The sequence below is a fragment of the Parabacteroides sp. AF17-3 genome, from assembly GCF_003635445.1.
In the GTDB taxonomy this organism is placed as follows: Bacteria; Bacteroidota; Bacteroidia; order Bacteroidales; family Tannerellaceae; genus Parabacteroides; species Parabacteroides goldsteinii.
In genome coordinates this window covers 57,672-115,342 of record NZ_QTMM01000019.1, presented here as the reverse complement: position 1 = coordinate 115,342, position 57,671 = coordinate 57,672, and the positions used below count along the sequence as shown (strand labels likewise).

The following is a 57,671-nucleotide window of genomic DNA, read 5'->3' as shown; positions in this document are numbered from 1 at the left end:
AATAGCAGAGGTGTTCGAGGAAGTTGTTCCCGAAACTGCCTCCAATGTACAAGTTATCGATGCTGAAGGAAAGCTCCTGTTACCGGGAGCAATCGACGATCAGGTACATTTCCGTGAACCGGGCCTGACACATAAAGGAGACATCGCTAGTGAAAGCCGTGCGGCCGTAGCTGGCGGTGTCACCTCTTTTATGGATATGCCGAATACTAAGCCTCAGACTACCACGATAGCCGATCTGGAATGGAAGTTGCAGCGCGGAGCGGAAACATCTGCCGCCAACTACTCTTTCTTCTTCGGCGGAACGAATGATAATATGGACGAGATCCGTAAGCTGGACCGTAGCCGTGTGCCGGGGTTGAAGCTGTTCCTCGGTTCTTCCACAGGCAACATGCTGGTGGATAAGAAGGAGAGCCTGGAACGTATCTTCGGTGAAGCGGATATGCTGATCGCCATCCATGCGGAAAAGGAAGAAGTGATCAAACGTAATATCGCTTACTATACAGGATTGTACGGCGAAGATCTCGACATCTCTTTCCATAGCAAGATCCGAAGCGAGGAAGCATGTTATGCCTCTTCATCCGAAGCTGTCGAACTGGCTACCCGCCTGAATTCACGTTTGCATATCCTGCATTTGTCTACTGCCAAAGAACTGACATTGCTGAGTAATGAGATTCCTTTGAGCGAGAAGAAGATTACCGGCGAGGTGTGTGTGCATCACCTTTGGTTCCATGACGGCGATTACGCTAAGTTCGGTAACCGAATCAAATGGAATCCGTCTATCAAGACGTTGGAAGACCGTGTCGCTTTGCGCAATGCCGTTAATGATAATACAATAGATATCGTAGCGACCGACCATGCTCCGCATTTGTTATCGGAGAAAGAGGGCAGTTGTTTGAAAGCGGCTTCGGGCGGTCCGTTGATTCAGCATTCGCTGGTTGCCATGCTGGAGATGGTGGCAGAGGGTTGCTTCACGTATGAAAAAGTGGTGGAAAAGATGGCGCATATGCCGGCAGACCTGTTCCATATCGACCGGCGCGGTTATATCCGTCCGGGTTATTATGCCGACCTGGTCCTTGTCGATCCGGAGAAGAACTGGATGGTGGCTCCCGAAAATATAGTATATAAATGCGGATGGGCACCTTTTGAAGGGACTACCTTTCATCATAGTGTCAGCCAGACTTTTGTCAACGGACAGTTGGTGTATGACAATGGCGTCATAAACGACGAAGTCCGGGGGATGGAAGTGAAATACAACTAAAATACAAACCAGTATGTATAATGTATCCCTTCTCGCTTTTACCAACTAGCCTACCACACTTTGGTAGGCTCGCTTCCAAGGCGTAGTAGTGTGGCTTCCAATCCGTGGAAGAGATGCTACCACGCCGTGGTAATCAGGTAAGGATAAAATCGTAGAGGTCGCGATACTCGTCGAAGCGCAACTCGTCTGTATAGCCGTGCCGGCGGAAGAGGTTGATGATCCATTCCTGTTGCTCGGGTGTGAGAAGGCGTTCGCCGTTGTGGTAGCGGTAGTAGGTGGTGTTTCCACCCAAATACGTCTTGATACGGTCGCGCAGAGGCGTATCGTCTTTCTTCTTCACCTCGGCAAAGAGGGCACGGAAACCGTAGGCGGCGTGGATAATACGTGTCTGCTTATAGCACACGCAGGTCGCGCCTTGACGGGCTGTGGGATAGACGGCAGGCCCTGTCACCCAGCCTTCGGGGAGGTGCTTCCCAGCGAGAAAACGAGCGCAACTGTCCGACTTCGGGCAGTCGCTTTGGAAGCAACGGCAGTAGGAGGGAGGAATTTGTTCGGGGGTCAATAGGATGTTTGTCTCCATTGTATTCATATTATTCGTTTCCTGTTTCAGTGAGTAAATAGCTTCTTGATGTTTTCTGTCCAACCGTCAACAACCGTATTAATGTGCTCTTTCCCTGAACTCGGAGGGCGTTACGCCCTCTTTCTTTTTAAAGAAGGTTGAGAACTGACCGGCATTTTCAAACTTCAGGCTGTAAGCAATCTCCGATATGTTCAGGTTACTTCCTGTCAGGAGTTCTTTTGCCCTCAATAGTTTTTGTTGTAACTGGTATTGAGCAGGAGACACGCCGGTATATTCTTTGAACATACGGCGGAACCAGGAGTATCCCAGTCCCAGTTGCGAGGCGATCTCTTCCGGTGACACGGGGTTTTCTACCTGCTCTTTCATCAGAATACGGGCCTCGTTGATTTTGTCTACTACATATGTATTAGTAAAAGCGCCATTCTTTTTCTTATAATAAACAGTACCCATTATATGAAGGACGATACTGGATATCATCTGCTGGTATCCGGATTTTTCCTGCATGGCAAACTTTAGTATATCTTCATATAATCCTACGATAGTAGCACTTAAACCGATTCTATGAAGCGGCTCTTCTTTCGTGAAGAAACGTTTTTCCACTCGTTTGTCGATATGTATTCCACGGAATCCTACCCAATATTCATCCCATCCGGTCTCTTTGTCCGGATAGTAGCTGTGCCATTCTCCCGGAAAAAGCAGGATCATGGTGCCGGCTTCTATCTTTTGCTGTTTGCAGGATTGGGAAGAGAAGTAGCCGCTTCCTTTCGTTATATAGACAAGCTGGTATTCCTTCAGGATACGTCCTGTCTGCGGTTTGAAATTATAACTGTCCGGATGACCGGATAACGGATATTGACTTTGGGGTGGAATGAATTGGTATCCGATCGTGGTGACCGTAATCCCCCAGTCTTCATCAGACGCTCCGATAGTCAGGTAGCGTATTTGATTATTTGCGTGTTTATTCATGTCAGAATTGAAAGGTTTAAAATCATTTTCGTAAGCAAAGATAGTAAATAACCTTTTACTTTTGCTTCTGTAAAACAAATAACTTTGTTGCAGGCATGAAGAAACATAACTTTTTAGCATTTGACATAGGAGCCACAAGCGGGAGAGCCGTTTTGGTGTCATTAATGAATGGCAAATTTGAAATGCGGGAACTTCACCGCTTCCCTAATAACCTGTTGGAATTGCACGGGAAATATTATTGGAACATATATAATCTGTATGAGGAACTGAAGAAAAGTCTTTCCCTTTGTGCCCGGGAAGATATCCCGGTCGATTCGATCGGCATCGATACCTGGGGAGTTGATTTCGGTTATCTGGCTTCGGATGGTTCTTTACTGGGGTTGCCCAGGGCGTACCGCGATCCGTATACGGAAGGTGCATTGGAGGAATATTTCCGCCTGGTGCCGCGTGAGGAAGTCTACCGGCTGACCGGTATCCAGTTTATGAACTTTAATAGTCTCTTTCAGCTGTTCCGTGCCCGGAAGGAGGATTTTGCACCTTTGAGAAATGCTGAAGAAATACTTTTCATCCCTGACCTATTGTCTTATCTGTTAACGGGCAAGAAGGTGTGTGAATATACGGATGCTTCCACATCCCAGTTGCTTAATCCTGTTACGAAACAATTTGAACCATCCCTGCTGGAGGCGGCAGGAGTTTCGCCGTCTATCGTGCGGCAGGTGGTGATGCCGGGAACGCTTGTCGGGGAACTGACGGATGCCCTGGCGGAGGAAACCGGCATTGGCAAGATACCCGTTATTGCTGTAGCCGGGCATGATACGGCTTCTGCCGTAGCTGCTGTTCCGGCCAGGGATGAGCATTTTGCTTATCTGAGTAGCGGGACCTGGAGCTTGATGGGGATTGAAACGGAAGAACCGATCATAACGGAAGAATCCTATAAGAATAACTTTACAAACGAAGGCGGTATCGAGGGAACAACCCGCTTCCTGAAAAATATTACCGGCATGTGGTTATTGGAACAATGCCGGAAAGAGTGGGAGAAGGCCGGGCGTGCTTATGCTTATTCTGAAATCGTGGAGCTGGCCGGGCAGGCTGTTCCCTTTGTACGTTTCGTAGATCCGGACGATCCCCGTTTTGCTAATCCGACGTGTATGACAAAGGCTATTGCCGGTTATTGTGAGGAAACAGGGCAGCCTGTTCCTGAAACGGATGCCGATTTTATCCGTTGCATCTTCGAGAGCCTTGCACTTCGTTATAATGAGGTGATCCGGATGTTGAAGGGAATGGCGCCTTTCCGGATCGATCGGTTGCATGTGATCGGCGGAGGTTCGAAAAATAACCTGCTGAATCAGTTTACGGCGAATGCGATCGGCATGCCGGTGATTGCCGGCCCGTCGGAAGCAACGGCGATCGGGAACAGTATGGTACAGGCACGGTCTGCCGGTATCGTCTCCACCCGTTGGGAAATGCGGCAGTTGATAGCTGATTCTATTCAGACCGAAACATTCCTGCCGCAGGATGAGACTGTTTGGAAAGATGTTTACGACCGGTATTTACAGGTTGTAAAACGATAATAATTAAGATAAATAAAGACCAGTGTGATAGTAAAAGTCAGCTTGTTCCCGCGCTTGACGCGGGATCGCATGAGAACCGGTCATATGAATATCGAATCGATCAGGCCTGTTTTTATGCGGCCCCGCATCGGGTGCGGGGACAAGGGCTTTTATATATTTGGAGTAAAATAAAGTATTAACAATATCAATAATTAAAAAGCATACCATGAATACTGAAAAGAAAGTAAAAGAAGCATTTGATTTGGCAGCCGAACGTTTTGCTGCTGTAAACGTTGATGTAAACAGTGCACTTGAAAAGTTGCAGAAAATCAGTCTTTCACTCCATTGCTGGCAGGCAGATGACGTGACGGGATTCGAGAATCCGGACGGCTCGCTTTCGGGCGGCATACAGGTGACCGGTAATTATCCGGGCAAAGCGCGTAATATAGATGAAGTTCGCGCCGATATCCTGACAGCAAACTCTTTTATCCCGGGAACTCATCGCTTGAACCTGCATGAAATCTATGGCGATTTCGGAGGAAAGAAAGTGGATCGCGATGAAGTGGAACCTGCCCATTTCCAAAGTTGGATGGAGTGGGGGAAAGAGAACAATATGAAACTCGATTTCAACTCCACTTCTTTCTCACATCCTAAAAGCGGAAACCTGACGTTGGCTAATCCGGATGATTCGATCCGTAACTTCTGGATCGAACATACGAAACGCTGCCGTGCGATCAGTGAGGCGATGGGTGTTTACCAGAACGATCCCTGTATGATGAACCTCTGGATACATGATGGTTCTAAGGAAGTGCCGGCAAGCCGCATCAAATACCGCCAGTTGCTGAAAGATTCGCTGGACGAAATCTTTGCAACGGAGTATAAGAACATGAAGGATTGCATCGAAGCTAAATTGTTCGGTATCGGACTGGAAAGCTATACGGTCGGTTCTTACGATTTCTATCTGGGATATGGAGCTAAGAATAACAAAATCGTAACGTTGGATACCGGACATTTCCATCTGACGGAAAGCATTGCCGATAAGATCTCTTCCATGCTGTTGTTCACTCCTGAGATCATGCTTCATGTGAGCCGTCCGATCCGTTGGGACAGCGACCATGTGGTTGTATTGAGCGATGACCTGCTGGACCTTTCCCGTGAGATCATCCGTTGTAATGCATTGGACCGTGTACATATCGGACTGGATTATTTTGATGCTACGATCAACCGCATAGGAGCTTATGTGATCGGTTGCCGTGCCACACTGAAAGCATTCCTGCAAGCCTTGCTTGAACCGTCTGCTACTTTGCAGCAATATGAATCGGAAGATAAACTGTTCCAGCGCCTGGCATTGCAGGAAGAATTGAAAAGCCTTCCGTGGACTGCCGTATGGGATATGTACTGTTTGAAAAATAATGTTCCTGTAGGGGAAGATTACATTGCAGAAATAGAAAAATATGAAGCGGAAGTAACAAGCAAGCGCAAATGAATATACTGATAGGCTTACTGATTATCGCCATCGGCAGTCTGGGGCAAAGCAGTTCCTACGTGCCGATCAATAAGGTGAAAAACTGGAGTTGGGAGAGCTTCTGGCTGATCCAGGGTATTTTTGCCTGGCTCGTTTTCCCTTATCTGGGCGCACAACTCGCTATTCCGGAAGGAAATAGCCTGACTGAACTCTGGAGTGCCGGTGGAAGTACCGGCGCTGTAATCTACGGAATGCTGTGGGGCGTGGGAGGTCTGACATTCGGTCTTAGCATGCGTTATCTGGGAATAGCCCTGGGGCAGAGTATCGCTCTTGGTACCTGTGCCGGATTCGGTACGCTTTTTCCGGCAGTATTCGGGGGGACGGATTTATTTCATGGCGACGGACTGATCCTTTTGCTGGGTGTTTGCGTAACGTTGGCTGGTATCGCAGTGATCGGTTATGCCGGTAGTCTGCGTGCCCGCAACATGACGGAAGAGGAAAAGAAAGCGGCTGTGAAAGACTTTGCCCTGACGAAAGGTTTGCTGGTTGCATTGTTGGCGGGTGTGATGAGTGCCTGTTTTAATCTGGGCCTTGAATCCGGAACTCCGATACTGGAAAAAGCGAAAGCCTCTGGTGCAAGCGATTTGTTTGCTTTGAATCCGGTGATCCTGTTGGTAACAATGGGTGGCTTCCTGACGAATGCAGCCTATTGTATCTTCCAGAATATAAAAAATAAAACAGGGAAAGATTATTTCTCCGTTCCGGGTAAGATATTATTGAATAATGTTTTATTTTGTGCGCTGGCAGGAGTTCTTTGGTATTCACAGTTCTTTGGATTGGGCATGGGAAAGAGCTATTTTTCTGACTCTCCGGTAATGCTTGCCTTTTCATGGAGTATCCTGATGTCGCTGAATGTCATATTCAGTAATGTTTGGGGAATCATATTGAATGAATGGAAAGGTGTTAGCAGGAAAACGATTATCGTATTAATTACCGGTATGGGAATACTGATATTCTCTTTGCTGTTACCGAGTTTATAGATGACTTTTCGGGAATACCCGAAGCAATTAATATAGAAAAAAATGACAACAATTGGAAACAACAGCCTTTTGATGGCTGAAATTGGCCGTATCGCTGAGGTGGCTGGCTATCTCTGGACAAAAGGATGGGCCGAAAGAAATGGAGGAAATATATCTGTTAATCTAACCGGTTTACTGACACCGGAAGAAATGGAATTGCCGGCACTTGCTCCTGCTATTCAGTTGCAGGAAGCGATGACCGCCCTTGGAGGACATGTATTTTATGTGACCGGGACAGGCAAACGGATGCGGTATGTCGCACAGGATCCGTTCGTAAATGGTTCGCTGATCCGGATAGCACCGGACGGAAAAAGCTATGAGATCATTGCCGAACAACCTGTCGCCCCGACATCCGAACTGCCGTCTCACCTGATGATGCACAATTATCTCCGTTCCTTGGGACGTGATAACAAGGTCGTTTTGCATACGCATCCGACAGAACTGATCGGTATGACGCATTGTAAACCATTCCTCGATTCGCAGGTGATCACCCGGACATTATGGGGCATGATCCCCGAATGCCGTATCATCGTACCGAAAGGTGTCGGTATTGTCCCTTATGAAATACCGGGAACGATCGAACTGGCACATGCAACGATCAAACAACTGGAAAAACATGATGTTGTATTCTGGGAAAAACATGGAATCCTGGCGGTCGGTGAAGATCTGATCGAATGTTTTGACGCAATCGACACCTTGGCAAAATCTGCTCAAATCTATCTGAGTGCCCGCATGGCCGGCTATGAACCGGCAGGAATGACCGACCAGCAGTTGGATGATCTGGTTCCTGCTTTTGGGTTGTAGTTCCTGTAGCGTGTGAGGTTCAAAATTAGAAAGAAATGAGCTATCCCGTTCCCGTGTTTGATACGGGATCGCAAAGGCACAGACCGTATCCTATATGTATCTTTTGATATTGCTGGTTCTTCTGCGGCCCCGTGTCAAGCACGGGGACAAGATAGCTCATATCTGATAATAACTAAACCTGTCCATAGAAGCAAATTGATTCATTATTGATAATACCATGAAAAAGATACTTATACTTCTTACTCTTTTATGTTCCCTGCCGGTACTGGCCCAGCAACGCGACAGCCGGGTACGCGAATATCTTTCCCCGACGCGTATTGTCTGGCAACAACATAGCGAATTGATAAAAGATGGTGATAAACTGCTCCTGCCGGGTAACGGACAGGCAGAATTAACAGATCGTGCCCTTTGCAAGATGACCAGTACGTCAGAAGAGCATCCGGCCCTTTTGTTTGATTTCGGGAAAGAACTTCAGGGAGGGATTCAGATTGTGACCGGTGCTTTTTCCAATAAAAGCCCTATAAAGATGCGTGTCCGTTTCGGAGAATCCGTCAGTGAAGCCATGTGTGAAATTGATGGGAAGAACGGGGCCAGTAATGACCATGCAATACGTGATTTTGTTGTCACATTGCCCTGGTTGGGTGTGCAGGAAGTCGGTAATTCAGGTTTCCGTTTTGCCCGTATAGACCTGATGAGCGATTCTACGGAAGTTTCCTTGAAAGAAATCCGTGCTATTTCTACATTCCGTGATATCCCGTACAAAGGTTCTTTCCGAAGTAGTGACGAACGGCTGAATAAAATCTGGCAGACCGGTGCTTATACGGTTCATTTGAATATGCAGGAATATCTCTGGGACGGTATTAAGCGTGATCGTCTGGTCTGGTTGGGTGATATGCATCCGGAAGTGATGACCGTAAATACTGTTTTCGGTTATAACGAAGTCGTCCCAAAGAGCCTTGACTTGATCCGTGATGTAACGCCTCTTCCCGCTTGGATGAATGGCATCAGCGCCTATTCGATCTGGTGGTTGCTGATCCAGCGTGACTGGTATTATCACCATGGAGATGTGGCTTACCTGAAAGAGCAGCAAACTTATATGAGCGACCTTCTGCGCCTCCTGATTTCTAAAGTGGATGCAGACGGACGTGAGAAACTGGATGGATGGCGTTTCATGGACTGGCCGTCAAGTGAGAATCAGGTGGCGATCGATGCCGGTCTGCAATCGCTGGTTCTGATGGCTATGAGGGCAGGCGATGAATTATGTACAACACTTGGTGACGATGTGTTGGCATCCCAATGTCGTGAAACGGCGAAGAAAATGGAAAAGGCGGCTCCGAAGGTGATCAAGCCTTTGTTGAAATCTAAAATAGCACCGGATGCTCCGGGCTCAAAACAGGGTGCGGCTTTATTGGCCCTGGCTGGTTTGATGAAACCGGAAGAGGCAAACAGTAAATATCTGTCAGTAGGTGGGGCACGTGGATTCTCTACTTTCTACGGATATTATATGTTGCGTGCAATGGCTGCTGCCGGGAATTATCAGGGAGCGATCGATGTGATTCGTCAGTATTGGGGAGCGATGATCGACCTGGGTGCTACTACGTTCTGGGAAGATTTCAATATGGACTGGCTTCCGAATGCAGCACGTATCGACGAACTTGTGCCTGAAGGGAAAAAGGATATTCACGGTGATTATGGTGATTATTGCTATAAAGGTTTCCGTCATAGTTTGTGTCATGGCTGGGCTTCCGGTCCGACATCATGGCTGAGTGAATATGTATTGGGTGTTCAGGTGGTGGAACCGGGATGCCGCGCAGTCCGTATCACCCCGCATCTGGGCGATTTAAAATGGGTGGAAGGAACTTTCCCTACTCCGCAGGGTGTAATAACGATCCGTCACGAAAAAGGAGCGGACGGTAAAGTGAAAAGCGAAGTAAAGGCTCCGGACGGTGTGAAAGTCTATCTGGAGAATTAAATAAAATTGATAACCTGTAAAAGCGATCGTATTATGAAAAAGTATCTCTTATTGTGTGTATGCGCCGGATTTTTGGCCTCGGCAGAAGCTAAAACGAAAACGGACTGGAAAGCAAACTGGATAAATACGGAACAATGCCAGAGTGCGAGCAATACCTGGCTGGCCTATCGTAAAACGGTAACTTTGGCTGAAGTTCCTCGGACACTGACCGCACATATTGCAGCCGACAGTAAATATTGGTTATGGATCAACGGTCGGATGGTGGTGTTTGAAGGAGGCTTGAAACGCGGTCCTTCTCCTTATGATACTTACTACGATTCGGTAGAGATTGCTCCTTACCTTACGTCGGGGGAAAATACGATCGCTGTTTTGGTGTGGCATTTTGGTAAGAACGGATTCAGTCATGTGAACAGTGGACTGGCAGCCTTGTTATTTGAGGCGATTGCTCCCGGCATAGAGATTGTATCCGATAAAAGCTGGAGTTGTAGGGTATATGATGCTTATCAGAATACCGGTGCTCCTTATCCGAACTATCGCCTGTCGGAAAGCAATATCCGTTTCGATGCCCGCAGAACATTAGAAGGATGGAACCAGCCTGGCTATAAGAATACGTTTCCCGGAGCCGAGATCGCTGCAGTGGTTGGTAAAGCGCCTTTGGGAAACCTGGTTGAACGTCCTATTCCGCTTTTTAAGGATTTTGGTTTAAAGGAGTATCCGGGTGTCCGCCGGTCGGAGAGAGGCGATACCCTGTTCTGCCGTTTACCTTACAACTGCCAGTTTACACCCTATCTGAAAGTGGAGTCGGCGGAAGGTGCGACAATCCATATGCAGACGGATAATTATCGGGGTGGAGGACCAGAAAATATCCGTGCCGAATATGTCACCCGCAACGGCATACAGGAGTATGAAAGTTACGGCTGGATGAGCGGTCATGAGATGTGGTATATTCTTCCCGAAGGAGTAAAAGTACTGGAAGTTAAGTATCGTGAAACCGGCTATGATACAGAGTTTGCCGGATCGTTTCAATGTAACGATTCTTTCCTGAACGAACTTTGGAAACGTTCTGCGAGAACATTATATATAACGATGCGTGACAATTATATGGATTGTCCCGAACGCGAACGTGCTCAATGGTGGGGAGACGAGGTGAACGAGTTGGGAGAGGCTTTCTATGCACTTTCTCCTTCTTCCCATAAACTGGCCGTTAAAGGCATTTATGAACTGATGAACTGGCAGCGTGCCGACGGCTCATTGTTTGCTCCTGTTCCTGCCGGTAACTGGTCGAAGGAGTTGCCTTTGCAGATGCTGGCTTCGGTGGGTTGGTATGGTTTCTATACACAGTATTATTATAGCGGAGACAGTACATTTATTCCGGTTATTTATGACCGCCTGCATCGTTATCTGCATGAAACATGGCAGGTCGATAAGAGTGGCCTGCCCATCGAACGCAGTGGTGAATGGAGTTGGGGTGACTGGGGCGAACAGATCGATATGGGGGTATTGACGAACTGCTGGTATTATCTGGCACTGAAAGCAGAAAAGGAATTTGCACTTCAACTGGGTAAGAAAGCAGATGCAGAAGAGATCACCCGTATGATGTATAGTATTGAGAAATGCTTTAATACGAAATTCTGGACCGGCACTGCATATCGTTCTCCGGGTTATCATGGCAAGGATGACGACCGTTCGCAGGCTATGGCCGTTCTATCCGGTTTGGCGACAAAAGACAAGTATCCCGCCATACTGAAGGTCTTGAAAAAAGAATATCATGCCAGTCCCTATATGGAAAAGTATGTATTGGAAGCACTTTTTCAGATGAATGCCCCGGAGGTTGCCTTGCAGAGGATGCGTGACCGGTATGCCGGTATGTTAAGTTATAAGGATTATACCACCTTGTTTGAAGGTTGGGGAGTCGGCGCTGAAGGTTTCGGAGGAGGTACGATCAACCATGCCTGGAGCGGAGGACCGCTGACGCTGCTGAGCCAGAAAGTGTGTGGTATTGAACCGACATCTCCCGGTTTCCGTACATTCCGCATAAAACCTCAGATGGGTTCTTTAACGGAAGCATCGGCATCAGTACCTACCCATTACGGGGATATAAAAGTGAAATTACGCAAGTCAGGACGTACTATATTAATGGAAATACAAGTTCCGGAACAGACGAGTGCAGAGGTCGTTTCGTCGAAAGGAAAGATACAGCAGATAGGCTCCGGAACCTATAATTTAAAGTGCCCCTTTTAATCGGGGCACTTTTTGTATTAATTCTGACGAATATATTTAAGGTTTATATATTGTTTAATAATCTCACATTATCTACTTTTGCGGCGGAGAATAAATGGTTATTAATCAATGGCAAAAAGAAAAGGCAAAGCAAAATCGCGGAAAAAGAAGAATCAGGGGGCATCTTTAGTTTCTGTAATCAGGCGTATATTTGTTCTTGCGGCCTTAGTGGTTATCTGTTTTATCGGCCTGTTATATGTGTTTAACTATTTCTATCCTACTTCCGGTAAGAAGCCTGTGGCGGTGGAACAGAAGAAGCAGCCTGCTGATCCTGTAAAGGAAAAACCGGCAGATAAAAAGCCTGCCATTGTTCCCCCTCGTCCGAAAACAACTACTTTTAAAGTTCCGGCAAATGCCGAAATCCCTAAATTGAAGGCTAAACGTTCCGAGCAAGTGATCCGTCACGAAGGGTATACCGTATCCTACAATTCAGATTATAAGATTGCCAACTGGGTAGCTTACGAGCTGACTGCCGAAGAGGCGAAAAGCAAAAAGACGGAACGTTCTAATAAATTCGTACCGGACCCGATGGTAAAAGGTGCGACAGCAACAAATGAAGATTATACCCGCACAGGTTACGACCGTGGTCATATGGCTCCTGCCGGTGACATGAAGTGGTCGGCAAAGGCAATGCGTGAATCATTTTATTTCAGTAATATCTGTCCGCAGAAACCGGCGCTGAACCGGGGCATCTGGAAAGAACTGGAAGAGCAGAGCCGTCTATGGGCGAAAGATTACGGATCTTTGCTGATTGCTACCGGTCCTGTAATTACGGACAATATGAAACGGATGGGAAAGAATCAAGTAGGTGTTCCTGACGCGTTTTACAAAGTGATTTGTTACGTTTCGGGAAGTGAATATAAAGCAATTGCGTTCATTCTGGAAAATAAGGATTATAAAAAAACTTCTTTGAAGTCAATGGTGATACCTGTCGATAGTGTGGAAAAAGTAACAGGAATTGATTTCTTTCCGGCTGTTCCCGATGAACAGGAAAGGGTAATGGAAGCAAAAATAGATTGGGACAGTTGGTCCTTTTGACACTAGTAGTTTGTACGAGCAATATAGAAATAAGACAAGCAAATGTAAGTAGCAGCCGTTCGGTTCCGAAGGAGCGGCGCAATTAGAACAATTAGTGGAAAATGAGTGTTGTATAACTATGATTTAACGCATAGTTTTATATGACTGCATACAAGTATATATAATTATAATAAGTAACTAAATAACTAAATCAAGTTGTTATCATGAATGGTAAATTGATTCCCGTTTTTGTATTGACAGCATTGATGTCATGTAGCCAGCCTCCGGTAAAGGAACAGGGCCCTCGTCCGGTGAAGCTGGAAGAAGTGACATCTTTGGATATGGTAGAAAAATCATTTAGCGGTGTTGTATCGCCTGATCAATTTAGTGACCTGGCTTTTAAGATGTCCGGTCCGCTGATTTCATTAAATGTCGAAGAAGGACAGAAAGTACGTACAGGGCAAATCGTAGCCGAAATAGACCCACAGGATTTCAAATGGGATTATGAAGCCAAAAAGGCTTCTTTCCAGACAGCACAGGCACAGTTGCAGCGTGCAGAAAGACTTCTGGCTAAACAGGCAATCTCTCAACAGGAGTATGAATCGACAAAGGCTGCTTATTCCAATGCGCAGGCAGCATTCGAAAACTCACAGAATACCTTGGAGCAGACTAAGCTGCGTGCTCCTTTCGATGGCTTCATCCAAAAGAAATATGTAGAGAACTATCAGAAGGTACAGATGGGACAAGGTATTGTCTGCCTGATAAACCCGAACAAATTGCAGGTGCAGTTTACAATGCCTGAAACGAATATCACTTACTTCTCCACTCCCTACAGCATCTTTGTAGAGTTTGACAATTACAAAGGAACCCGTTTCAAAGCGAAAGTAAAAGAATATGTGGAAGCCTCGCCCGATGGTTCTGGCGTACCGGTATTCCTTTATATTGATGATCCCGAATTTAATCTGAATAAATATAAGGTAGCCGTAGGTTTCTCTTGTCGTGTAATCCTGAATATAGAGAGCAAGAGTTTCAATGAAGGGGCCGTGTTGATTCCACTGTCTGCTATCGTTGCCGACGAACCGAACAGCGGTAATAAATATGTGTTCGTCTATAACCCGCAAACCTCGAAAGTGGAACGTCGTAAGATTACGGAAAAAGAACTGGTAGGCAAAGACGGTGTTGTTGTAACCGAAGGTTTGAAAGCCGGAGAGCAGATTGTTACTGCCGGAGTAACCCGCCTTGTCGACGGACAACAAGTAAAAGTATTAACAGATTAAGAGGATAAGCAATGAATATTCCAAAATATTCCTTAGAGAATACGAAGATTATATACTTCTTCCTGGCTGTTATGCTGATAGGTGGTATATACTCTTTCTTTAAATTGCCGAAGAAGGAAGATGCTCCCTTTGTGATCAAGCAGGCTGTGCTTGTAACACAATATCCGGGTGCGACTCCTTTCGAGGTAGAAAAACTGGTCACCGAGCCAATCGAACGTGAGATTCAATCTATGTCTGACGTGCTTCAGATCAAGTCTGAATCTTATTTCGGTATGTCAAAGATTTCGATTGAACTTCAGCCGACACTCGACCCTGATAACATGCCTGTTAAGTGGGATGAACTTCGCCGTAAAGTGGCGAATATAGAGCCCCGCTTGCCGAGTGGTGCTTCTTCCATCTCAGTCAGCGATGATTTTGGAGACGTGTTTGGTATCTATTACGCTTTGAGTGCGGATGATGGTTATACCTATGATGAATTGCGTGACTGGGCCCAGAAGATTAAGACGGAATTGTCTCCCGTTCCCGGTGTTCAGAAAGTATATCTGTTTGGTGAACAGACACAAGTTATTAATGTAAGGATTTCAGTTCCTAAACTAGCAAACCTCGGTATCGACCCGAACTCGATACAGCAAGTGTTGCAAACGCAAAACCTGCTGGTAAATACCGGAGATATCAATACGGGTAACTACCAGTTGCGTGTCCGGGCGGAAGGAACCTATAAGAATATCCAGGATATCCGCGACCAGTTGATCGTAACCAAAAGCGGTAGTGAAGTCCGTTTAGGAGATATTGCTATTGTGGAACGAGGTTATATGGATCCTCCTTCCAATCTGATGCGTGTGGATGGCAAACGTGCTATTGGTATCGGAGTTGCAACAGGTGCTAAAGATGACGTGGTGGCTGTCGGTAATGATGTAGCTGCCCACCTCCAGGAGATGGAACAATTGTTCCCTGTCGGAATGGACCTGAAAACGATCTATCCGGAAAACAAGATAGCAGATGAAGCGAACAATGGTTTTATCCTGAACCTGATCGAATCGTTGTTGATTGTAATCGTGGTGATCTTCCTGGTGATGGGATCACGTGCCGGTATGCTGGTGGGTAGTTCGCTGCTCTTCTCAGTGGGCGGTACTTTATTGCTTATGCTGATCTGGGGCGTCGGACTGAACCGTACTTCGCTGGCTGCCTTTATCATTGCAATGGGTATGCTGGTGGATAATGCGATAGTTGTAACCGACAATGCGCAGGTGGGTATCAAGCGGGGATTGTCTCGTTATCAGGCCCTGATCGATGGGGCGACCAAACCGCAATGGGCATTGCTGGGGGCTACCTTTATCGCTGTCTGTTCATTCCTGCCGATGTATCTGGCTCCGGCTTCAGTAGCCGAAATCGTTAAACCGTTGTTTATCGTATTGGCTGTTTCATTAGGTTTAAGTTGGATACTGGCATTGACTCAGACAACAACTTTCGGTAACTTTATCCTGAAAGAGGCTAAACCGGGCGAGTCGAAGGATCCGTACGATACGAAACTGTATCATAAATTCGAAGGGGTGCTGGGTCGTCTGATCAAACGCAGATGGATAACTATTACTTCCGTGATTGCGACATTATTCCTTTCCTTATTTATTATGAGTATCATGCCGCAGAGTTTCTTCCCGATCATGAACAAACCTTATTTCCGTGCCGACCTGATCTTCCCTGAAGGGTACAGTATTTACGACGTGGAGAAGAATGTTAAGCTGATTGAAGATTACCTGAGTAAGAACGAGAATATCAAGTCATATTCATTTACCCTGGGAGGTTCACCGGTCCGCTATTACCTGGCAAGTTCGTCGGTAGGTCCGAAACCCAACTTTGCCAATGTGCTGATTGAAACTAAAAAGGCGGAGGATGCACAGGCGGAAGAAGGTAAATTCTATGACTATATGGTGGCTAACTATCCTGATATCTTGACCCGTTCAGCCTTGTTTGCCTTGTCTCCGGTACCAGATGCCGCTATCGAGATCGGTTTTATCGGCGACAATGTGGATACACTGGTCGCTTTAACGGAACAAGTCAAAGAGATTGCCCGCCAGTACGACCAGGTGATGGAAGTGCGTGACAGTTGGGGGAATAAAGTACCGGTATGGAAACCGATGTACTCACAGGAAAAAGGTCTGCGCCTGGGTATTACCCGCCAGCAGGTTGCTTATTCCCTTCGTTCGGCAACAAACGGTGTACCATTAGGCGAATATCGTGAAGGCGATGTCTTCATGCCTATCCTGATGAAGGATGCCGACAGGGATTCTATGAACCTGAACGATATTAGAACATTGCCGGTTTACAGTGCCAAAGGACGTTCCGTCAAAGTTGAACAGGTTATCGACGATTTCTCTCTCGATTATGAATATAATGTAGTGAGACGTTACAACCGTCAGCCATACATGATGATGCAATGTGAGCCGAAACGCGGCGCTAACACCATGGCTGCTTTCAGCCATCTTTGGACAGAAGCTCAAAAACAAATACAGGTTCCTGAAGGTTATAAGATGACTTATTTCGGAGAACAAAGCGAACAGGATAAAGGTAACAAAGCGATTGCCGCCAATATTCCGTTGATGTTCGGTCTGATCTATGTTACCCTGTTGTTCCTTTTCCCGAAATATTACCGTAAACCGGTGTTGATTATGGCTATGCTTCCGTTGATCTTCATCGGTGTGGTACTGGGATTACTGGTATTTGGCAAGTCGCTCGACTTCTTTGCGATGCTGGGATTGTTGGGACTGATCGGTATGAATATTAAGAATGCGATTGTGCTCGTCGATGAGATTGGTTTGCAAATGGATAACGGACTGGCTCCTGTCAATGCTGTTATCGAGGCAACCAAGACACGTATCGTGCCTGTTACGATGGCCTCGGGTACAACGATTCTGGGTATGCTTCCGTTGCTGGGCGACGCGATGTTTGCAGGTATGGCCGCAACGATCATGGGAGGTTTGTTTGTTTCAACCATCCTGACCATCTTCGTGCTTCCGGTTACCTATTGTATTTTCTTTAAGATTAAATCGGAATAAGATATGAAAAGTAAACTGATAATAGGTTGTATGTTACTGGGTGCCCTGTCTGCGAAAGCACAGGTGCAGCCCATTACGGCAGCCGAATACAAAGAAAAAGTACTTGAATACAGCCGTCAGATCAAGCAAAGTTCGGAAGAACGGATTGCAATGCAGCATGCTATTAAAGCAGCTAAAACAGCATTCTTCCCGGCTGTGGATTTCTCCGGAAGTTATCAATACCGTATAAATAAATACGAATTGGGAATGGGAGATGGCATACCCGGTATTGAAATGGACCATAATACGTATAGTCTTGGTGCCACAGTAAGCCAGCCTATTTACGCCGGCGGACAAATTTACAACAATTATAAGGCTGCCGAAATCCAGGGTCAGATCGCTACTGAGGCCGAAGAGCTGACGACCGATAACATCGTTTATGCCGCAGATATGAACTATTGGTCTGTAGCCGCCCGTAAAGGCATGTACGGTGTAATGACACAGTATGTCGATATCGTACAGGAACTGGCAAACGTGCTGACTCTCCGTTTTCAGGACGGACAGATCAGCAAGACTGACCTGTTGCAGGTACAGGCCCGTTTAAAGGAAGCCGAGTTGAATAAAAGTGCCGCTTATAAGGATTATCAGATTGCATTGCAGAATCTGAATGTCCTGATGGGCGTTCCTCCAATGGAACCGATAACGATCACAGACTCTATTACGATGGTTTTACCGTTGCCTATGCAGGTCGGTGAATCGGCAGCATTGGAAAACCGGCCGGACTACCTGATCTCCAAATTGAACATCGAGTATCAGAAAAGACAGATCAACCTATCAAAAGCAAAATATAATCCGACCCTGTCTGTCGGTTTTCAGGGCACATGGGGAACTCCTATGCTGAACGTAAAAGGCTCCGATAACTTATGGACACCGGCTGTATTTGCTTCTTTAAAGATTCCTTTGTTCCGTTGGGGTGCCCGTTTCAAGGAAGTAAATTCCCAAAAAGCCGTGCTGCGCAGTAAAGAGTATGCAATGGATAATACCCGCGACCAGATCACTCAGGAAGTGGCTAATGCATGGACAAGCCTGACAGAGAATACTAAACAGATCGATGTCGCTGAAGAGGCTTGTAAGATAGCAGAAGAGAACCTGGATCTGAATACATTCAGTTACAACGAAGGAAAGCTTCCCATCGTCGATGTCCTTTCTGCCCAGTTGTCATGGATACAGTCTTATAGCAGCTTGATCCAGACCTGGTACCAGCAAAAAGCATCATTGGCCCAGTATAATAAGGCTATTGGTATCCGACGGATGCAGTGACCTCTGGAAAATACATACTAAGTAAAATCTGTTTCTCCCTAGTGGAACACTTGTTTCATTAGGGAGAAACATTTGTTTCATAGTAATGAAACAGTATCAAGGTTGTATGTTTATATTTGAATACAATTGCTTGCAGGTTAGAAAGCATTAGTTTTTATCTTTGTATCCGTTTAAGAACACAAAAACAAGATGGAGATTATAAGATTGACAGCAACGGATCATCCGCGGTATACTGCTTTTAGAAACATATATGATATAAGTTTCCCAATCTATGAACAACGAACTGTGGAGCAGCAACAGGACGCGTTTTCAGACAGCCGGTATCATTTGGATTGTCATATTGATCCGGTCAATGATCTTTTATTGGGCTTTATCGCTTATTGGAGATTCGATAGTTATACGTATGTGGAACATTTTGCAATCCATCCGAATGAGCGCGGGAAAGGTCTGGGAGGTTTGATTCTGAAGAATCTGATAGAGCAGGAAAGTGGGCGTGTATTATTAGAAATAGACCCTGTTACGGATAATGTCTCTGCTGCCCGCTTGCATTTTTATCAGTTACATGGGTTTGTAGAAAATCCGTATCCTCATACCCATCCGGCTTACAGAAATGGATATCCGGATCATTCGTTAGTTGTTCTTTCCTCCGGAGAAACCATACCGGATATTGAATATAAGCGGTTCGCTTCAGATTTGAATCGGGTTATAATGAAAAAGGGAAGGTGACGAACCTTCCCTTTTTCATTATATAGTTTCTTTTTATTCTTTACTCAACGCTTTCAGGGATGCGAAGAATGTGGAACCTTTACCTTCTTCCGACTCGAACCAGAGCTTTCCGTCATGCTGTTCAACAAAGTCTTTGCAAAGCATCAAACCTAATCCGGAACCTTTTTCATTATTCGTTCCGTAGGACGTGAAGTGAGTATTCTGTTTTAACAGCTTTTCCTGGTCTTCTTTCTTTATCCCCTTGCCGGAGTCTTTGACGCTGATAACAACATGGTCTCCTTCTATCTTGGAACCGATAGTAATGGTTCCGCCTTCAAAGCTGAACTTAATAGCATTTGAAATAAGGTTCCTGACAACTGTTTTGATCATGTCTATATCAACAAAACCGGATAATTCTTTGTCCATGTCCTGTAATTGGATAGTCAGTCCTTTTTGAGTTGCCATCGGGATATATATTTCTGCTGTGCTTGAAACCAGGCTGTTTATATCAGTTTCCTGTTTATATACGTTTTGTTTCTTCAGACGGTTTTTAGCCCACTTAAGCAAATTATCCAACAGCAGGAAGATTTCTTCCGACGTCTTGTTCATCATCTGGAGCATTTCAAATACTTCCGGACTTACCTGGTCCTTATCTACCATCATAAGGATCGCATTGTTCATCATTTTCAGAGAACCTAGTGGCGAACGCAGATCATGGGCGATAACGGAATAAAGGGTGTCACGGGATTCTATGGTGTTTTCCAGTTCCTGCTTAATTCGTTTAATGCTGAATAACTCGAAACGGTGAGCTACGCGCTTAACCAATTCCTCTCTCTGGAACGGTTTCGTCACATATTCTGTTGCTCCGAGCTGGTAACCTTTTACTATACTCTGCATATCACTCAGGGCCGACATGATAATAACAGGTATATCGTTTGTGTCCGGATTACTTTTAAGATGCTGTAATACTTCGTATCCATCCATCTCCGGCATCATGATATCTAATAGTATGAGATTAGGGTGCTTGTCATGTGCCAGACGTAAAGCCTTGGCTCCGCTGTCACAGGTTAATAGCCTGTAGCCTTCTTTTTTTAATATAGCTTGTACTAACATGACGTTGGTTGGTACATCGTCAACGATCAATACTGTATATCCTGCTGCTAAATTATCCATATCAAATTTAAACTTTTCTTGATATTCAATCACTATGCGTACGCAAAAATATTAATAATGTTTGAATTTACAGGCGTTTTCCTTGTTACATTTTAGAATTATTTTTTTTATTGAATTCTTTTTGCTTTCTCCCATGCTCCATTCCCTTTATTTCCAGCTAAATAGAAAAAACCTCTTATCATATTTATATTCATGAAAGAGAAGTAGTAGGGGATAAAAAACAACTTGTTTCGAACATTTTTCTGTTCCATCATATAACCGGCATAAGCCATTATATAGAATGCAACTTGTAAAAGTAGTAAAAATATATAAGTAAACCCTCCATAACAGGCTAATATTATATTTAATGGTATTAAAAGAAATAACATGACCGGCGTAATGGTCCATCGTAAGACACGATGGCTCACAAATTGAAAACTAAGCATACCATAACGGAAGATGTTGAACAGGTTTCGCAGACGCCAGACCGATTGCAGTCCTCCGGCAGCAATGCGTATTTTGCGTTTTTCTTCTTCTTTCATATTGAGGGAAGCGGTTTCGGTAGCGTAGGCTTCTTTACAATAGGCTATTTTATATCCTTTTTGCGCAATACGTAATGAAAGAATAAAGTCGTCAAGCAGGGTGTCTGACGGCATTTGTTCGAATAACTCCGTCCGTACGGCAAATAACTCTCCTGCTGCTCCGACTGCCGAATACAACCGGTAGTCTAATGCTTTCAGGACTGATTCGTATTTCCAGTAAATGCCTTCTCCCGCCGTAGCTCCCTGGGCAGTGTTTGTTTCCACTCTTTTTTCTCCGGCAACGCAGCCGACCTCCGGATTGGAGAATTGGCGGATAATTTCATGCACGGCTTCTTTATTAAGCATGGTATTTGCATCCGTAAAGATGACGTAGGGCGTTGTTATATATTGTATACCTCGGTTCAGGGCGGCTGTTTTCCCTTTGCGTTGCGGTTGGAAAAGCACGGTTACTTCCGGATATTGCTTCAGGAGTTCATTCGTACGGTCGTTCGACCCGTCTGTAACCCAAACGATTTTCAGTTTATCGGTCGGATAGGCGAGGGCATGACTGTTCTCCATCTTGGAAGCAACGATATCTTCTTCATTGTATGCCGCAATGAAGAGGGTAACTTCAGGAAGAGGCTCGGGCAATCCTATGCTTATGGGTTTTTTGAAGAGTTCTTTTACTTTTACTAATACATATAATAATATACCGTATCCCAGATAGGTATAGAAGACTATAAAGATACCGATCCAAAATAGCCATTCGATTACAGTGTAAAATACTTCTTGCATGGTTTTATATTTATTTATCTGATAAAAGAGATTCCGTCTATTCCTCCTTTAAGCAAAGGAAGTATCAGCTTGAATTTTCCTTGGCATAAATAAATCAGAAAGTGCTTAGGTAAAGCAACAAAAAGCTGATATAGATAGGAACATTTCCTTTCAAATGGGTCAGACAATGTTCTTTGGGCAAATATCAGGCGATTGCGGGTATGAAAATATACTTGTAACGGACTTTGCAGACCGACACTGGCACTTTCTTTATGTCCGACGACTGCCTGAGGTTCATACCAGATACTAAATCCGGCTTTATGCATGAAGGTACACCAATCCAGTTCCTCATAATACAAAAAATAGTATTCGCTCATATAACCGAACTTTTGAATATCAGCCGTCCGGATCATCATGGCTGCTCCATTGGCAAAGGCTGTTTCCTGCGGGACATCAAACCTTCCGTCGTCTTCCTGTGAGTAGCCGATGAATTCGTTACGGAGTGTTATGTAACTCATTGGAGTGGCTCCTGCATATTGCAGTTTATTGTTTTGCGGCCAGAAAGTCGTTTTAGGGGAGACACATCCTATTTTTTCATCACTATCCAGCCGTTTTACCAGTATCTCAAGAATAGGGCGGGTAATGATCGTATCGTTATTCAGGAAAAACAAGTAATCACCGGTTGCCTGTTTGACGCCGATGTTATTTCCTTCTGCAAATCCGAGGTTTATATCGTTTCGTATTACTTTTGCATCAGGATATTTTTCTTTTAACAAAGTGTAATCATTCAGACTGGCTGAACCGTTATCCACAACAATCAGTTCGTAAGGATAATTTTCATGCCGTTTTAATGATTCAATCATTTCACATGTATCTGTGACCCCGTTATAATTAACAGTGATTATGGAGACTTTTTTATTCATGATTATTCTTTTTAGTGATATGATGCGGTGTATTGTTGAAACTCATGTCTTTCTTTTTTACGCGGCAAATCGAAGCCGTGTAACTGCGTAACAGTGCTATCATCATTGATGGTAGTTTTGTTATGCTGACGAAAAAGTCTTGGGTGTACATATTCCGGGGTATTGCTAAGAGATATGTTCCTATTTTGATGATTAGCAGGCAATACCATTTAATTGCAACGGGAAACGATACGACAGACCAGAAGAGTATCATCAGGAATATCAGCAAAAAACGGACTGGTCTGGGGAAAGGGATCCATTGGATGACCTTGTCAATATATGACAGATTTATCTTCCTTATATTAAAATCCTTTGTTATCAGGGAAAATGCAAGAATCTGAGCATGGAACCATCTTGATCGTTGTCTGATCAGAATGTCTTGTCTGGCGGTCTTCTCATCATATACATATATATCATCACTGTAATCTACGAATATGTTGTCTCTGGCCAGGATAGCTTCCAGTTCTTTGTCTTCCGCAAAGGTTTTGCACTCATGCATATGTTGTTTCAGCCATTCAAAATCAAAAACCATTCCGGAACCGATCAAAGCTGATGATAGTCCGACGTTCACACGTCCTTTTCTGAATATAGTATTATTTATCTCTTCTGAAATGCCATCCCACACGGCAACGGATGTGTTTTCATTTTTCCGGGTTCTGTGGGCCTGCAATACTTTAACTGTTTGTGTGGCTTGGTTTATGCGGGTCAGGAAGTCTGTGTCGGTAATGTTGTCGGCGTCCATAATAATAACCCGGTCAAATCCTTCCAAGTGATCTAATGCATAAGATATGGATTTATGCTTCATACTTTCTTGAAAGTCAGGAATAAAAAGAGTTATTGGCAATTGCTCCAAAGCGAGATTGGTTGCCTCCTCCATATGATCAGAGACCACTACTACCTGAAATTTATCCCGGGGATAATCTTGCTTCATAAAACTTTCAACAGATTCTTTTATTACCCGGTCTTCCTTATAGGCAGCAAAGATAACTACAATGCTTTGTGTTTTAACATGGTCTGTCTTTCCTTTTTTTCTTTTGACAAAAGAGGCCAAAGTGAAAAAAAGATTGTATCCTGTGAATAGTACAGTGATAACAAACAGTAGAATATCTATTTTTAAAATAAGATTCATTTTCTTTTTTTTACAAAAATAGAGATAAATAGTAGTAAGCTATGATTTTCAATGCGTTTTTATTGTGTCTAATACAAAAAACTTTTAGGAAAAAGGCGTCTTGTATGTATCCCAAATAGATATAGAAGACTATAGAGATACCGAACCAAAACAGGCATATAAGTATAATGTGAAAATATTCCATAATATAGAATGTAAATTTTAATATTTGCAAATGTAGTAAAGTTTTGTAATAATAACTTGGAAGAATAATTTATTTTAAACTCTTGTTGAAAAATAAGCACTTTTTGCTTTTTGGTGTAGTGTTTTTATTATTTTTGTAGCATTTATGTTTTTGTAAAATTATCAAATATGATATTACTGTACTGGGGAGAGAAAATTTTATTTGTATGTTTTGCTATCAATATTATCTATTTGCTGTTTTTTAGTTTGTTTTCCCGTAATAAACAGAGAAACTTACCCAAAAAGAATATGGATAAAATAAAGCGAATAGCAATATTAATACCTGCCTATAAAGAGGATCTGGTGATTATGGAGTGCATACAATCTTGTATGAATCAGGATTATCCTGCTGATAAATATGAAGTTGTAGCTATTTCAGATCGAATGAAGGATGAAACAAATGAAGTTTTGTCAAAGTTACCTATCAGGTTGATAAAAGTCTATTTTCAGAATAGTACAAAGGCTAAAGCCTTAAATTATGCAATGGAACAACTCGGTGATGATTATGATACTGCCATTGTATTAGATGCAGACAATATAATATATCCTGACTTTTTGCAGAAAATCAATGATGCATTCTCAGAACCCAAGGTTCAGATTGTTCAGGCACATCGAATGGCCAAGAACCTGAACACAAACTTATCTATTCTGGATGCTGTCAGCGAAGAGATTAATAATAGTATCTTTAGATTAGGGCATGCTAATGTCGGTTTATCGGCTGCGTTGATAGGCTCGGGCATGGCTTTTGACTATACTTTATTTAAAAAAATAATGTTGTCTATAGATGCTGTTGGCGGTTTTGACCGTGCTTTAGAACTATCTCTGATAAAGGAGGGCAAAAGAATTTATTACCTCTCGGATGTTGACGTTTTAGATGAAAAGGTTCAAAGCCATGCAAACTTTTCAAACCAACGACGTCGATGGCTTTCCGCACAAATTCATTATTTAGGAAGATTTATAGGAGATGTACCGGCCGCTTTATTAAAAGGTAACTGGGATTTCTGTGATAAGGTTTTTCAGCAGATGAGTATTCCCCGGATACTTCTTTTGGGTATGACTTTCGTTATCTCTCTATGCTTAGCGTTTATAGCCGGAGGGCTGTCCATTAAATGGTGGATATTGTTTTTCTTTCTGATTTTGGCTTTATTGCTGGCTATTCCATCTTCGCTACTTAATAAACGATTGATTATTGCTTTGTTTGAATTGCCGTATTCTTTTTTATTGATGTTCTGTAATCTTTTTCGCCTGAAAGGTGCTAATAAGAAATTTATTCATACTTCTCATGGCCTAGATAATAAAAAATAAGAGAATGATGTTTATTGGAAAGTTTAAGAATGATAAGCCTTTTCCTGATAAGTTAGCATGGAATAGAGGCGATCAGATTACTTATGATCAAGTATCATCTGTATGTGTAAATGATAGGACTAAAGTCTATTTCTGGGGAGTCTTGTATAATAGAAAATCAGAGATGAATGTGGAAAATCTGTCTGATGCAGCTATAATTGCAGAAATGTATGAACGATCGGGGGATAGTGGCTTTTCTTATTTAGACGGTTCTTTTACTTTTGTAGTGTTTGATTCTGAACAGATAATAATCGTTCGTGATCATCACGGTACAAATAAACTGGTTTATTATAATAATTTCTTTTTTGCATCTTCTTTGGCCTTACTGCAAAAGACAGATGGGTTTATTACTGAACCGGACTGTCAGGCGTTAGCAGATTTTCTTTCTATCGGATATATATCGACTCCTTCTTCTTCCTTAAAAGGGGTCAACAAACTGGGTGCCGGAGAAATGTTGGTATACCGGAATGGACAATCTATAACCAGACAGCTATATCCGACTGATTATATACTTCCTGTTCAAAATGATAAAAGTTTGGACGAATTAGCTGAGCAATATGGAACTTTACATATTGAAGCGATAAAAAAAAGAATTGGAAAAAACTCGACTATAGGTATTTTATTAAGTGGAGGTTATGATTCCGGGTGTAATCTGGTTGCTTTACGTAAAATATATTCAGGGTATATTCATTCTTATTCTATTGGTTTCAAGGGAGATACCTGGACTGAATTACCACTTGCCAGATGTATGTCAGAAACCTTCGGTACGATCCATACGGAATATGAAATTGACGGAAGTGAAATAACAGCACTACCTGATATTGTGGATTTTCTAGGTGATCCTTTTGTAGAAGGGGGATTGATGGTCAATTATACCGTAATGAAGCTTATAGGACATAACAAGCCGGATGTTATTTTGGGTGGAGATGGTAGCGATCAGTATTTTGGAACATCCGGGCGTGAAATAGCATTACATTATTTGATATCGAAATATAAGGTTGCTCCTGTATTCGGTTTGATATACCGCTTGTTAAGTCAACCGGGATTTGATAAAAATAATAGTTTATATAGGATCCGTTTTCATCTGGATAAAATCCTGAGTATTCTGAAAGGAGATTTGTTCGGTTTCCCGGATTTCCGTTTGAAAACGATGTTACAGGATCGTTCTTTGATCCGTTCCGGGGAAAGAATGACATCCGATTTGCGGAGTTTTGAACATTTATATCTTCAGCATGCTTATAAAACGGATGTAGAAAAAATCATTAATCAGGTGATTTTGTTCAAAGCATCCAGGATGGCTGATATGTTTGATAATTCGATGGCTTTTCCTTATATGGATTCAGATATTTATAATTTCCTGCAACAATTGCCGGTATATTATAAATGTAAAGGGAGAAATGTTATTGATATAGCGAAGGGACATGCTACGGCTAAATATTTATTGAAATATCATTATAAACAAATGCTGCCGGAAGTTATCACATCAAAAAAGAAACAGGGAGGCTTCGCACCGATGCCACTCTTCTTTAAAAATGATAAGCAAAGGGCACGGATTGCGGACTTCATAATGGCTTCGTCTGTAACCCGTGATTTTCTGAAACGGGATGCAGTAGATCGTTTTATAAAGCAATACGACCAGGACGTCAATGAAAACGGAAATTGGTTCTGGTATAAGCAAAGTAAAGCTATTCAATATTTCAATTTGTATACGTTGGCTTTATGGTGGGAGAGATTTATTGAGCAAAATCATAATTAATATTGATCATATATACAAATGTCTATTAAACAACAAGCAACCAAAAGTGTGTTTTGGAGTGCAGTAGAGCGCTTTTCTGTTCAAGGCATACAATTTCTACTAAGTCTTATAATTGCCAGATTGTTATTGCCCTCTGATTATGGTTTAATAGCGATGCTGAGTATATTCATGGCGATAGCCCAAACATTCATTGATAGTGGCTTTGCCAATGCCTTGATCCAGAAGAAAGATAAAGCGGATGTTGATTATAGTACCGTATTTTTCTTTAATATTGTTATATCTGTTTTTTTGTATTTATTGTTATATCTTTTTTCTCCTGCGATTGCTGGCTTTTATCATGAAGAAGAACTGGAGAGCATTACAAAGATATTTGGTATAATCCTTATTATTAATTCATTTGGAATTGTTCAACAGGCTAAACTAACCATTGCACTTGATTTTAAAAGATTGGCAATGGCGTCATTGACTGCTGTTGTGATCAGTGGAGTTGTTGGGGTTATCATGGCTTGTAAAGGTTTTGGAGCCTGGGCACTTGTCTGGCAATCTCTTTTGAATAATTTGCTTCGTGTTCTTTTTGTCTGGTTTTTTTCCGGTTGGATGCCTTCTTTCCGTTTTTCGGTCAAATCTTTTAAGCAGTTATTTTCGTTTGGTTCCAAACTTCTGCTGTCTTCATTATTACATACGATTTATACTAATTTGTATACAATGATCATCGGTTTAAAGTTTTCTGCCGGAGAGTTGGGATTTTATAATCGTGCTTTTACACTTGCCCAATTTCCGTCGACGAATCTCACCAATGTGATAGTACGTGCGATTTATCCGATCCAATGCCGGTTGCAGGATGATCATGAACAGTTATATGGAATGTTTTTGAAGTATATGCGGATGGCTTGTTTTTTTATTTTTCCTGTGATGATAGGTCTTTGTGCATTGGCGGAACCTTTGGTGCGTTTGTTGCTGACGGATAAATGGTTGCCGGCTGTACCATTATTGCAAATCTTATGTATTGCCTATATGTGGGATCCGGTAATGAAGATCAATCATAATATGTTGAACGTCAAAGGGCGTTCGGATTACTTTTTATATGCGGAGATTCTAAAAAAGGCTGTTGCTTTTCTTATCTTATTCCTGACTATACCATTCGGTATAAAAGTGATGTGTGCGGGATTAATCATCTACTCTTTTGCTGACATTGTGATAATAACCTATTATACTCGCAAATTAATAGGTATAAGTCTGTATATCCAGTTTAAGGAATTGTATCCGGTTATCTTACTCTCTTTTTCAATGGGAGCGGTGATGTATGGAAGCGTTCTTATCTTCCAAAATGTTTGGTTACAGTTTGGTATCGGAATGTTATCCGGCAGCCTTTATTTTCTAGTGTTATCCCGTTATTTCCGCTTTCAGGAGTTTATAATCCTGAAAGAAATACTATCCCGAAAACCAAAAGATAAATAACTTATTGAGACGTATGTCTGTAGCCTGCATTTTCGATGGGAGAGCCGGGTAGGGGTTGATAGTGATTATGAGGGTCTATTTGGGCACTCTTTATTGAGTCAAACTCTTTATCATCCGATTCTTCTACTTTCCCATTGTTCATTATTCGTATATATTTTAATGATGACGGATCTTTTTGATAACATTCGACAAAAGCATTATTATTTAGTTTAGCCAAGGTTTCATAATATTTACCGTTTACCTGGATTGCAAAAAGTTGGCATCCTACAATGGTATTGTTGGTAATATGAATGGTCGCAGCATCAATTAAGCCATATATCCCCATTCCATTGGATTGAGAATTTACGAAGAGGTTGTTGTGTATGATGTGAGTTGAGTTATTTTTTCCGGATCCATGAAATTGAAGAATTTCTCCTGTGCCGTCATGTACATAATTATCGTGGACATTCGTATCAGTAGTACGTCCGCCGACAATTATACCCGCATTTTGTCCCCATATAGCTCGGGTTCCGAAACCGGCCACTTCATTACCGTATATTTCCAATCCTTCTATTGCAGATGCCTGTATTCCATCATATTCCGGACCGGATATATGGTTCTGATATATTTTTACATTTTTCCATTTAACGGGCATTACATAAGTATGGCTCGGGTTATCTGGTTTCGCTCCGGCATTGTATCCTTTTCCAGTTTCGTCCCATCCCCACCATACGGCCGTATGCCCTATGTACATTGCTTCGGTCGAAACATTGGTTATATTTACATTATGGATGGATAAGTTTTCGAGTACGGTTGCAGGATACCATGTTTTCGGATCATCTTTCTCGGGGTCCGTTTTGGCAACAATACCGGTACCACCGTTTCTGACTGTTATATTTTTAACCTCCACATTATCAGTGAAGGGTCTGAGGTTGACTCCAAAATAGGAAGATCGGGCCTCTGTTGTGGAACCATCGATCAAGAAATCTGTTGCGTTGTCTTCTCCACCTAGTATTATATGTTGGCATTCGGATAATTGTATGGCACTGGAATAGGCACCTCCTGCCCAATCAGGATTCCCGATCACAAGCTTTTTCCCCGGATAGTTGGTTATGCGAATAGGATGTTCGGCACTTCCTTTTAAACCCGTGAATCGAACGTTTAAAAAATCTCCTACCAGGTAAATAGTACTACCTGGAAGAATCTCTCTTGTCTGATCGGATTTCATGTCTATTTGACTGCTTGAATCAGAAGTTATTATGTGTATAGCTGTATCGGAATGTATTATTGCGTCTTTTGAACATGAAGATACAATAAACATAATAGTAAAAATGACTACTAACTTTTTCATTCGTACGTAAATTATATTATTTGCTTTGTATGCTACTTTTTACCTAGAAAAAGAATTTTTGTTGCTCTCCATTTGTTAGCAATTTTTTCTATCACAAGAGGTAAGAATAATGCTATAATAGTAGCCATTATGACTATAAACAAAGATGAATTTATGCCTAGTTTAGTTGCCATAATCCTTCCTCCGGATGTGCCGAAGCCATGGAACAGATAAATAGTATAAGCAAAGCCTCCCAGCCAGGTGAAGAATTGGTTACTGCGATTTATGTGAAGCAAAAGCATAAGGGTCGAAGCTGTCCATAGAGGTAATAATGCTTTATACCAAAAAGAAATATCTACTCCAAAGTTTAATACGTAGAACCATTTATATTGAAGTAAAGTAAGCCCTATACATGTGAGAATAAAATAAATATAAATTGCTTTCTTTTTATACAGTTGCCCGGTGAACCTTTGTATACCGACTCCGGTAATAAAATAAGGTAACTGACCTAATGCTCCTTTATAACTGAAGAGATTCGGAATGTCTGAAGGTAATGCTTTTATGATCAGGCTTATTCCCCATGTGATTACAAACAGAAATAACCATGTTTTAACTGACTGGCACAATTTGAATTTATCTATGATATACATGATTATAAAAATGAGGAAAAGAGAAGGAAGGTACCAATAAATTGTATATGGGAAAATATAGATTTTCCAAATATCGGATAAATTCCCTTTCATATTTGTGCCGGGAGTTAAGTATTGAGTGATGAAATATAATGTTCCGACCGTAGCCATTGGAATGAGTAACCTAATGGCTTTTTTATAAACGAATGTTTTGAATTCACTGTTTATGGCAGGCTTGATGGCGTATGCCCAACCGGCTATTCCAGTAAATAAGGGCAATTGTATATAGTCAATCCATATATATAAATATCTCCAGAACGAAGGATAATCTATTTTCATTCCTCCCGCAGGGGTTGAACCGATAACATGTCCTATAACGACCAATAAAATCGCTATGCCGCGTAGGCTTTCAATATGAGCGACTTTTTGTTTATTCATTTTATTCGATTTTATTTCTAAATCCATGATAACTTCCCTTTATAAAAGATCTCAGCATGTCTTTTTGTCCATGAACAGAGTATAGTAATATATTTTTAGGGATGACAATGAACAGTTGGTATAATATCGCTGCTATTTTTATGAAGAAAGTCGAATTTCGTCGTGTAAATAAGATTCGGCTACGGGTAAGATAATATAAACGTTGTGGAGTTCCCCGTTTAATAGTCATACTTTCTTTGTGTAATACATAGGCTTCCGGTTCATACCATATCTCATATCCGGCTCGTTTTAACTGTATGCTCCAGTCTATTTCCTCATAAAAAAGGAAGTATATGTTCGTCATCATTCCTGCCTTTTCTATAATCGCTCTTGAAGTAAGCATGCAGGCTCCATGAGCATAAGCGGTAGGAGTTGCCTGGTCATATTGTCCCCTGTCTTTTTGGTTAACCCCAATAAGATGATTGCTGATACGTATTGAATTGATGGCAGTGTATCCGGCATATTGAATTATATCGGGATGGTGTTCGTATTTTATTTTAGGAGAGACAAGCCCGATATGTTCATTGGTTTGTAACCGATTAACCAATGTTTTTAGAAAAGGACCGGTAATTATCATGTCGTTATTTATAAATAGGATATGCTCTCCTTTTGCATATTTATATCCTAGATTATTTCCTCCTGAAAATCCTAGATTTTTGTCGCTGCATATAACTGTTACACCAGACAATGATGCCTTGAGCAAAGGACCATCACCGTTAGGAGAGGCATTGTCCACGATAATAATCTCATAGGGATAGTCTTCGAATTGACGGAGGCTGTTTACCAACTCGCATGTATCTTTGTATCCATTGTAATTTATAGTGATAAGTGAAACCATATTATTTATTCTTAGAGATTGAAACCCATTCTTTTTTTTCAAAATCATATCGCTTTATCACTTTTGCCGGATTACCTACGGCTATGGAATAATCAGGAATATCTTTTGTTACAACACTGCCTGCTCCAATCTGGCATCTTTTACCTATGTGTACTCCTGCCAGAACAACTGAGTTTGCACCGATATGTGAATCTTCTTCTATTACAACAGCGCGTTTGTCTAAAGCCTGGTATTTTGAGTTTTGTGTGGCATCCTTATATCCATGATTAAAGCCGGAAATAAAAACATGTTGACCTAGGCCTGCTCCGGATTTAATTGTAACAGGGCCCAGAACAACCGAACCAATACCGATTCTGACTCCGTCTTTCAGTATTACATCACCTGCACCGTTATTGATCGTTGTAAAATCTTCTATAGTAGTATATGCTCCTACATCAAAACGCCTCCATGGGAATACATCGATGCGACTTCTGCGACTTCGTATAACAGATCCTTTTCCTCGCTTGTGAACGAATGGATTAACAAACCATTTGATCCATAATCGTGGGCGCGGGTTTCTTTTCGGAGATATGAGGGTTATAATGATCGATTTTAATTGGGGATGATTATCTAACATAAATTTCAATTGTTTATAAGTTTATATATGAATACATCTTGTCAACAGAGTTTTTCCAGGTATGTGTATGTGCAAATTTAATTCTTTGCTGTATTTTCTCCGGATTGTTTGTTTGAAGAGCTTCTCTTATTGCTGCTATGTATTCATCTGTATTAGTACAATTCCATACATGCAGATCGAAAATACTCATTGTCTTTGTTCGTGTCGCAATAACTGGTTTACCTAATGCCAGGTATTCATCAATTTTACGTGGGTAATTACCGATTGTTATTTCATTTATTTTTTGTGGGTTTATACATATGTCAAAATGAGCAATATAAGCAGGCACTTGTGTTTGTTGTTTTTCGCCTAAAAAGAAGACATTCTTTAAAGTATGTAATTTATGTCCCTTAAATAAATCATCTTCTTTTCCTACCAAAACATAATTAATATCCGAACATTCTTGTGCTATTTGGTATAGAAGATCAGCGTCTAGCCTACGGCTTGTGATCCAACCGATATATCCTACAACGGGATATGGTATTGACTCCAAGTCTTTGGGCATCGGATAAGCTGTGCAATGATTATACTGACTTAAATTCAGCCCTTGTCCGATATCAAAACTTTTGGGATTGTATGGCAAGACGGCTTCTGCCAGCTGGATGGAATTAGCAACAACTAAATCACTTTTTTTACACAGCAAAGGCTCTAATCTAGGTGCATGCTTTTGCCAGTAAGCTGATATCAAATTGTCTCGCCTGTAATAAATTGAGTAGGTCGGTTGAAGCATTTCCCGGGCATAAAAACTACGATAGATGTCATTGTCGATAAACAGAATGTATTTATCGAAGTGAAGTTGTTTCAATATCTTTTGTACAAAAGAATACATGCGCTTATTGTTTATCTTGTTTACCCAGTCAAATATAGGCCCATCCGGTAAAAAACTGACGGGCCAGACAGTGAAAGGATAATCTAATATCCATAGATTTGGATTTATTTGTCTTAATACCGGTGATTTTCCGAAAATAACATTTTTCCGCTGAATAAATTCCGGTGAATCATCCTGATTATTACATGTTTTTTTATCTAATGGTGTATTTATGTAAAGTACTTTATTCTGCTTTGCTACCTCCTGTGCAATGTCTTTAGCATTTGAGCCAATGGAGATATCCCAGGGTTGCAAACCTGTAAATATGAAATTTTTCCCTTCTATCATATCTTTTGAGATTTAATATGTTGGTAAATTGAAAGTAAATTCTGGGCCGTATTCTCCCATGAAAATAATTTGGCCCGCTCAAGACCGTAATCGACTTGCTGCCGGTATATCATTGGATTGTTTTCCAGTAAAAGCAGTTTATTAGTTATGTCTTCTTCATTTGTAGGGTCGGAGAGTAATGCATCAGTTCCACCTATTTCCGGCATGGAAGAAGTATTGGAGGTAACAACAGGGGTACCACAAGCCATTGCTTCCAATAGGGGGATGCCGAAACTTTCTCTTAATGATGTATATAAAAAAGCAAAAGAACCGCTATACAAATGAGGTAAGTCTGTATTGGGTATGTATCCCGGACTAAAAATGAAAGGTCGTATATCCTCAATTTTGAGTTCCTTTAAAAGAGTGGTCAGGATGTCGTCCCTGATATCAGCTATTAATAAAGGAAGAGGATCTTTCGAACGTTTCCGGTATAAAGCATAGGCTTTTAATGTGCGGGGAACATTTTTTTTGGGATCTGTATTACCCAGAAAAAATAAGAATTTATCGGCTTGTATATACTTTTGTGTAATAGCCTTTGTTTCTTCCCGAGGAAAAAAATAACGACTATAACCGTTATAAACCGTTACTATTTGGTCTTCGGATAGTCTCAATGTTTCTTTGATCCGATTTCGTTCGAAATGGGACACCGTAATAATTTTCTGACATGTGGGGAGTATTCGTGGAACTACCAACCTACGGTAATACCAACCCATATTTTGATAGAGTGATTTATTGTTGCTTTGCCGAGGTTCGAGGAAAATAATATCGTGCAAAGTAAGGATCAATGGTACCGGACTGTTGATTGGTGCTGTATTACTCGTACAATGCAATAAATCCGGTTTTATTTTGGATACGGCACGTGGCAAGGCTATTTGTTCCCATAACGGGTAAGTCGGACAATTTAACTCGATGATGTGAACATTGTCTGATTCATATAAACAGCGATCTTCTCCCGGACTGACAAAGATGAAGTATTCATTTTTTTTATCTATCCGTTGTAGTTCCCGTATACTTTCCAGAGCTACAAAATCCATTCCATGTTTGTTGGGACGGAATATCCGTTGGGCTTCTATGGCAATTCTCATAACTAAGTATTTGAAGAATTTGATGTGTTAGAATGTCGGGTATGAATAAATTCTTTATTAGCTCCTTTCAAGCGAAAAAAATTTAAACACATAAGAATAAAGACTAAAGGTAGAGATACTAATGCCTTTTTAAAGCGGTTGTCTACCAAATAGTCGGGTACTGCCAGGCTAAATGTTATACATAACAAAAGAAACAACCCCCACCATTTGATGGATAAAGGCCAATTTATTACTGTCATAATTACTGCAATAATTACTATAAGACCCAATAGGACGATTCGGGGCGGCATCATCCATTGGAATAGTTTATTGCAATAATCCCAATTTCCTTTTAATATAGCTAATGGTATATTTTTCAATCCGTAAAACAGATTATGGAACTGATTGGACAACCATCTTCTGCGTTGATCATAAAAACTGTTTTTATTGGCAACCTTTTCATCATACGTATATACGACTTCTAAATATTCGATGTATATATTTTGTAGTAACAGTATTTGTTCCAGCTGTTTATCTATCCCTATATGTTTGGAAGACATAATACAATCTTTAAACAGTTCATATTCAAAAGCCATACCGGAGCCGATCAATGCTGAAGAGAATCCGATCTGTGTATGTCCTTTTCTGAAAATAGAATTATTTATTTCTTCACTAACGGCATCGAGAACTGCAATATTTGTGTCTCTGTTTTTGGCGACTCTGTGAGTCTGGACAGCGGAACAACCAGAATAAAATGCATCATTAATTTTTTCCAGGAAATCGTTGTCCGTTAGGTTATCAGCATCAAGAATAACGACTACGTCATATTTTACCGTTCCATTGTCTATATATTCGACGGCCTTTCTCAAAGCATTGGTCTTAGTGCTGGAGGCATTTTTAATTTCCACTACTTTAGCTGAGAGATTCAATAATTTTTTATTAGTCTCTTCAGACATTTGGTCAGATATAACAATGACATCGTATAGATCCCGGGGATATTCGTTTTTTAAAAAATCCTTTACAGAATGTAATATAACAGAATCTTCTTTATAAGCAGGAAATAAGACTGCAAAACTATATTTTTTTCTGGCGGTAGGGTATGTATATGTTTTCTTTTTTATAGAGAATAATGCAAAAACGAATAAATACAGTACTGATACAAGGAATACAAGAAACAAAACAGCATCTCCCATGTAGAAGATCTTTTCATTATTGCTGGTCCAGTTTGTTATTATATTTATTATATCTTCTATCATATATTTTGTATTATTTTATTATTATTGTTGTTTGATATTTCAGCGTCAAAATATATTCCTTTTAATACAAGAGCAAGTCCCGTAAAAGCTACAATACAAGTTGGATATTGTCCCCAAAAAGCGTTTCCATAGGCACTAAGCAACATACCTGTCACTCCACATAAAAGTCCGGTTAACAATCCTTTGAGTTCTTTATTTTTGATGCGAAACATAATGATCCAGGCACCATGTGCTATTGAGATAAACAAAAAACCAAGGTAAAGAATAAGTCCTACTATACCTGTTTCAACCCATATTTTTACATACCAGGAATCGTGAGGTATAGTGGTTGTAAAACGATAAGACATTTTTTGATTTTCCACTCCGGAAAGTCCTATTCCTTCTCCAAACGGTTTATTCTTTAAGTATTCAGCCAAGCGTTCTTGATTAGCCTTTCTGACATTAAAAGATCCATCTTCTGTTGGTGTAAACGCTGTGCGCATTCGACGTATCTGCGGGTTATTTTGTCCGATCATCGTGAATGCAAAGAAAACATAGATAAATAACAGGCTAAAACTCCCTATTGTCATTACTTTGATATTCTTACTTAATATCGTGAATAAAGCTAATCCCCCTAAAGGAACAATCATTGCTCCGCGAGTTCCGGATAGGAACATTGAATATAGGCTGGCAATTGCAACAATAGCATAATATATTTTTAATGGTTTGGATTTAATATAGCAAGCTACGATTGTAAAAATAACACCTGTACATCCCATATTAGAGCCAAAGTTGCCAGCGTCAGTGAAGAAAGAAAAATAACGTGTACCACTGGCTATCAAATGGGTTATGGCCCCTCCTCGGTTTAACCATAATTGTTCTCCTCTGTCAAATCCTATGAATTTTTGCATAGCAGCTTTTAAAAATGCAGTCAATGCAAAAATTGATAACATGAACAGTATTAATTTAACAGTCTTATATTTTATGCATAGTAATGAGACTAACAGCGAAATTAAAAATCCGTTTATTATTAATCCTCTCGACAGAATCCATGCCTGGAGCATACCGGTTGGATTTATAATTTGGGCTAAACAATAAAGCATCCATATGAAAGAACCGACAGTAAGTGTGTTCAGCCCATATTTCCAGTCTATATTTTTTAGAAGTGCACTATGGATAATGATGAGTAATAAAGTGGATATCATTAAGATATCCATAAGAAAACTGATACCACTTAAATCTACATATCGAGTTAATCCTATCAAATAATAATTGATGGTGAATATAATTAGAAATAGAATTAATGGTTTGCATAAAACTTGATAGCCAGCTATCAACAGTATAGGAAAGCAAATAAGTCCTCCTAATAAAATTATGTTATTGGTAAGCAACGATATAACAATACCGGTTAACCCCAGTAATAAAAGTATCGGGAAAAACTTTATTTGTATTATATTAGTGTTGTTTTCCATATATAATTCTATTTTACAGCAGTATTTTGAGTCGTTAATCCTAAATAGAGTAACCGGCTACTGAGAGTACGCATGGAAGAATAAGGAGGTAGTTGCCCAGTAAAATCTTCTACAGCCTCTCTGGTTGAATTGTTTAAATAAATATAAAGTGGGACAGAGGCAGATCTTTCTTTTAAGTGATTCAGAGAAACTTCATCACTGTTTTTCCAGACTCTGCAGGCATTAGCTATAACTATATTAAATGAGGCTTGGGTAAGTAAAGTTGAAGGAATATTGCTTTTTAGAATAGCTGGATATTCTATTATCAGAATATTGGGTATCTCTTTTTCTGTTAAAAATTGATTAAAACCATCTGTTAATAAATAAGATACATTTAAAGGGAAATCTTTGCCAGCTGTCAAATATTTTACGGTTAATCCTTGCTCTTCCCATTCTTCTTTTAAGTAGTTTGCTATAAATGTTTTACCTTCTCTGCTTTCTAAACTGAGCAAATTTATGATCATCGGTTTTCCAGGAACTAATTTACTATTTAATTTGTTACAGGCATAATTGGCGGATATTCGGTTACATGCTTTTCGGTAACCTCGGAATCTCAGTTGCATATTTCCTGTAAATGCACCTAAAACAGGAGTATTTGTCAGTCGTTGTGTACGTTCTGCGTCACGTAAAGTCCGGTCCAGTAACTCTATGATCAGATTACATCCCATAATAAAAATGATGCTACCCATAAAAGCTGCCATAACTAAAATGCCACGTTTACTTCCATTACTTATCAAGGGGAAAGTAGCTGGTGTAATTACATTCAATGTAGCCGAAGTCAGTTGAATGTTTTTTTGTTTCAACTTTGCCAGATTCAATCCATGCAACACTTCCAAATATGATTCTTCTGTAATGCGTATTTCTCGTTCTTTTCTATTTATCTGAGTTCCGATAGGAGAATATGTTTTATATTGTTCTGCAAACTCTTTTTTCCTTTTATTGAGAATGTCCAATTCGGCTTTTGCTTTCGTATTTCGTATTACTTCCGTCAACCATTGGTTAACCATTGTTTCTATGGCAATACCTTCTTTTGAATATTTATATTCATTTATATTATTGGAAAGTTTTTCTATTTCTTTCTCTGTTTCATTCATTTTTTCTTTGTATTGTAATAATTGAGGATTATTATCTTGTGCATTATTACTACTGAATGTTTCAATTTCGGTTATTTTTCCATTAATAGTCGATATACGATCTAAGGCTTCGATAAATTCTGTATTTGTTTTGAATAACTTAGTACGAGTATCCATTTGTTTTTCTAATTGGGCTATCAGTCTGGATGAACTTTCATATTCACGTAAAGACGCTTCATATCGGTCCTCGTAATTGGTGTATGCAATAGCAATCGCTTTTGTTTGTTCAGTATAGTTGATTACTTTATTATCTATATTATATTGGGTTAGAGAATTTTCCATTTGATCGAGTTTACTACGTAATACCTTTAACTCTTTCTCATAATATAAGACAACATCGTTCGCAGATTTATAACGTATTCCATCATATGATTGCATCAATTCTTCTGTAATGAGTTTTACAGTATTCATTGCTATACCCGGATCTGCCGATTGAAAGGATATTTCTATTAAGTCACTGTTATTTATGCGTTTTACAGATACGGATTTAAGTGCATTATAGCTATAATTTGGATGGTTCCAATTGAAGAGACCAAATAAAAAATTACCAGGTTCCTCTTTCTTGTATTTATTTAGATTTTCAACTGTTTTAGTTAATGATTTCTTATCAATTAACTTTATAACTTCTGCTGGAACAATTTTAGTTAACGCTTTGTAATTCTTGGCTGTAATATAAAGATTGTCTTTTTCAGAATCTCCGTTGATCATGTTTATTGCAAATAAATGGATTGAAACTTTTTCCAGGGTACCTTTAGCTTTTGTCAAATTGATCAGGTTGTCGAAAGTACTGTTTAGTTCAAAAAAGTTAAGTCTATTATCTTCCTCCAATCCTGATGTAGAGGCAATACCAGTATATATACTAGTATTTACAGTATATTTTTTTTGAATAAATTGTGAGAAGTAAGCCACTAAAGCAGTTACTATCAAACTTCCAAAGATCATTTGATAGCGTATTCTGTGCAGAAAACGTACAATATAAAGGGGTACATTCATATTTATTTATTCATTACTTTTACGTTTGTCAGCATTTCTAGTAGTGTAATGGTATTGTGCAAGGTTGCTCTTCCTTCTTGGTACGAAACAACGGCTGAAGAACGCCTGCTTCTTTCCAGAGAGAGGTCGATAATACTGATTTTCCCATTGATAAAATCCTGTTCTGATATCTTCATTTGTGCATTATATAATGCAGCAGCATCGGATTTAGCCTTCAAAACAGCTAGTTGCTGGATAACTTGATTATATGCTTCAAGAATTTTTAATTTTCTTTCTTCAATTGATATTTCGTATTCGTATTCTATTTGGCGAAGCCGAGCTTTTTGTGCTCGATTTTTTTGTTTCTGTCCCAATAAATCACCGATAGGAATGGATAGGACCATCCCTATATTAAATTGATTTTGTGCTTTGGTGTCGAATGCATACATTGAAGTTTCCACATCTGTATTTTTAGTGAGAGCCGCTAATTGGCCGTATTGATATAAACCGGAAACACGAAAATAATTAAGCCATTTACTTTGAGTTTCTTTTAATGTAGCCTTTTCTTCATCACGTTTGGCCTCATATATCCGGACAGAGGGGTGATCGTAGGCCGATGCCAGAAAAACGGAAAGCGGAGGTAATTCGACTTGTTCGTAATTATCTAATACCGTTTGGATAGAATCGACATTAGTTACTGATATATCATTTTCAACTGTCGTTATTTTATTTTGCCCGAAGTTATATGATATATGAGTAAATAATAATATGAATATCAGTAATTTTTTCATCTTCTTTAGTACTATACATTCTCCTTTTGGATAAACGCCGTAAACGTTCTTATAATGATCCTCATATCCATACCGAAAGAAAACTCTTTCGCGTACTTGATATCCAGTTGTTTCCGCTCTTCGGCAGACATTTTTCCTGCACCACCCCGTTTTTCGACTTGCCATAGTCCGGTCAGTCCGGCAGGACCCATGAAACGTTGCACATATTCGTCGCTTGTAAGCAATTCGGCTTCGTAAAGGGGGAGAGGACGGTTTCCTACAACAGACATATCACCTTTTAGGATGTTGAATAATTGCGGAAGTTCATCAATACTATATTTTCGAATGAAATGACCGACGCGAGTGATTCGTGGGTCGTTTTCCAGTTTGAAGAAGGCATTAGAACGTTCGGTTCGTTTAGTTTTTAGGTAGTTATTTTCGGAGGTACTTAGGTTGTCCGAAAATAAAAGTATATCCTGTTCCTGTTCTTGTTTCTGTTCGCTGGAACAGGATTGCTGAGATATCTCAGCAGCCGAAGAAGAGTCTTTAAACTCTTCTTCGGCTATATTTTTGGTATACTGATTTAATTGCTGATACTCAGCCAGCCGTTTATCAGCATCCGAATACATGGAACGGAACTTGTAAAAGTCAAAAATCTTATAGTTGCTGCCTACACGTTTCGATTTATATACAATCTTTCCATTACTTTCGGTACGAATAGCTAATGCCGTCAGAATAAGTATCGGGGATAAACAAAGAATAGCTGACCCCGAAGCCAGGATATCGAATGTTCGTTTCCATAAAGGAAGTCTGAATTCTGTCAAAGATGATATCTGATTATCTTTTCTGGCTTTTTCCTTTTCTTTGAAATCAATAATGACAGAAAATAATTTCTGCAAATCATCCTTGGAGGTGTTCTTTGATATCATGCAATCAGTGCCGGCTCTCAGATAAGGAATTTTCTCTTCCTTACTTAACGTTTCACTGATTAAAATAATGTATAGGGTAGGATATAACTTATGCAGTTGGGCAATAGTTGGTATATCTGTTGCCATATCGGACCTCTCCATAAAAACACAAAAATCAATGTATTCAATACTGGACAGACAAGATTTTATCTGCTGGAAGGTGATACATTCGATGATTTTGCATTGCAAAGTTTCACGTAAGTGAGCGGCAAGAGGAATATTATGTCCCCAAAAGATATATTCCATACAAAATGTTGTTATTTACCCTAGCGTTTAGTTATTTATCTCAAAAGTCTTTTTACCCGAACCCTTAATTCTTCAGGATTAAAAGGTTTCAGAATAAAATCTTCTGCCCCTTCTTCAAAAAGACGTATTCTGTTCGCGCTACTTTCAACGCTTGACAGAATCAATACCGGAATGTGATTAAAAAGAGCATTCGCCTTTAGATAACATAAGAATTCTTCTCCACTCATTTCGGGCATATTCAAATCGGATATCACTCCGTCAGGAATATTTCCTTCATTAAGCCAGGCTATAGCTTTAATCGGATTTTCTCTATATGTGACGTCATATAGAGAAGATAAATAAAGCATTATAATCTTTGCTATCTCCGGCTTATCATCAACCAATAGAATTGACTGTTTCATGTTTTTATATACTAGTGCTGTTTTTATTTGCTTCAATGCACAAAATTAAAATAATTATTTAATAAAACGTATAAAAATCAAAGGTTTTTCCTGGAGAATAGTCTTTTCTCCAAAGAATGTTATATATGAAAATTATTCTTTAAGTTTGCAAGGCGAAATCTAGTCGTTATTTTGAATTGATAAATAAAGAAATGAATATACCCTTTAAAGTATTAAATATAAGCATTATACTCGCCGCTATGCTTTCCGGTTGTCAGCCGGAAATGCCTGTTACATCTTCAATAATAATTGATTTGGACGGCTTTTCTGTTCCTGTTAATAAAAATTTGTATGGAGTAACAATTGAAGAGATAAACCATGCCATTGATGGGGGAGTATATGCGGAGATGATACAAAACCGCAGTTTTGAGGATGGAGTGCCTCCTTTAAACTGCCCTTATGATGCCAAGCGAAATGTATTAAGCACACCTAACGGATGGACGATTCCTTTTATTCGTCCCGATTCAACACCCGGCTGGCGGAAAATTTCTTCAAATACCAGTATATGGCCTGATAATAAGGAGTTGATTAATGATAAAAATAAACGCTCTTTATTGGTTTCTGTTGCCGCTTCTTCGGAAACCGGGAGAGGAGGCGTAGTTGCAACCGGTTATAATGGACTTTCCATACGTGAGGGTGAAAAATATGAATTGTCCTTATATCTGAAAGGTGGGTCGATGATTCCTAAAAAGGTTCGTGTCTTTTTAGGCGATTCTGTGGCAGAAACACCTTTGAGTGAAACTTTTGATGTTTCTCCGATATATGAATGGAGGAAATACAAACATACGTTTACTGCTTCGGAAAGCACAAATAATGCTGTTTTGGCTATTACGGCAGATACTTCTATTGTATTCTGGATGGATATGGTTTCTCTATTTCCTCAAAAAACATGGAAAGACAGGCCTAACGGTCTGCGTCCTGATTTAATGGAGATGATTTCCTCGTTGAATCCCCAGTTTGTCCGTTTTCCGGGAGGAAGTTTTGTAGAAGGTTATACGGCCGGAACGTATCCGGTCTGGCATGAAACCATTGGAGATATTTCTACACGCAGGAATTTCTGGAATATATGGGCGTATGGTTCGACCAACGGTATGGGGTATCATGAATATCTGCAAATGTGCGAAGATTTGGATGCGGAACCGCTGTATGTGATTAATAGCGGGGTGACAAGCCAAAGCCGCCGGCCGCGTTATGAGGATATTACAGCTATGAACAAGTTGGTTCAGGATGCATTGGATGCGATTGCTTATGCCAATCAGCCTGCTGATTCGACTTTTGGTGCTATGCGTGCCAGGAATGGGCATCCGGAGCCGTTTGACTTGAAATACATAGAGATTGGGAGTGAGAATTATGGGCAGGAATATTCAAAGCGTTTTGACCTTTTTAAAAAAGCTATTAATGAGGCTTATCCTGAAATTACTGTGATTAAGAGTTCATTTATTTCAGGGAAAAACCGTAACGAGTGGACTGATTATCATTTTTATTCCGGTGAAGATTTCCTTATCGCAAATCATGACAGATACGAGACCGGGCAATATCTGAGAAGATTTCCTGCGGTTTTCATCGGTGAGTTCAGTATGGGCGATGTCTCTTTGCAAGGAACTTTGCGGGCGGCGATAGGAGAAGCCTGTTTTCTGCTTGGTGTGGAGAGTAGTCCGGAAGTGGTAAAACACCTGGCCTATGCACCGGTATTGGGAAATGTAAATTATGATTTTCAGAGATATCCGGCTATTTCTTTTAATAATAACAGTGCAATCGGGTCTCCTTCTTATTATATGATGAAGATGTTTTCGGATAACCGGGGAGATGATTTGCTGAAAACAGAAATAGAAACATACAGCAGGCCCCAGGTTACATTCGGATATGCAGGAATCGAACTGTTTGATAACAGTTATGACTTTGAAGATGTGCGGATTGATGGCAAACCTGTAACGGATGCGATAGTCAGGACCGGAGGCTGGAAAGTAAATAACGGTACATTAACTCCCGATGCCAACCGTTGGAATTATATCTTAATGGGCGATTCGACAGCCCACGATTACACTTTTTCCATGAGAGTGAGAAGGAATAAAGGAAGCGGACAGATTCAGCTTCGTGTGCGGGATAATGGAAAAGAAGGAGAGGCCAACGATCATATTGCAGTTTCCATTGCTCCCGGAACCTGTGAGTTCTATCGTTCTGCCGGTGCCGTTAAAGACACATTGCGTTCTCCTGAACCTTATTCTTTTGAAAGCAACCGTTGGTATGATGTGAAAGTGGTTTGTAAGGATGAAGCCGTAAGTTGTTATGTCGAGGACAAATTGGTGCATGAGGTTGTATTGCCTCCGCTGCCGTCGCTGGTTTCTGTTGCCACATTGGAGAAGGAGACCAATACGATTATACTGAAAGTCGTAAATACGACACAACATGAAGAAAAGACGGAATTGAATATAAAAGGTGCTAGTGTCAAAAATGATGCGGAAATCCTTCAATTGACCGGCGATCCTTTGGTGCGTAATACATTTGATAATCCGACCCGGATTGTTCCGGTATCGAAGAATATCACTTTCTCTCTGGGTGGACCGATGGTTTATTCTTTCCCGCCCAACTCGATTACCATTATGAAGATGAAAGTCGATTAAGATAAAGAAAGGCCCTGAACAGTGACGTCCAGGGCCTTTTTTGTGATTACCAAAATGTGATTAATGAACCAGCATTTCCGGAGTGATACGGGTGAATCTTTCTGCATCCGCTTTACGCAGTTTTACACTGCCGTCATTCCAGTTGGAAGGCCATCCGCCGATGATATGTCCGAGGAATACCACTTTGATTTCATGCAGGCCGGCAGCCAAAGCAACAGAAGTGTCGTGGCGTGAGAAACGTTTTACTTCACCGCCATTGTTGATTAGCAGTTTGCCGTCAATCCAAACTTCTTCGTTGTCAGAAGAGATATAGTAAACGCCATCTTCCGGAATATTTACATAACCGGTTGCAACGGCAGCATACTGTTTAACGCCTCTCATTGATTCGCTGGTCTTGACAACGCTGGTAAGTTCGCGCAAATCTTTCATGGTCGATTTCTTCCATTCTTTTACGTCAGCCAGTTTCGATGATTCAAGGAACATACCGTCAGTAACCTGCATTTCCAGTCCCGGAGTTGTTTTAGCAACTTCCTTAGCCGGAGCCAGGGCCTGCTTTTCTACGGTGATTGTACGAGTCTTGCTCATTTTACCGGAAGGTAATACGGAGCGGATTTTCAATATGCCTGATTCTGTGAATTCGATAGGAGCAGAGTAAACAGTTGATTCGGCAGTCGGTTCTGTTCCGTCGATTGTATATACCATTTTGACAGGGCGAGTTGTTTTGAATGCCAGAGATGCTTTATCCGTAAATGCAACGAAGTTACATGAGCCATTCGGCTGTTCCGGTTGTGGGATATGATAGTTGATGTTGTGTGCATCCAGACGAACATAAGCATTATCAAGTCTGCGTTCGAAATCTTTATAATCCTTACGGTTTAGCGGACTCCATCCGATTTCGGCCAAAGCCAACATACGAGGATACATGCGATATTCCATCAAATCGGTGTTGTACATATATTCCGACCAGTTGTTACACTGAACACCGATTACATGCTGGGCTTTGCCTGTTGTAACCAATGTGTCGGGAATCGGGTTATAGCTGTATACCTTTTCAATCGTAGCATATCCGCCGATAGTTACCGGTTCTATTTTGGAATCTCCCTGATATTGGTCGAGATACATACCACCGCTTCCCGGAGTCATAATCACATCGTGGTCCATGTTAGCAGCAGCGATACCGCCGGCTTCACCACGCCATGACATAACAGTTGCAGACGGTGCAAGACCACCTTCCAGAATTTCATCCCAACCAATGATTTTCTTTCCGTATTTGCCGGAAAGATATTTTTCCATACGTTGTACGAAGTAACTCTGCAAACGTTCTTCCGCGCTGTGCTGTTTGTCGCCTTTTAAGCCTTCTTCCTTGATACGTTTCTGGCATAGCGGACATTCTTTCCAGCTGATCTTCGGACATTCGTCACCTCCGATATGGAAATATTCACTGGGGAACAACGGGGCGATTTCATCAATCACGTCTTCCAGGAACTTGAATGTTTCTTCTTTGCCGGCACACATTACGATGTCTTCAACACCCCAGATGATACGCGGAGTACCCGGTTCGCCTTTACAAGACAATTCAGGATAACCGGCGATAGCAGCCATTTCGTGTCCCGGAAGTTCCAGTTCAGGAATAACTGTGATGAAGCGATCGGCTGCATATTTCACAACTTCCTTGATTTCTTCCTGTGTATAGAAGCCGCCGTACTCAGTGCCTTCGCCTTCGATACGTTTTGCTCCGACTTCTGTCAGTTTCGGATATTTCTTGATTTCGATACGCCAGCCCTGGTCGTCTGTTAAGTGCCAGTGCATGCGGTTGACCTTGAACAGGGATAATACGTCAATCTGTTTTTTTACGTTTTCAACTGGAATGAAATGGCGGCACGGGTCAAGCATGAAGCCACGGTATCCGAAACGCGGTTCGTCTTTTACGGAAACACATGGAGTGGTCCATGCGATACCGTTTACAACAACCGGACTTTCGATTTCTGCCGGCAACAGTTGCATGAATGTCTGCATACCGTAGAACAAACCTTGCGGAGTTTTAGCTTTTACAACGACTCCATTGGCAGTTACGTCGAGTGTGTAACCCTCGTTATTTACGTCCAGTGATTCGTCGATGAGCAATGAAATCCCGTTAGAAACTTCTTTGTCGCCGACTGTTACCTGATAACCTGTTGCCAGATTCATTTTAGAAGCAAAAAATTCAGCCACAGTCTTAGCTTCCGGAGTGGAAGCCTGGAAAGCCATATTTTTGCCAACTTTAAAGACTCCTTCGTTCTGAGTCAGACTTACAGGTACAGGAATTACATTGATACCCTGATTATAAGGCATCTGTTTTGTAGGCCCTTCGCTGCATGACGCAAGGATACATAGTGCTGCGCCTGCACACATTGAAACGAGCTTCTTCATGTTATAAAGATAAGTTTATAGATAATTGTGAATTTTGTTTTTCGTAGGGGCGGCCCTAGCGGTCGTCCCGGTATTTACTCCGGTTAAACAGATATTTTTGCCGCTTATACGGTATTTATATACTATATATAATATAATGTATAGGGACAGCGGTTTAGTGCCGGCCCTATACAAGGTATTTTACCATGCGAAGATTGGATATTCTTTCATGATGCTGTTTACTTTTTCGCGAACAGCGGTGATTGTCTTATCACATTCGGGAGCAGAAAGAACAGTGTCGATTAATTCAACGATTTCAGCCATCAGCGGTTCTTTGGCACCACGGGTTGTGATAGCCGGAGTACCGACACGGATACCTGAAGTCTGGAATGCTGAACGGCTGTCGAACGGAACCATGTTCTTATTGACAGTGATGTCGGCAGCAACCAATGCTTTTTCAGCTACCTTACCGGTCAGTTCAGGGAATTTCTTACGCAGGTCGATCAGCATACTGTGATTGTCCGTACCATCGGAAATAATCTTATACCCCTTGTCGATAAATGCTTTAGCCATAGCAGCCGCATTTGCCTTCACCTGAGCCTGGTATGTTTTGTATTCCGGTTCCAGTGCTTCGCCAAAAGAAACGGCTTTAGCAGCAATCACATGTTCCAGCGGACCTCCCTGGATACCCGGGAATACGGCTGAATCGAGTAACTGCGACATCTTTTTGATTTCGCCTTTCGGAGTCTTCTTTCCCCATGGGTTTTCGAAGTCTTTGCCTAACAGAATGATACCTCCGCGCGGACCACGCAGCGTTTTATGAGTCGTAGAAGTTACGATGTGGGCATATTCCAACGGGTTGTTCAGTAAACCTGCAGCAATCAGACCGGCAGGGTGAGCCATGTCTATCATCAACAGGGCGCCTACTTTGTCGGCAATTTCGCGCATACGTTTGTAATCCCATTCACGTGAATAAGCAGAACCGCCACCGACAATCAATTTCGGTTTTTCGCGCAGTGCAACTTCTTCCATCTGGTCGTAATCGACGCGTCCGGTTTCTTCTTTTACGTTATATTCTGTTGCTTTATATAGGATACCTGAACTATTTACGGGAGAACCATGAGAAAGGTGGCCGCCATGTGCCAGATTCAAACCGAGGAATGTATCCCCTGGGTTAAGAACTGCCAGGAATACGGCTGCATTTGCCTGTGCTCCCGAGTGAGGCTGGACATTTGCCCATTCAGCATTGAAGATTTGTTTCAACCGTTCGATAGCAATCGTTTCGCTCTGGTCTACTACCTCGCAACCACCATAATAACGCTTGCCGGGATAACCTTCGGCGTATTTGTTGGTCAGGCAGCTTCCCATGGCTTGCATCACCTGGTCGCTCACAAAGTTTTCAGAAGCAATCAGCTCGATACCTTTCAACTGGCGCTGATGTTCTTTTTCAATGATGTCGAAAATGATCTTGTCTTGTTTCATTACATGTAAAATTGGTTATTGCAATGAGTTCTCTGCTTATCAAAATGAGAGAATCGTCGCAAATTTACGATAAATTTCTGTATATATAGTCTAATTGTTATCAAAATATAAATAGAGAAAGGCAGGAATGAGGCCGTTTTTGTGCCTATCTTTGTCGTTCTCTGTATTTGTGGAAATGATGTTACTTATTTCGGCTGTCAAGAGGTAATAGAATCTGTTTTCTTACTATTCCTCAATTTTGTATTAGTGTATTATTGCTCAGCTGATTACAGTTTCCTCGTAGTTTCGCGTTTAGGAAACTCCAGTTCCCTGCCTAGGAAACTGCAATTTCCTGCCTGGGGAACTCCAGTTTCCTGCGGAAGAAACTCGCGTTTCCTAAGCAGGAAACTGAAGCCGCTCCGTAGTGTCCGGAATTTTGCTCCCCAGTGAATGACAAATTGCCAACTCAATAGGAAAAATGACCATTCCCTTAACTAGTCGCTTTCTCTACTTTTGTATTGTCATCCTTTGCGTTTTAAGCGGGGAGGCTGATAGATAATAAATATTGGAATATAGATAAATTTTACGAACAATTAGGTTAAAACGAATGTTCTGTTAATAACTAACTTAAAAGAGGAGAAACGAAAGATGAAAAAGTATGATGCGATAATCATTGGGTTTGGTAAGGCCGGCAAGACTTTGGCCGCAGAGTTGGGAACGAGAGGCTGGAACGTAGCCATTATTGAACGTTCGGCTGGTATGTATGGCGGAACTTGTATCAATATAGGTTGTATACCGACAAAAAGGCTGGTACACATGTCGAAAGTAACTCAATACAGGAAACCCTCTTCTTTTGAGCAATACGCAGAGGAATTCCGGAATGCTATTGCCGGAAAAAGGGAACTGACTGCCTTTTTACGCAAAAAGAATTTCGATAACCTCGATTCGAAAGACACCGTCACGGTCTATACCGGTATCGCTTCTTTTCGTTCTCCTCATGAAATAGAAGTGAAAGCAGGCAATGAAACCCTTCTCCTGGAGGGCGAAAAGATATTCATCAATACGGGCGCTTCCACCATTATTCCGTCAATCAAGGGACTGGAAGGTAATCCGTATGTTTATACCAGTACTTCTATCATGGAACTGGATAAGCTACCGCGCCGGCTGGTGATTGTAGGCGGTGGTTACATCGGCCTTGAGTTTGCCTCCATGTTTGCCGGCTTCGGTTCCGAAGTAACCGTGCTCGAAGGGGGCGACAAGTTTATTGCCCGTGAAGACCGCGATATCGCCGAGGCGGTAAAAACAGTATTGGAAAAGAAAGGAATTACTATTCATCTGAACGCTTTGGTGCAGTCGATTGAACACAATGGAGCCGAAGCTGTTATAACATATAAAGAGAATGTGGGAGGAGAGCTCCGGCAACTTCCCGCTGACGCCGTTTTGCTGGCAACCGGCCGACGTCCGAACACGACGGACCTGAATACGGAAGCCGCAGGCATACAGGTTTCCGACCGTGGTGCAATCGTGGTAGACGAACACCTGCATACGAACGTGCCCGATATATGGGCCATGGGCGATGTGACAGGCGGACTCCAGTTCACTTACATCTCCCTGGACGATTACCGGGTGATAAAGGATGAACTGTTCGGTAGCGGACGCCGTACGAAAGATGACCGTGTCGCTGTGGCTTACTCCGTTTTCATCGACCCGCCTTTGTCGCGTATCGGTATGGGAGAAGAAGAGGCCTTGCGTTCGGGAAGAAAGATAAGTATCGCACGGATTCCGGCGGCGGCATTCCCGCGAACACGTACTTTCGAGCAGACGGATGGCCTACTGAAAGCGATTGTCGATACGGAAACAGGCGAGATACTGGGTTGTACCCTCTTCTGCGCCGAATCGACGGAGGTTATCAATACCGTCTCGCTGGCTATACGGGCGGGAAAAGATTACACATTCCTGAGGGATAGCATTTATACGCATCCTTCGATGAGTGAATCGTTGAACGATTTGTTTGCATTGATAAAATAACGAAATATAAAATAGAACAGAACATGAAAAAAGCAGATATCGGACTGATAGGTCTCGCCGTTATGGGTGAGAACCTGGCTCTGAACATGGAAAGCAAAGGTTTTACCGTTGCTGTATATAACCGTAGTTTCCCCGGTGAGGAAGGGGTGGTGGACCGTTTTGTGAACGGCCGCGGCAAGGGGAAGAATTTTATCCCGGCCCATTCTATCGAGGAACTGGTGGAAGCCGTTAAGCGTCCGCGTGTCATCATGATGATGATTAAGGCAGGCGCTCCGGTCGATGAGATGATTGAACAACTGCTGCCCCACATGTCGCCCGGCGATGTGATTATTGACGGTGGTAATTCCGATTTCCACGATACGGAACGCCGTGTGAAGGAAGTGGAGGCAAAAGGTCTTTATTTTGTCGGTAGCGGTATTTCAGGCGGCGAGGAAGGTGCCCTGCACGGCCCGTCTGTGATGCCCGGAGGTTCTCCCGAAGCATGGCCAATTGTAAAGGACATATTGCAAGGCATTGCAGCCAAGCTCGACGATGGGACTCCCTGTTGTCAATGGATAGGCACGGGCGGTGCCGGACATTTCGTGAAGATGGTGCATAACGGGATTGAGTATGGCGACATGCAGTTAATCTCCGAAGCCTATTCTTTGCTGAAGAACCGTAAAGGACTGGATGACGACGAAATGGCTGTCGTCTTTGAAGAATGGAACAAAGGGGAACTGGACAGTTTTCTGATTGAGATTACAAAGAATATCCTCCGCTTCCGCGACGAAGACGGCAAACCGTTGCTGGACAAAATCCTGGATGTCGCCGGACAGAAAGGAACCGGCAAATGGAGCGCCATCGCAGCGATGGACGAAAACGATCCGTTGACACTGATTACGGAAGCTGTTTATGCCCGTATGCTGTCGGCCCTGTCGTCTGAACGCGAAAAGGCTTCCGGATTGTATCCCGAACCTGTCGAACTGGGTGAGAACCTGTATGTTGAAGAGATTCGCCAGGCCTTGTATGCTGCGAAGCTGATTTCTTATGCACAAGGTTTTTCTTTGATTCGCCGCGCTTCCGAACGTTACGGATGGAACCTGGACTTCGGCACGATTGCACAGATATGGCGTAAAGGCTGTATCATCCGTTCCGTATTCCTGCAGAAGATTACGGATGCGTACAGGAAGAATCCGGAGTTGCAGAACCTCCTGTTCGACGACTTCTTCCGCACCAAGATACAGGTCGCTTTGCCTTCTTGGCGTAAGGTGGTTGCAGAAGGCGCCCTGAGTGGCGTAGCCTTGCCGGCCATGAGTTCGGCCCTGAGTTATTTCGACGGCTTGCGCACGCTCAATTCGGCTGCCAACCTGATTCAGGCACAGCGTGACTATTTCGGTGCGCATACCTATGAGAGAGTAGATCGTGACCGCGGCATTTTCTTCCACACCAACTGGACGGGCGAAGGCGGTAACACAGTTTCAGGAACTTATACAGTATAAAGGAGGGACTTGATGATGAAAAGAGCAGACAGTCAACTCCTGGTTATTTTCGGAGCATCGGGCGACCTGACAGGTCGCAAGTTGCTTCCGGCACTTTTTGAATTGTTCATTGGCGATATGTTACCCGAACATTTCGCTATATTGGGTGCGGCCCGTACGGGATACACGGACGAAGAGTTTCGTGCCGAACAGCGTAAACACATCCTGGAAGCAAGGGGAAATAAGGAAACAAACAGCGCAGAACTGGATAAATTCCTCCGGATTCTGTTCTACCTGGCATTCGATTCAACCAACTCCGCCGAATATGTAAAACTGAAAGACCGTATCCATTCGTTGCAGCAACAGGAAAATATCCCGGACAGGATTATCTATTACCTGGCCACTCCGCCGCTGATGTACGAATTGGTACCCAAGTATCTTCAGGAAAACGGCATGAATGTGGCTGATACGGAAGACGGATGGCGCCGCGTGATTGTGGAGAAGCCGTTCGGCACAAGCCTTGAGACGGCCCAGGAACTGAACAAACATCTCTGCCGTATTTTCGAAGAGGAGGAGATTTACCGCATCGACCATTATCTGGGAAAAGAGACGGTACAGAATATCCTGGTACTCCGTTTCTCCAACGGTATTTTCGAACCCCTTTGGAACCGGAATTATGTGGATTCAGTCGAGATAAGCGCCTCCGAAACGCTAGGTGTGGAGAACCGCGGCAAGTATTATGACGGGGCAGGCGCCTTGCGGGATATGGTTCAGAACCACCTGATGCAATTGATGGCGTTTGCGGCGATGGAATCGCCTGCCGTGTTCGACCCGGAACCGATTCGCGATGAGATTGTGAAGGTGTTCCGTGCTATCCGTCCCTATACGATTCGTGAGATGAATGAATGGGTAATCCGCGGTCAGTATGACGGTTATCGCGAGGAGAAGAATGTTGCACCCGATTCGAATACCGAAACGTATGTCGGCATGAAGTTCTTCATTGACAACTGGCGTTGGAGCGGTGTACCGTTCTATTTCTTTACGGGTAAGAAGTTGCCGGAAAAGTCGTCGGAGATTGTCATCCATTTCAAATCGACACCGCATCAGCTTTTCGCCGGGCAGTGTTCGGGCAGTTCATGCAATAAGCTGGTTATCCGTATCCAGCCGGACGAAAGCATCACGCTGCGTTTCGGACTGAAGATGCCGGGAGCCGGATTCACCGTGAAGCAGGTCGGGATGGAATTCCGTTACGACTCGCTTTCAAAAACTCACTTGCCGGATGCCTATGAGCGTTTGTTGCTGGATGCCATGCTGGGCGATTCGACCCTGTATGCCCGCAGCGATGCGTTGGAGGCAAGCTGGCGTTTTATAGACCCTATCCTGCATCACTGGAAGGAAGAGGGTTCGAAGAATCTCTTCTTCTATGAGCCGGGACAGAATGGTCCGATAGAAAGAATGATGCTAGGCGCAGATTCGATGGGAGCTCCCTGCGATTCGTGCGGCTGATAATAATGAAGCATATGAAAATAGAGAATTACAAAGACAACAAAGATGCATTACGGGCATTGACTCGCCAGTTGATGGATTATATGGCCCGTAAAGAGGATGATGAACCGTTCAACCTGGCTCTGTCGGGTGGTGAAACGGCCAAACAGATGTTTGCCTTGTGGGCGGACGAATATAAAGATAAGATAGACTGGAACAACATGCGTTTCTTCTGGGTGGACGAACGCTGCGTTTCGCCGACAGATACGGAAAGTAATTTCGGTCATGCGAACAAGCTGTTGTTCGAACCGCTCCACATTCCTAGCGAACATATCCACCGCATTCATGGCGAAGGGGAACCGGGGACGGAGGCTATGCGTTATTCGCGTATCGTGAAGGAGTATCTGCCGCGTCACGGCCAGTTTCCCTATTTCGATTGTATCATCCTGGGTATAGGAGGAGATTCGCATACGGCGTCTATCTTCCCCGACAATCTTCCCTTGCTGACCGACAGCCGCAATTATGCGGTATCGCAGCATCCGGAAACGGGACAGTTCCGCATCACGATGACGGGCCCGCTAATCCTGAACGGTTCGCCGTTGCTGGTCCCTGTATTGGGCAAAGGTAAAGCAGATGCAATAGAGGAATTGAAGAAGGGGTATTCCATAACGAATGCAACGCCGGCAGCTTATATCCTGTCGTATGCGGTGGATTCGATAGTGTATACGACGCTGTAATATTTATTAAAGCATACGGATACATTGGAAAGAATGCCTTTTAAGGCACGTAAAGCTGTCTTCGACAAATTGCTAGAAGTGGCAGATGTGGCAAGTTTGAGCAGGGATGAACGTATTCAATCAATAAAGCAATCAGGCGACTCCTTACGTAGGAGCCGCCTGATTTTTTTGAACTACCTTCCGGTTATTACCCGCTTATTTCACGATTACCTTCCGGACTGTTTGGCCGGCCTGGATGATGTAGAGGCCGGGGGCCAGATTGCGGCGGTTCAGACCGGGGACAGGGCGGAAGTCGTGCAGCAGCCGTCCGTCGGCGGAGATGATGCGGACGGAAGGAACGGTATCCGTGTCGGTGCTTGTGCGGTTGGTAATGTCGAGGTCGATGCAGAGGGTACCCGGCTCCGTCCAGATGCGGAGGGCATCGGAGGGGGCGGCGATGGACTCGTTGGCGACAGGGTCGTTTTCGACGATGCCGGCGATTGAGATGGAGACGTCGCTGTGGACGGTTTTCACGATATAGGCCCCATCGCTCGTGCGGGGTGTGATCGTTTCACCGCGGTCGGTGATGACGACGGGCTGCGACTGCGAGTAGGCTTCGTCGAGGGTGAGGAAGAAGCGGAAGCTCTCCTTGGCTTCGACGGAGTACGTGCCGGCGGCGGGGTCGGTCGTGGCGCCTTCCACGGAGGGAAGGGTGACGTCGTAGTAGACCGGCGTTGGAGGCGGCGGCGGTGCCTGTGCGGTGAAGGAGGCGGTTATCCATAGGTCGGCGGCGGTCATTGTGAGTGACTGTCCGCTGACGGGTTGGGTGACGCCGTCGGGGGCTGGGCCGGAGAGGTAGGCTTTGAAGTCGTAGCCTGCCTTTGGGATGTTGGTGAGCCAGAGGGCGGTGCCGGGGACGACGGGGATACTTTCAGAGCCGTTGGTGCCGTCGGTGAGGGTCGGCGTACCGGGAGCCGGTGCCGTCGGGTTTGCCGGGTCGGCGAGGTAGACGGCCAGTGTTCCTCCTTCAGCAGGTTGGGTGACGTGGAGGAGGGGACGGTTGACAAGGTAGTCGGCTGCATCGAGGTCGGGTTGGGCGACTGAAATTACCGGGGAACCTAAAGTGCCGGAAGTTACCGTTGTAGCTGGTGCCGGCCAGGGGGTGAAGCCGTTGGGGGTACCGGAGTCGTCGAAGGTGACGAGGGCCAGTTTGGGGAGCAGCGTGGACGGGGCGGTAGGCCATGTCCAGGCGCCGGATTTCCAGCCTTCGTTGGTGGCATCGTCGCTTGCCAGGTTGTCGGCGAAGGTGTCGAGCCAGGTGTCTGCGCCGTCGAGTGAAGTGCCGTCGGGAGAGGTTACGGTTGTGGAACCGGAATCTGAACCGTTATTCAGCAACATGGCGGGGCGGGCGTAGTTGGTGTCGAGGACGGGAAGTAAGTCAGACGGAGGATCGGGCGGAAAAGAGTTGCTGGCTATCCGGTGGGCGTTGGCGCCGTTTGCTGTTACTTCGCTGTTCAGGGCGAGGCTGTGGGTTAGTTCTCCGCTGACTATATCTCCGCAAATGCCGCCGGCATATTGGTTGGTCTTGTTTGTCTTTACACTTCCGGTGGCATAGGTGTAGGAAAGGCGCCCGTAGGAACTTCCGGCAATGCCGCCTGCACAACAGGTGATATTTGCTGTTGCTTCGACATCGACTGTTGCATAGCAATGGGTGAGGGTGGCGGAGTTAGGGACGGAAAAGCTTATCAATCCGGCTATTCCTCCGGCAAAGCCTGAGAATTCAGCTGTAGCTTCCACCTTCCCGTTTCCAACTACGAAGCAATTACGGAGAAGGGTGTTATCTTCAAATCCAATTTGAAGTCCTACAATTCCTCCGGCAAAGGCATCGTTATTATTTGAAACTGCCTTTATACCATCTTCATGCAGGCGGACACCCAGGTTACAGAGCGTGCCATCTTCAACATAACCGAATAATCCGGCGTATGCAGGCGTATTATCGGACGTATTTTCTGATGAATTCTCTTTAACAACGTCCACTCTCAGTCCATCCACTGTATGTCCTTTGCCATCGAAGTGGCCTCGGAAGCTGTTGTCATCTCCTATCGGTATCCAGTTTCCTCCCTCCAGCTTAATGTCATTGGAGAGGGAGAAGTAGTAGCCGGAAAAACCGCGTTTGGTGATTTCACTGGCGTTGTCAATCTTGCTTCCATCGCTAAACTCCAATACATAGCCTCCCGCATTTACCTGCTGTGCCAGATAGGCCAGTTCGGCGGCCTTTTTGATGAAGATAGGTTTATCGGCTGTGTCGCCGGAATTGCCGGCGGCATTTTCGATTTTGTCGGCTATCTTGCCGTTCCACCCTTCACCGGTCGGAGCGGCGTGTGCTATTAAGGGTGTTGCCGCCATAATAACAAAAAACAACCCGGCGAGTAAACGGCGGGTTGCCAGGGAGCGTAGTTCTGTTGTATTCATACGTATAAATGATTAATATAGTATTTTCGATGGTTTATAGCCTCGGGAGCGTTTGGTCCGGTAACCGGACCTTCCCGGGTCTTGGTGTCGGACCTTCCCGAGTCCGGGTGCCGGACCTTATAAGGTCCGACCTCCGGACTTTTACGGGGAGGGAGGATGGAGGGGGCCGGTCACTCTATTTCGGGACGGTCACTTCCGCCCGAACCTACCTGAAGCAGATAGGGAAAGCGGCTACGGCGTACTTCTTTCAATATTTTTGTGCTCTGCCCGCCGTATTGTGTCGCTATCTCCAGATAGTAGTTGCCGTTGGGCAGTGCGGGGATGATGAAGGCAAAGTTTGACGGCTCGTTGCGCGAGATGGCTGTCTCGGGTACGGCTACGACCTTTGTTTCGTCGGTAGCGTCGATGAAGAAGAAGCCTACTTCCTTGCCTTCGCTGCCGGCGATTTTTACGCGGTTGCCTTTGCCGTTGAGCGTGTTGCCGGGCGTGAGCTTCGCGTTGGTCGTCTTGGTGAACACGTCGTAGAGGGTCGTGACGGTCGGCATTCCTTCGTTGGTGCCGTTGATAATCACGTCGATCATGTCGAGCTCAGGACGGAGTCCTACCAACGGGATGCAGCGCATAACCACGCGGTTGACGGCGGGATCGAAACCGGCGCCTGGGCCGATCACGGCGCCTTCGACTCCCAGGGAGTTGTTGGCGAAACCGAATTCGACGGTAGCACCTGAGTATACTTCTTCCTTCGCCTGCTTTTCGATATCCTTGTAAGCGGTCAGCAGCTCGGAAGCTGAAAATTTGCTGCCTGCTTTGGCGGCAAGGCTGCACAGGCCGTCGATAGAGCGTCGGCCCACATAAGTGATGTTGATGGTGGAGTCGTCTTCGCGCTCGGTCAATTTGTTATCGACCAGTGTGCCGATGATGCTTCTCCGTTTAGGTTCGTCTTTTGCCATGTTTATTGGGTATTTTAGTTCATGAAGA

General features: G+C 42.9%; 42 protein-coding genes (1 of these 42 only partly in view). 20 read left to right on the top strand and 22 right to left on the bottom strand.

The window, feature by feature from the left end; translation table 11 throughout:
• On the top strand, positions 1 to 1,258 hold the 3' portion of the coding sequence (locus DWW91_RS22855; protein ID WP_122329002.1) for a dihydroorotase. Its footprint begins 83 nt before the window's first position; only the last 1,258 of its 1,341 coding nucleotides appear in the window; its start codon lies beyond the left edge, outside the window; the stop codon is at positions 1,256 to 1,258.
• Positions 1,259 to 1,391: 133 nt separating this feature from the next.
• Here DWW91_RS22855 and DWW91_RS22850 read toward each other — a convergent pair whose 3' ends face one another.
• Together DWW91_RS22850 and DWW91_RS22845 are read right to left on the bottom strand one after the other, a co-directional pair.
• Complete coding sequence (locus DWW91_RS22850; protein ID WP_122329017.1) at positions 1,392 to 1,838, bottom strand: DUF6078 family protein; 447 nt, start codon at positions 1,836 to 1,838, stop codon at positions 1,392 to 1,394.
• 78 nt (positions 1,839 to 1,916) lie between these two features.
• Entirely contained in the window at positions 1,917 to 2,804 is an 888-nt protein-coding gene (locus DWW91_RS22845) for an AraC family transcriptional regulator (RefSeq protein ID WP_007656161.1), read from the bottom strand.
• 95 nt (positions 2,805 to 2,899) lie between these two features.
• Here DWW91_RS22845 and DWW91_RS22840 point away from each other — a divergent pair, with 95 nt between their 5' ends.
• The 11 genes from DWW91_RS22840 (at position 2,900) to DWW91_RS22785 (ending at position 19,326) form a co-directional block, all read left to right on the top strand.
• Complete coding sequence (locus tag DWW91_RS22840) at positions 2,900 to 4,375, top strand: rhamnulokinase family protein (RefSeq protein ID WP_122329001.1); 1,476 nt, start codon at positions 2,900 to 2,902, stop codon at positions 4,373 to 4,375.
• A gap of 205 nt (positions 4,376 to 4,580) precedes the next feature.
• Positions 4,581 to 5,840: an L-rhamnose isomerase gene (locus tag DWW91_RS22830; RefSeq protein ID WP_046147273.1), complete on the top strand. Its 1,260-nt coding sequence runs from the start codon at positions 4,581 to 4,583 to the stop codon at positions 5,838 to 5,840.
• Entirely contained in the window at positions 5,837 to 6,859 is a 1,023-nt protein-coding gene (gene rhaT, locus DWW91_RS22825) for an L-rhamnose/proton symporter RhaT (protein ID WP_007656164.1), read from the top strand. Before DWW91_RS22830 ends, rhaT begins: the two co-directional genes overlap by 4 nt.
• Positions 6,860 to 6,901: 42 nt before the next feature.
• Complete coding sequence (gene rhaD, locus DWW91_RS22820) at positions 6,902 to 7,702, top strand: rhamnulose-1-phosphate aldolase (protein WP_122328999.1); 801 nt, start codon at positions 6,902 to 6,904, stop codon at positions 7,700 to 7,702.
• A gap of 217 nt (positions 7,703 to 7,919) precedes the next feature.
• A complete protein-coding gene (locus DWW91_RS22815; RefSeq protein WP_122328998.1) occupies positions 7,920 to 9,674 on the top strand; it encodes an alpha-L-rhamnosidase C-terminal domain-containing protein in 1,755 nt (584 codons plus the stop codon).
• 33 nt (positions 9,675 to 9,707) lie between these two features.
• Positions 9,708 to 11,915 carry an alpha-L-rhamnosidase C-terminal domain-containing protein gene (locus tag DWW91_RS22810; protein WP_122328997.1) on the top strand — a complete coding sequence of 736 codons (2,208 nt, stop codon included), beginning with the start codon at positions 9,708 to 9,710 and terminating at the stop codon, positions 11,913 to 11,915.
• Positions 11,916 to 12,023: 108 nt separating this feature from the next.
• A complete protein-coding gene (locus tag DWW91_RS22805) occupies positions 12,024 to 12,992 on the top strand; it encodes a DNA/RNA non-specific endonuclease (RefSeq protein ID WP_122328996.1) in 969 nt (322 codons plus the stop codon).
• A gap of 203 nt (positions 12,993 to 13,195) precedes the next feature.
• Entirely contained in the window at positions 13,196 to 14,248 is a 1,053-nt protein-coding gene (locus DWW91_RS22800; RefSeq protein ID WP_010802885.1) for an efflux RND transporter periplasmic adaptor subunit, read from the top strand.
• 11 nt (positions 14,249 to 14,259) lie between these two features.
• Entirely contained in the window at positions 14,260 to 17,301 is a 3,042-nt protein-coding gene (locus tag DWW91_RS22795; RefSeq protein ID WP_122328995.1) for an efflux RND transporter permease subunit, read from the top strand.
• A gap of 3 nt (positions 17,302 to 17,304) precedes the next feature.
• Entirely contained in the window at positions 17,305 to 18,600 is a 1,296-nt protein-coding gene (locus DWW91_RS22790) for a TolC family protein (protein ID WP_122328994.1), read from the top strand.
• 189 nt (positions 18,601 to 18,789) lie between these two features.
• On the top strand, positions 18,790 to 19,326 hold the full coding sequence (locus DWW91_RS22785; RefSeq protein WP_046147268.1) for a GNAT family N-acetyltransferase: 537 nt from the start codon (positions 18,790 to 18,792) through the stop codon (positions 19,324 to 19,326).
• 33 nt (positions 19,327 to 19,359) lie between these two features.
• Here DWW91_RS22785 and DWW91_RS22780 read toward each other — a convergent pair whose 3' ends face one another.
• The 4 genes from DWW91_RS22780 to DWW91_RS22765 form a co-directional block, all read right to left on the bottom strand.
• Positions 19,360 to 20,478 (bottom strand): hybrid sensor histidine kinase/response regulator, encoded by a 1,119-nt coding sequence (locus DWW91_RS22780; protein ID WP_010802887.1) that lies wholly within the window; start codon positions 20,476 to 20,478, stop codon positions 19,360 to 19,362.
• A gap of 107 nt (positions 20,479 to 20,585) precedes the next feature.
• Complete coding sequence (locus DWW91_RS22775) at positions 20,586 to 21,773, bottom strand: glycosyltransferase family 2 protein (protein ID WP_122328993.1); 1,188 nt, start codon at positions 21,771 to 21,773, stop codon at positions 20,586 to 20,588.
• A 14-nt stretch (positions 21,774 to 21,787) separates the two neighbouring features.
• Positions 21,788 to 22,675 (bottom strand): glycosyltransferase family 2 protein, encoded by an 888-nt coding sequence (locus DWW91_RS22770; protein WP_010802889.1) that lies wholly within the window; start codon positions 22,673 to 22,675, stop codon positions 21,788 to 21,790.
• Positions 22,668 to 23,843, bottom strand: a complete 1,176-nt coding sequence (locus tag DWW91_RS22765) for a glycosyltransferase family 2 protein (RefSeq protein ID WP_122328992.1) — start codon at positions 23,841 to 23,843, stop codon at positions 22,668 to 22,670. Before DWW91_RS22765 ends, DWW91_RS22770 begins: the two co-directional genes overlap by 8 nt.
• A gap of 351 nt (positions 23,844 to 24,194) precedes the next feature.
• On the opposite strand from DWW91_RS22765, the gene DWW91_RS22760 reads away from it, so the two are divergent.
• Genes DWW91_RS22760 through DWW91_RS22750 form a run of 3 tightly spaced genes read left to right on the top strand, consistent with a single transcriptional unit; the run spans position 24,195 to position 28,623 of the window.
• Positions 24,195 to 25,370 carry a glycosyltransferase family 2 protein gene (locus DWW91_RS22760; protein WP_122328991.1) on the top strand — a complete coding sequence of 392 codons (1,176 nt, stop codon included), beginning with the start codon at positions 24,195 to 24,197 and terminating at the stop codon, positions 25,368 to 25,370.
• A gap of 4 nt (positions 25,371 to 25,374) precedes the next feature.
• Positions 25,375 to 27,165 (top strand): asparagine synthetase B, encoded by a 1,791-nt coding sequence (locus tag DWW91_RS22755; RefSeq protein WP_233584558.1) that lies wholly within the window; start codon positions 25,375 to 25,377, stop codon positions 27,163 to 27,165.
• An 18-nt stretch (positions 27,166 to 27,183) separates the two neighbouring features.
• Entirely contained in the window at positions 27,184 to 28,623 is a 1,440-nt protein-coding gene (locus DWW91_RS22750; RefSeq protein ID WP_122328990.1) for a lipopolysaccharide biosynthesis protein, read from the top strand.
• 1 nt (position 28,624) lies between these two features.
• Here DWW91_RS22750 and DWW91_RS22745 read toward each other — a convergent pair whose 3' ends face one another.
• The 12 genes from DWW91_RS22745 to DWW91_RS22690 form a co-directional block, all read right to left on the bottom strand.
• Positions 28,625 to 29,830 (bottom strand): right-handed parallel beta-helix repeat-containing protein, encoded by a 1,206-nt coding sequence (locus DWW91_RS22745; RefSeq protein WP_158599474.1) that lies wholly within the window; start codon positions 29,828 to 29,830, stop codon positions 28,625 to 28,627.
• Positions 29,831 to 29,985: 155 nt separating this feature from the next.
• Complete coding sequence (locus tag DWW91_RS22740; protein ID WP_233584557.1) at positions 29,986 to 31,026, bottom strand: acyltransferase family protein; 1,041 nt, start codon at positions 31,024 to 31,026, stop codon at positions 29,986 to 29,988.
• Positions 31,001 to 31,918 carry a glycosyltransferase family 2 protein gene (locus DWW91_RS22735; RefSeq protein WP_229102543.1) on the bottom strand — a complete coding sequence of 306 codons (918 nt, stop codon included), beginning with the start codon at positions 31,916 to 31,918 and terminating at the stop codon, positions 31,001 to 31,003. The genes DWW91_RS22740 and DWW91_RS22735 overlap by 26 nt, the downstream gene beginning before the upstream one ends.
• Positions 31,878 to 32,492, bottom strand: coding sequence for a DapH/DapD/GlmU-related protein (locus DWW91_RS22730; RefSeq protein ID WP_122328987.1), 615 nt, complete (start codon positions 32,490 to 32,492; stop codon positions 31,878 to 31,880). The genes DWW91_RS22735 and DWW91_RS22730 overlap by 41 nt, the downstream gene beginning before the upstream one ends.
• A gap of 13 nt (positions 32,493 to 32,505) precedes the next feature.
• Positions 32,506 to 33,687 carry a glycosyltransferase gene (locus DWW91_RS22725; RefSeq protein WP_122328986.1) on the bottom strand — a complete coding sequence of 394 codons (1,182 nt, stop codon included), beginning with the start codon at positions 33,685 to 33,687 and terminating at the stop codon, positions 32,506 to 32,508.
• Complete coding sequence (locus tag DWW91_RS22720) at positions 33,684 to 34,811, bottom strand: glycosyltransferase family 1 protein (RefSeq protein ID WP_122328985.1); 1,128 nt, start codon at positions 34,809 to 34,811, stop codon at positions 33,684 to 33,686. The genes DWW91_RS22725 and DWW91_RS22720 overlap by 4 nt, the downstream gene beginning before the upstream one ends.
• Positions 34,812 to 34,813: 2 nt before the next feature.
• Positions 34,814 to 36,046, bottom strand: a complete 1,233-nt coding sequence (locus DWW91_RS22715; protein ID WP_122328984.1) for a glycosyltransferase family 2 protein — start codon at positions 36,044 to 36,046, stop codon at positions 34,814 to 34,816.
• Positions 36,043 to 37,497 carry an O-antigen ligase gene (locus DWW91_RS22710; protein WP_122328983.1) on the bottom strand — a complete coding sequence of 485 codons (1,455 nt, stop codon included), beginning with the start codon at positions 37,495 to 37,497 and terminating at the stop codon, positions 36,043 to 36,045. Before DWW91_RS22710 ends, DWW91_RS22715 begins: the two co-directional genes overlap by 4 nt.
• Positions 37,498 to 37,505: 8 nt before the next feature.
• The gene (locus DWW91_RS22705; RefSeq protein ID WP_233584556.1) at positions 37,506 to 39,611 is read right to left on the bottom strand and encodes a hypothetical protein; all 2,106 of its coding nucleotides are present in this window, start codon (positions 39,609 to 39,611) and stop codon (positions 37,506 to 37,508) included.
• A 53-nt stretch (positions 39,612 to 39,664) separates the two neighbouring features.
• On the bottom strand, positions 39,665 to 40,432 hold the full coding sequence (locus DWW91_RS22700; RefSeq protein WP_122328981.1) for a TolC family protein: 768 nt from the start codon (positions 40,430 to 40,432) through the stop codon (positions 39,665 to 39,667).
• Between the two features lie 11 nt (positions 40,433 to 40,443).
• Positions 40,444 to 41,625, bottom strand: a complete 1,182-nt coding sequence (locus DWW91_RS22695) for a sugar transferase (RefSeq protein ID WP_370449607.1) — start codon at positions 41,623 to 41,625, stop codon at positions 40,444 to 40,446.
• Positions 41,626 to 41,660: 35 nt separating this feature from the next.
• On the bottom strand, positions 41,661 to 42,026 hold the full coding sequence (locus DWW91_RS22690) for a PleD family two-component system response regulator (RefSeq protein ID WP_007656214.1): 366 nt from the start codon (positions 42,024 to 42,026) through the stop codon (positions 41,661 to 41,663).
• Positions 42,027 to 42,217: 191 nt separating this feature from the next.
• Here DWW91_RS22690 and DWW91_RS22685 point away from each other — a divergent pair, with 191 nt between their 5' ends.
• Positions 42,218 to 44,686: an alpha-L-arabinofuranosidase C-terminal domain-containing protein gene (locus tag DWW91_RS22685; protein ID WP_122328980.1), complete on the top strand. Its 2,469-nt coding sequence runs from the start codon at positions 42,218 to 42,220 to the stop codon at positions 44,684 to 44,686.
• Between the two features lie 60 nt (positions 44,687 to 44,746).
• On the opposite strand, the gene DWW91_RS22680 is transcribed toward DWW91_RS22685, so the two are convergent.
• Together DWW91_RS22680 and glyA are read right to left on the bottom strand one after the other, a co-directional pair.
• Entirely contained in the window at positions 44,747 to 47,095 is a 2,349-nt protein-coding gene (locus tag DWW91_RS22680) for a family 20 glycosylhydrolase (RefSeq protein ID WP_007656218.1), read from the bottom strand.
• Positions 47,096 to 47,275: 180 nt separating this feature from the next.
• Positions 47,276 to 48,556, bottom strand: a complete 1,281-nt coding sequence (glyA, locus tag DWW91_RS22675; protein WP_122328979.1) for a serine hydroxymethyltransferase — start codon at positions 48,554 to 48,556, stop codon at positions 47,276 to 47,278.
• Positions 48,557 to 49,183: 627 nt separating this feature from the next.
• Here glyA and DWW91_RS22670 point away from each other — a divergent pair.
• The 4 genes from DWW91_RS22670 to pgl are packed head-to-tail and all read left to right on the top strand — an operon-like array spanning position 49,184 to position 54,242.
• Positions 49,184 to 50,563, top strand: a complete 1,380-nt coding sequence (locus tag DWW91_RS22670; protein WP_122328978.1) for an FAD-dependent oxidoreductase — start codon at positions 49,184 to 49,186, stop codon at positions 50,561 to 50,563.
• A gap of 23 nt (positions 50,564 to 50,586) precedes the next feature.
• A complete protein-coding gene (gnd, locus tag DWW91_RS22665; RefSeq protein ID WP_007656224.1) occupies positions 50,587 to 52,041 on the top strand; it encodes a decarboxylating NADP(+)-dependent phosphogluconate dehydrogenase in 1,455 nt (484 codons plus the stop codon).
• A 15-nt stretch (positions 52,042 to 52,056) separates the two neighbouring features.
• Positions 52,057 to 53,526: a glucose-6-phosphate dehydrogenase gene (gene zwf, locus DWW91_RS22660; protein ID WP_122329013.1), complete on the top strand. Its 1,470-nt coding sequence runs from the start codon at positions 52,057 to 52,059 to the stop codon at positions 53,524 to 53,526.
• A 14-nt stretch (positions 53,527 to 53,540) separates the two neighbouring features.
• Entirely contained in the window at positions 53,541 to 54,242 is a 702-nt protein-coding gene (pgl, locus tag DWW91_RS22655; protein ID WP_122328977.1) for a 6-phosphogluconolactonase, read from the top strand.
• Between the two features lie 195 nt (positions 54,243 to 54,437).
• Here pgl and DWW91_RS22650 read toward each other — a convergent pair whose 3' ends face one another.
• Positions 54,438 to 56,693 carry a T9SS type A sorting domain-containing protein gene (locus DWW91_RS22650; protein ID WP_199722619.1) on the bottom strand — a complete coding sequence of 752 codons (2,256 nt, stop codon included), beginning with the start codon at positions 56,691 to 56,693 and terminating at the stop codon, positions 54,438 to 54,440.
• A gap of 170 nt (positions 56,694 to 56,863) precedes the next feature.
• Positions 56,864 to 57,643 carry a DUF4469 domain-containing protein gene (locus DWW91_RS22645; RefSeq protein ID WP_010802906.1) on the bottom strand — a complete coding sequence of 260 codons (780 nt, stop codon included), beginning with the start codon at positions 57,641 to 57,643 and terminating at the stop codon, positions 56,864 to 56,866.
• Positions 57,644 to 57,671: the final 28 nt, after the last annotated feature.

What these genes read in the sequence shown, in the direction of transcription:
- rhaT (WP_007656164.1), top strand. Translation starts at nt 5,837, where the DNA reads ATGAATATACTGATAGGCTTACTGATTATCGCCATCGGCAGTCTGGGG.
- zwf (WP_122329013.1), top strand. Translation starts at nt 52,057, where the DNA reads ATGAAAAGAGCAGACAGTCAACTCCTGGTTATTTTCGGAGCATCGGGC.
- DWW91_RS22775 (WP_122328993.1), bottom strand. Translation starts at nt 21,773, where the DNA reads ATGCAAGAAGTATTTTACACTGTAATCGAATGGCTATTTTGGATCGGT.
- DWW91_RS22785 (WP_046147268.1), top strand. Translation starts at nt 18,790, where the DNA reads ATGGAGATTATAAGATTGACAGCAACGGATCATCCGCGGTATACTGCT.
- DWW91_RS22765 (WP_122328992.1), bottom strand. Translation starts at nt 23,843, where the DNA reads ATGAATCTTATTTTAAAAATAGATATTCTACTGTTTGTTATCACTGTA.
- DWW91_RS22715 (WP_122328984.1), bottom strand. Translation starts at nt 36,046, where the DNA reads ATGATAGAAGATATAATAAATATAATAACAAACTGGACCAGCAATAAT.
- pgl (WP_122328977.1), top strand. Translation starts at nt 53,541, where the DNA reads ATGAAAATAGAGAATTACAAAGACAACAAAGATGCATTACGGGCATTG.
- DWW91_RS22750 (WP_122328990.1), top strand. Translation starts at nt 27,184, where the DNA reads ATGTCTATTAAACAACAAGCAACCAAAAGTGTGTTTTGGAGTGCAGTA.
- DWW91_RS22755 (WP_233584558.1), top strand. Translation starts at nt 25,375, where the DNA reads ATGATGTTTATTGGAAAGTTTAAGAATGATAAGCCTTTTCCTGATAAG.
- DWW91_RS22770 (WP_010802889.1), bottom strand. Translation starts at nt 22,675, where the DNA reads ATGAATAAAAAAGTCTCCATAATCACTGTTAATTATAACGGGGTCACA.
- DWW91_RS22705 (WP_233584556.1), bottom strand. Translation starts at nt 39,611, where the DNA reads ATGATCTTTGGAAGTTTGATAGTAACTGCTTTAGTGGCTTACTTCTCA.
- DWW91_RS22720 (WP_122328985.1), bottom strand. Translation starts at nt 34,811, where the DNA reads ATGAGAATTGCCATAGAAGCCCAACGGATATTCCGTCCCAACAAACAT.
- DWW91_RS22645 (WP_010802906.1), bottom strand. Translation starts at nt 57,643, where the DNA reads ATGGCAAAAGACGAACCTAAACGGAGAAGCATCATCGGCACACTGGTC.
- DWW91_RS22845 (WP_007656161.1), bottom strand. Translation starts at nt 2,804, where the DNA reads ATGAATAAACACGCAAATAATCAAATACGCTACCTGACTATCGGAGCG.
- DWW91_RS22690 (WP_007656214.1), bottom strand. Translation starts at nt 42,026, where the DNA reads ATGAAACAGTCAATTCTATTGGTTGATGATAAGCCGGAGATAGCAAAG.
- DWW91_RS22695 (WP_370449607.1), bottom strand. Translation starts at nt 41,625, where the DNA reads ATGGAATATATCTTTTGGGGACATAATATTCCTCTTGCCGCTCACTTA.
- DWW91_RS22780 (WP_010802887.1), bottom strand. Translation starts at nt 20,478, where the DNA reads ATGGATAATTTAGCAGCAGGATATACAGTATTGATCGTTGACGATGTA.
- DWW91_RS22680 (WP_007656218.1), bottom strand. Translation starts at nt 47,095, where the DNA reads ATGAAGAAGCTCGTTTCAATGTGTGCAGGCGCAGCACTATGTATCCTT.
- DWW91_RS22685 (WP_122328980.1), top strand. Translation starts at nt 42,218, where the DNA reads ATGAATATACCCTTTAAAGTATTAAATATAAGCATTATACTCGCCGCT.
- DWW91_RS22740 (WP_233584557.1), bottom strand. Translation starts at nt 31,026, where the DNA reads ATGGATTTAGAAATAAAATCGAATAAAATGAATAAACAAAAAGTCGCT.
- DWW91_RS22730 (WP_122328987.1), bottom strand. Translation starts at nt 32,492, where the DNA reads ATGTTAGATAATCATCCCCAATTAAAATCGATCATTATAACCCTCATA.
- DWW91_RS22795 (WP_122328995.1), top strand. Translation starts at nt 14,260, where the DNA reads ATGAATATTCCAAAATATTCCTTAGAGAATACGAAGATTATATACTTC.
- DWW91_RS22670 (WP_122328978.1), top strand. Translation starts at nt 49,184, where the DNA reads ATGAAAAAGTATGATGCGATAATCATTGGGTTTGGTAAGGCCGGCAAG.
- DWW91_RS22760 (WP_122328991.1), top strand. Translation starts at nt 24,195, where the DNA reads ATGATATTACTGTACTGGGGAGAGAAAATTTTATTTGTATGTTTTGCT.
- DWW91_RS22710 (WP_122328983.1), bottom strand. Translation starts at nt 37,497, where the DNA reads ATGGAAAACAACACTAATATAATACAAATAAAGTTTTTCCCGATACTT.
- DWW91_RS22815 (WP_122328998.1), top strand. Translation starts at nt 7,920, where the DNA reads ATGAAAAAGATACTTATACTTCTTACTCTTTTATGTTCCCTGCCGGTA.
- glyA (WP_122328979.1), bottom strand. Translation starts at nt 48,556, where the DNA reads ATGAAACAAGACAAGATCATTTTCGACATCATTGAAAAAGAACATCAG.
- DWW91_RS22700 (WP_122328981.1), bottom strand. Translation starts at nt 40,432, where the DNA reads ATGAAAAAATTACTGATATTCATATTATTATTTACTCATATATCATAT.
- rhaD (WP_122328999.1), top strand. Translation starts at nt 6,902, where the DNA reads ATGACAACAATTGGAAACAACAGCCTTTTGATGGCTGAAATTGGCCGT.
- DWW91_RS22725 (WP_122328986.1), bottom strand. Translation starts at nt 33,687, where the DNA reads ATGATAGAAGGGAAAAATTTCATATTTACAGGTTTGCAACCCTGGGAT.
- DWW91_RS22810 (WP_122328997.1), top strand. Translation starts at nt 9,708, where the DNA reads ATGAAAAAGTATCTCTTATTGTGTGTATGCGCCGGATTTTTGGCCTCG.
- gnd (WP_007656224.1), top strand. Translation starts at nt 50,587, where the DNA reads ATGAAAAAAGCAGATATCGGACTGATAGGTCTCGCCGTTATGGGTGAG.
- DWW91_RS22745 (WP_158599474.1), bottom strand. Translation starts at nt 29,830, where the DNA reads ATGAAATCCGATCAGACAAGAGAGATTCTTCCAGGTAGTACTATTTAC.
- DWW91_RS22650 (WP_199722619.1), bottom strand. Translation starts at nt 56,693, where the DNA reads ATGAATACAACAGAACTACGCTCCCTGGCAACCCGCCGTTTACTCGCC.
- DWW91_RS22805 (WP_122328996.1), top strand. Translation starts at nt 12,024, where the DNA reads ATGGCAAAAAGAAAAGGCAAAGCAAAATCGCGGAAAAAGAAGAATCAG.
- DWW91_RS22850 (WP_122329017.1), bottom strand. Translation starts at nt 1,838, where the DNA reads ATGGAGACAAACATCCTATTGACCCCCGAACAAATTCCTCCCTCCTAC.
- DWW91_RS22800 (WP_010802885.1), top strand. Translation starts at nt 13,196, where the DNA reads ATGAATGGTAAATTGATTCCCGTTTTTGTATTGACAGCATTGATGTCA.
- DWW91_RS22790 (WP_122328994.1), top strand. Translation starts at nt 17,305, where the DNA reads ATGAAAAGTAAACTGATAATAGGTTGTATGTTACTGGGTGCCCTGTCT.
- DWW91_RS22830 (WP_046147273.1), top strand. Translation starts at nt 4,581, where the DNA reads ATGAATACTGAAAAGAAAGTAAAAGAAGCATTTGATTTGGCAGCCGAA.
- DWW91_RS22840 (WP_122329001.1), top strand. Translation starts at nt 2,900, where the DNA reads ATGAAGAAACATAACTTTTTAGCATTTGACATAGGAGCCACAAGCGGG.